Source organism: Umezawaea endophytica (assembly GCF_025061645.1).
Lineage (GTDB): Bacteria > Actinomycetota > Actinomycetes > Mycobacteriales > Pseudonocardiaceae > Umezawaea > Umezawaea endophytica.
On the sequence record NZ_JANYMP010000003.1, the window covers coordinates 114687 to 172214 of the forward strand.

Sequence of the window (57528 nt, forward strand, 5' to 3'; positions counted from 1 at the left end):
AGGCGGACCGCCTGGCCCGCCCGGTCAGAGTTCGATCGGGCGGTGGCCCAGCGCCCGGTCCACGACCTCCTCGGCCGACAGCTCCTGCCCGCCGGGCGGGTAGAAGATCAGGCCGTCGACCTCGGGGTGGCCGCTCGACCGCCGCAACGCCTCCAGCGCCTCGGCGGTCTCCTCCTCGCCGACCTCGCCGCGCTGGAACCTGCCCACCAGCTCGATCATCTGGTCCCGGTCCAACTTCTCCACGACAGGGGTCACCCGTTTCCGTAGTGGTAGCTGCCCGCCAGGACGTCGGCGTGGTAGCGGGGCGTGACGATGACCAGGTTGCGCATGTCGTACACGCCGCCACCGTGCTGGATCGGCGTCACGTGGTGGATCTCGTAGCGCGCGTGCCCCGGCGTCTGCTGGGTCGGGTGCACGAACGGGGCGTGGCCGTTCTGCATGTTGGCGATGTTACTGGCGCTGAACTGCGAACGCAGGTTCGGATCGTCCGCGACAGCTCTCCAGAAGGACTCCCTGAAGTCGCGCCAGTTGCCGAAGTTCTGGCCTTCCAACTGACGTGCGACCTGGCCGGGGAACGGGCCCGCGTTGCCGTGCGACCCGCGCAGCCACTGGCCGTTGACGTCGCGCATGCCGGCCGACCCGCCTGCTGTGCCCGGCAGGTTCCGCGGGTCGTCGCAGCGCATCAGGCCGAGCGGGTCGATCTCCTGTGCCGGGTTCGGCACGTACGCGCGCGGGTTGGGGCCCGCCGCGAGACCCAGCGGGTCACCGGACTCGTAGCGCCCCGTCTCCGGGCTGTAGTAGCGGAAGTAGTTGTAGTCGAGGCCGCTCTCCCGGTCGTGGTACTGGCCGGGGAACCGCAACGGCGTGTCCACGGCGGCCGTCGCCCGGCAGCCCCACACGGTGCTGTGCGCGTGGTGCGCCAGGTTCCCCGCGGGGTCGACGAGTTCGGCGGGGGCACCGACGAGGTCGGTGACGATGGCGTAGAACCGCTCGTCGAACCACTCCTGGTTCCTGGCGACGCGCTCGGTCTGGCTCACCGGGCGGAACTGGCCCGGTTCCCACTCCCACACCGTGGCGCGGCCCGAGCTGTGCGCCTGCTCGGCCAGCACCGCTCCGTCCCAGGCGAAGTCGACCTGCTCGACCACCGCCGCGCCGTCGAGCCGCTGCTTCGCGACGCGCCTGCCCAGCGGGTCGTACAGGTACCTCCACCGCACTCCGTCCGGCGTGACGACACCGGTGAGCCTGCTGTCGTCGTCCCACTCGTACTGCCAGGTCAACGGTTTCGCGGACAGCCGCTTGTGCTGCCTGCGCACGACGCGGCCCTGCGCGTCGTAGGTGTAGCGGACGTTCCCGGCCCTCCGCAGCAGCGTGCCGGTGTACTCGCGGGGTCCCTGGGTGTCCGGCCGCGGTGACGGCCAGGTGCCGCTGGTGGTGTTGCCCGCGGCGTCGTAGGCGTAGCGCTCGTGCCAGCCGTCGCCGTGCACCGACGTGACGCGGCCAGCGGCGTCGTGGTGGTACCGGCGCGACCCGGACAGCGCGTCCTCGACGGTCGTCAGCAGACCACCCGGCCCGTAGCCGAACGAGCGGCGCTGCAAGACCCGGCCCGCGCCGACCAGGATCTGGGAACGCAGCCGGTGCGCGTCGTCCCACGTCTGCGCGAGCAGAACACCGGTGCCCACCCGGCGTTCGAACTCCCGGCCCGCCGTGTCATAGCTGAAGCGCACCGAGTGGCCCGCCGTGTGCAGCGCCAGCGGGCGCGCGTCCGCGTCGTACTCCCACGTGCTGACGGCCCCCGACGGCGTGCGGCGGGCGACGCGCCTGCCGAGCGCGTCGAGCGTCCAGGTGACCGTGCGGCCGTTGCAGGTCTCGGCGACGACGCGGCCCAGCCCGTCGTGCGACACGACCAGCTCGGAGTTCCCGTTGACCGCGCGCACGATCCGGCAGGCGGGGTCGTGCTCGAACGTCGTGGTGGTGTCACCGGTGCGCCGGGCGACCACGCTGCCGAGCACGTCCCGTTCGTAGCGGGTGGTCCGACCGGCGACCCGGCGTTCGACGAGCTGGCCCGTCGCGTCGTACGCGTACTCGACGACCCGGCCGTCGAAGTCGGTCTCGCGCACCAGCCTGCCCGCCGCGTCGTGGTCGTACGCCCACACCTGGCCCTGCGCGTCGGTGACCCGGACGAGCCGCAACGTCCTGTCGTAGGTGAACTCGTGCCGCGCCCCGTCCGGTCCTGTTTGGACCGACGGCAGGTCGAAGTGGGTGAACTCGGTGCGGCTGGACCGGCCCGCGGCGTCGGTGTGGGAGGTCACGTTGCCCTCGCCGTCGTACGTCCAGTGCTCGGTCTCACCGTCCGCCGCCGATCGGGAGAGCAGCCCACCCTCGACCGTCCACCGGAAGGAGGTGGCGTTGCCCGCAGCGTCCACAATGGACCTCACCCGGCCGAACGCGTCGCGGACGTACCGCGTAGTGCCTCCGCCAGGAGCGGTGACGGACGTGGTCAGCCCCGCGGCGTCCGTCCCGATGAGTCGCACCTGCCCCAGCGCGTCCGTCACCGACGTGGGGTTGCCGTGGTCGTCGTGGCCGATCCGGGTCACCGCGCCCACCGGGTCGGTGATCGTGACGAGGTTGCCGCGCTCGTCGTACTCCCGCCGCCACAGGGCGCCGTCGGGCTCGACGACCGTCAGCGGCTGCCGGAACTCGTTGCGCGCCACGGTGGTCTCGTGCCCGTCCGGCCTCCGCACCGACGTGAGCGCGCCCGAGTCGTCGTAGGTGTAGCGGGTGGTGTGCCCGAGCGCGTCGGTGCGGGACAGCAGGTTGTCGAAGCGGTCCCACTCGCTGACCGCGGCGTTGCCCAGCGGGTCGACCTCGCGCACGATCTGCCGGAGTTCGTTGAGGTGGAACGTCGTGCGCGCGCCGAGCGCGTCGGTGAACACCGTGACGCCGTCGCCGTACTCGAAGGCGCCGTCCATGAACCCGTCGGAGCCGACGTTGCGCACGCAGCGGCCCGCCTCGTCGTAGACGTAGCGGTACCGGGTGCCGTTGCGGTCCTGCCAGTCGGTGACGCGGCCCTCGGCGTCGTAGCCGAAGCGCAGCGGAGCACCGGACGAGTTCACCACCTCGGTCAGCCTGCCGTCGACGTAGCCGAACCGGACCAGCGGGACCTCCGGCTCGATGCTGGTGAGGAACAGCGCGGTGATCAGGCCCTCGGAGGTGTGGACGCCGATCCGGTACCCGCCGGAGTGGCGGATGCCGGTGAGCACGCCGTCGACGTCCCGGTCGAGGTCGATCCGGTGGCCGTTGCGGTCGGTGATGGCGGTCAGCGGCAGGGCCGCGGTGGTGCCTGCGGTGAAGTGCCTGGTGTGCCCGGATTCCGGGTCCGTGACGGCGTAGCCGTCCACCGTGCCGTGCAACGGCCAGCGCGGGCCGACCTCGGGCAGCACCGGTCCCGTCGACGGTCGCTGGTAGACCAGGCGCATGCCGTCGTCCGCGACGAACACGACGCCGAACGCGTCCACCTCCAGCCTCTGGTCCACAGTGGACGCCCAGGACGCGCCGAAGTGGCGGCCGTGCCGGTAGGACGAGAGGTGCGTCCTGGACAGCACGAGCGGGAGCACGCCCGCGAGTTCGACGTCGGTCTGCGGCAGCACCATCTCGCCGCTCGCGACGTCGACCGGGTCGTTGCAGGTGTTGCGCCGGCTCTCCGGTGTGCGGGTGTCGTTGGGGTTGTCGGGGCGGCTCGGCGAGGTGTCCGTGCGGGCGGGGACCGAGGACGGGGACGTGGTGCTCGACGGCGACGTCGTGGCACTGCTGGGAGAGGTCGTGCCTGGGCTGCTCGACGGGGACGTGCTCGGGCTCGACGGGGACGTCGTGGTGCTGCTGGGAGAGGTCGTGCCCGACGTGCTGGAGGGGCTCGTCGTGTCGGGCGAGCTCGAGGTGCTGGAGGGACTCGTGGTCCCCGATGAACCCGTGGTGCTGGAAGGACTTGTCGTGCCGGACGGGCTCGTGGCCCCGGACGGGCTGGTCACGTCGGCGCTCGACGGGCGGACCCCGTCCGGCGCGTGCGGAGCGCCTCCCGCGCCGCGGGCGCTCCTGCGCAGCGAGCCGAGCCCCTTCTGGATGGCGGCCCAGATCTCGTCCAGCCTCTTCAGCAGCGGCATGAGCTTGTTCAGCGACCGCACCAGCTTCTGGATGAAGTCGCTGATCCGGCGCACCCACGTGGCGATCAGCGCGACGGCCTCGGGGACCACGGCCGCGGTGCCGATGCCGAGCGTGCCCGCGATCTGCGCGATCCAGCGCGGGATGCGCGCGAGCAGCGAGGCGACGCAGTCCGCGATCAGGTCGCGCACGGTCTCCCGGACCACGCCGACCAGCACGCCCGCGACCTGGACGACCGTGCCGATGGTGTCGGCGGCCTTCGCCGCGCTCGACAGGTGTTCGGACTGCGCCTTGGCGTTGGCGCGGTAGGCGTCCGCGCTCGCGCCGGTCCACCCGGCCGTGCCAGCGTTGACCTCGGTCACGAAGTCCTGCTGCGCGGTGCCGATCGCGGCGGACACGTTCTTCCACGTCGCGGAGTACGACGCGATCGTGTCCGGGTCCCCCGCCAGCCAGTCCAGCGCGTCCGACAGCGGTTTGACGTGTTCCATCAACCAGGAGACGGCGTAGGACAGCAGGGTGCCGACCGGGTCGGCGATCAAGCCGAGCGCTTCGAGGCCACCACCGGCGAGACCGAGACCGGACTCCAGCCACGAACCCGACGTGATGCCGGACGACAGGTCGTTGACGGACTCCAGGATGCCGATGCCGCTGACCGCGGTCGTGGAGTCCTGGCGTTGCGCGACCAGGGGGTTGCTCATGGCCCGAACGCCTGCCGGTTGGCGTCGTCGACGGCCTGGTACTGCTCGGCCGTCTGCCGCATCTCGGTGGCGGTGAACTCCATCGAGGTGATGGCCTCCGCGATGGCGTCCATGCCGCTCTGCTCGACGGGGTCGACCACCGGCGGGAAGAACTGGCAGATCTGTCCGTACGCCTCCGTGGGGAGGCTCACCGTGCGCGCGGCGTCGAGCGCGGCGGTCAACTGGTCGCGGATGCCGTTGAGCCGGGAGGCGTGCGCCCGCAGCTCACCGGTGACCAACCCAAAGCCGTCGGACATCAGACCCCCTGATTCGCCACTAGTGCAGGATCGAGCCGCCGTCCCAGTCGTCGTCCTCGGCCAGCCCACCGATGGGGCGGTACCCGGCGTCCGGGTCGGGCTGCTGCTCCACCGGTTCCGGGAAGCGCTGCCGGTACCCCTCCACGACGGTGTCGATGGTGGGCTGGTCGTCCCCGATGGTCGCCTGCATGGCTTCCGACACCTGGGCGGCGAGCTTGCCCTGCGCCCGTTGGACGCAGGCCATGACCTGCGCGGCGACCTCGGCGCCCCGGTGTTCGGAGATCCGGTCGGTCAGCTCCAGGTTCGACAGCGCGCCCGAGCTGTTCACGGTCACCCTGACCATTCCGTCCGGCGTCGACTCGGTGGCGCTGACCGCGGACACCGCGGACCCCATCTGCTGGTAGCGCACGGCTTTCTGCTCGGCCTGCCGCGCCCATTCCTCCAGTTGGCGCTCGACCTGCTCCGGGCTCCCGCCACCGATCACGTGCACCTCCCCGCGCCCGTCCCATGGTCGTACGGACCACTTCGCCCCGGCATTTTTCGAGCCAGGATCACACGAACGGACCAAGGGAGGGATCTCCTCGACCGGTGGCGTCGAGGAGATCCCTCCCTTGGTCGGAGGAGTCAGCGGCCGTAGGCCTCCAGCAGGCGCAGCCACACCTCGCTGACGGTGGGGAACGCCGGGACCGGGTGCCACAACCGGTCCAGCGGCACCTCGGCGACGATCGCGATCGTGGCGGCGTGCAGCAGTTCCGCGACGTCCGGGCCCGCGAGCGTGAAGCCGACGACCACCTGCCGGTCCTCGTCGACGACCATTCGAGCGTGGCCCCGGTAGCCCTCGGCGTGCAGGGAGGACGCGGCGACCGCGGCCAGGTCGTGGTCCACCACGCGAATCCGCAGCCCGGCGGCCTCGGCGGCGGCAGCGGTCAGGCCCACCGACGCGATCTCCGGTTCGGTGAACACCACCTGCGGCACCGCGCGCTCGTCGGCCGTCGCCACGTGACGACCCCACCGGCCGTCCTCGACCGCTGTGCCCTTCGCGCGGGCCACGATCACGTCACCCACCGCGCGAGCCTGGTACTTGCCCTGGTGGGTAAGGAGAACACGGCGGTTCACGTCACCGGCGGCGTACAGCCAGCCCCCGTCGAGCGGTTCACCACCACCGTCGACGACCCGCAGCGTGTCGTCGACCTCGAGCCAGGCGCCCGGCTTCAGGCCGATGCCGTCCAGGCCGATGTCCGCGGTGTTCGGCGTGCGGCCGATCGCCACCAGGAGTTCGTCGGCGTCCACCTGCTCACCGGTGGTGAGCGTGATGGACACCGTTCCGTCGTCGTTGCGCTTCACGGACCCGGCCTCGGCGCCGACGCGCACCGAGACACCCTTGTCCCGCAACGACTCCACGACCAGCTCGCCGGCGAACGGTTCCGCGAGGTGCAGCACGCCGTCGCGGGCCAGCACCGTCACCGACGATCCGAGGCCTGCGAACGCGGTCGCCATCTCCGACGCCACGACACCGCCGCCGATGACCGCGAGCCTGCCGGGGACGCTGCTCGCGGCGGCCGTTTCCCTGCTGGTCCACGGTTTCGCGTCGCGCAGGCCGGGGATGTCCGGGACCAGCGCACCGCTCCCGGTCGCCACGACCACGGCGTGCCGCGCGGTCAGCGAGGTCGTGGAGCCGTCCGCGCCGGTCACCTCCACCACGCGGGCGGACCTGATCCGGCCGTGACCGCGGTGCAGCGGAACGCCGATCTGCTCCAGCCAGGACGCCTGGCCGTCGTCCTGCCAGTTCGAGGCGAACGCGTCGCGGCGGCGGAGCACGGCCGCCACGTCCAGTTCACCCGTCACGGCCTCCCGCGCGCCGGGCACCTGCCGGGCGGCCCGCAGCGCGGCGCCGCTGCGCAGCAGCGCCTTCGTCGGCATGCACGCCCAGTAGGAGCACTCGCCGCCGACCAGTTCCCGCTCGACGACGGCAGCGGTCAAACCGCCCCGCACCACCCGGTCCGCGACGTTCTCGCCGACCGGGCCCGCGCCGATGATCACGACGTCGTACGTGGTCGTGCCCACGTCAGCTCTCCTTGGCGGAGCGGCCGAGGCGCAGCGCCGAGACGAGGAAGAAGACGCCGCCGAGCACCGCGTAGCCCGCCACGTTGGTCAGCACCGCGTTCGGCGCGGACGCCCCCGCGATGAACGACCCGCCCGCCAGCACGGAGATGCCCCCGCTGAGGATCATCGGCCACTGGCCGCCCATCTTGCGGCGGCCGAGCGCCACGGCCAACTGCACGAGCCCGGAGACGATCGCCCAGGCACCCCACACGCGCAGCACCGCCGGGACACCGGACGCACCGGCGACGGCCAGGCCGATGGCGGCGAGCGAGCTGATCGCGATGTTCACGTACAGGCCGACCGGCGATCCGGTGACGCGGGACGACCGGGCGTCCACGACCGCCGCGCCGACGTCGAACAGCGGGTAGATGACGACCAGGGCGATGCCGAGCGCTCCGACCTCCGCCTTGGTGGCGAACAGCAGGCCCGCCCAGACGATGGCGAACGCGAACCGGACGAAGTACAGCCGACGCAGTGCCGGGGCGAACCCGCTGGTGGCGGGCGAGTCAAGGGTGGTCACGATGATCCTTTCCAGGGTGTGCACCGGTGGGCGGCGGTGCCGTCCGACGTCGGGAGCGACGATCCGCTGAAGACTTCCGCTGCGATACCGAACGTTCTTTCTTGGACCAGTATTGCCACGACGGCTCAGCCTTGTCAAGACAGAACGTTCTATCCCCCTCGGCGGGACTGCGACGCCGTGGACCCACACGACAGCAGTCACCCGACGCGCGGCATCAAGACCCCGCGAAAGCGCTTTCCACACACAGAACCGTTGCGGCACAGGCGATCACGCGGACACGGGAACGCTCCCGAAACCACGCCGCCAGCACGGTTTTCCAGAGTTGTATGTAGCGATCACTCTACAACGTTCGCGACACGTCGGCCACCGGCGGCCCGGATCGAAGCCGCGGTTACCGCTTCCGCTTCCCGCCGCGCTGCTCCGCCAGACCGCGGACCAGGGCGACGAACGGGGCGACCTGCGAGGTGTAGGAGATGCCGTCGAAGCTGTTGGTCACCGAGAGGCCGTCCGTCAGCGCTCGCCCGAGAACGGCCAGTTGCTTGACGACGGCCTCGCCCTCCTCGCCGCCGTTCGGCGCGAAGACGGGGGTGAGGGCGTCCACCCAGGACGCGTGGGCGTAGTCCCGGATGCGGCGCACGGTCGCGTGGACCGCCTCGGACTCCATCTGGAGGCCGACGCTCATGGCGACCAGGAGGCGCAGGTAGTCCGGTCGCTCGTCGAGGGACCGGCACGCCGCCGTGAACCACGCCTCGAGGCGCTCGACCGGTGCCAGGCCGTCGAACGAGGACGGGCTGGGGAACAGGGAGTGCAGCTCGCCGAAGGTGCGGTCGAGGAGCGCCGCCAGCACACCGAGCTTGTTCCCGAAGTGGTAATAGATCGAGCTGGCCGGGAGCCCGGACCCCGCGCACAGGTCCGAGATGGCCATGCCGTCGTAGCCCTTCTCGTCGATGAGGGCACGGGCCGCGTTCAAGATGACCTCACGGCTGTTCAGGCCGGCAGCGGACGGCGCGGAGCCGGGATCCCTCACCATGCGGCCATGATAGGTCCGCCCCACCGGGCGCCCATGATCAGGTCGACGTCAGGCGGGGTCGGACTGGGCGTGGGTCTTCACGAGTCCCTCGACTCCCCGCAGGAAGGTTTCGCAGACCAGGTCCGGGTCGAACAGGCAACCAGAGGCCATGGCGCCGTCGCGCAGCATAACGAAGTGCCGGGCGGCGGGCTCGGCCGACTCCTCCCGGACGCGCGCCAGCAGTTCCGCGACCGTGTCCAGGAACCACTGCCGGTGGGCGAGGACGGCCTGGTGCACCGGGTGGCCGGGATCGGAGTACTCCGCCACGGCGTTCAGGAAGGCGCACCCGCGAAAGCCCTGCGACCGGATGCCCGCCGCGATCGACTCGGCGACGGCGCGCAGGACGTCGGCGGGCGGCAGCCCGCCTGCGACGGCCGCGACCACCTGACCGCGGATGGCCTGGTCGGCGGCGCTCAGGTAAGCGAGGACGAGGTCCTCCTTGCCGGGGAAGTGCCGGTAGAAGGTGGCTCGCGTGACCTGCGCCTCGGCCAGGATCCGGTCGACCCCGACGGAGTGGATGCCCTCCGCGTAGAAGATCCCGCTCGCCGTGGTGAGCAGCCGGGTTCGCGCCTCGGACGGCCTGCTCTCAAGTTCACCGCGCACCATCGGACCATAATAGCGAAAGAACGTTCGGTCTTCCATTCGGCCGACTCGGCGCGGGAGTGCGCGAGGTCCGTATCGTGGTCGCGGTGAACCCGTCGATGCGAGAGCGGCTGCTAGAGGCCGCGACCGAACTCTTCTACGCGCAGGGCCTTCGAGCGGTCAGCGCCGACAAGGTCATCGATCGGGTGGGCACCACGAAGGTGACGTTCTACCGGCACTTCAGGACCAAGGACGACCTGATCGTGGCGTACCTGGAGCAGACGGCCGCCCTGGAGCGCCAGAGCGTCGGAGGGGCCATCGCCAAGGCCGACGGCGACGTCGACGAGGCGCTCCGGTTCATCGGCGAGGAGATCGGGAAAGCGGCCTGCGCTCCGGGATTCCGCGGGTGCGCCTTCATCAACGCCGCCGCCGAGTACCCCGACCCCGAGAGCCCCGTGCGCCGGGTCGTGGACGCTCACCGGTCCTGGTACCAGAGGACGCTCGACCAGCTCATCTCCCCGCTCGACCTGCCGGACCGGGCCACCGCCGCCGAAACGCTCCTCCTGCTGCGCGACGGCGCCATGATCGCCGGCTACCTCGGCGAACCGAGCCGCACGGCCGACGCGTTCCTGCGGGGCTGCGACGCCGTGATCCACGGCGGCAGGCGCTGACCGCCCCTCCACAGTGGAGCGACGGTGGCCGTGACCGGACGGGGTCACGGCCACCGAACCGTGATCAGGCGACGGAGGCTTCGAGCGTCACCGGGACGTTGCCGCGGGTGGCGTTGGAGTAGGGGCAGCCCACGTGCGCGGCCTCGACGAGTTCGTCAGCGGTGCCCTGGTCCAGTCCGGGGAGCTGGACGTGGAGCGCGGCGCTGAGGCTGAAGCCGCCTTCCGGGGTGGGGTGCACGCTCACCCGCGCCACCACCGAGGAGTCGTCGATCCGCACCTTCCGCTGCCCCGCGACGAGCTTGAGCACCGAGTGGAAGCACGAGGACCACCCCACCGCGAACAACTGCTCGGGGTTGGTCGCGCCGCCGGGACCACCCAGCTCCTTCGGAAGCGCCAGCGAGACGTCGAGCAGCCCGTCGTCGGTGCGCCCGCGACCTCCCGCCCGGCCGTTGCCGGTCGAGGTCGCGGTCGCCGTGTACAGGGATTCGGCCATGAGTGGCTCCTCAGGTAGACGAACTAGTAACTCTACCAACTGAACGTAGCAGTGCCTGACGCCGAACACCACGCCCGCCCCCGCACGGGAAACCCCAAGCCTGACTGGAAGACGGCGCGATCACCTCCCGTTGGCGATGACCTATGGTGGACGTACCAGTTCGTCTACCCCGACGATCCGCATCGCCATCGGCAACCCGCCCCAGCCCCGCTAGTGACAACGGACATCTCAGGCGTTACGTTGTAGCGTACGTTACATACAGGAGGTCGAATGCCAGGTCAGACGGTCGCCGGAGAGCAACGGAAAGCCCCCAAACCCGTGCTCGTGCTGCTGCACGGCGGAGGCCCCGGCGTCGACGCGAGGAGCAACTGGCGCACGGTGCGGCCCCGCCTCTCCGAGCGCTTCGACTGCGTCGCGCCCGACCTGCTCGGCTTCGGCAGCCAGGTCGTGCTGGCGGCGGCGGAACAGGACCTGCCGCGAGGTCCGACGGCCTGGGCGCGGGCCCGCGCCCGCCAGGTCCTGCAACTCCTGGACCGGATGGGCTTGGCGCGCGTCCACGTCCTGGGCAACTCGGCCGCGGGCGGAGCCGCCGCGCTGGCGCTGCTGGCGACGGCACCCGACCGGGTCGAGAAGACGATCGTCATGGGCGGCGCGGGCACGGGTCCACTTCCACCGCGCGTCCCCTTCTACGACGACCCGACGCGGGACTCGATGAGGGCGGCGCTGGGCCGCCTCGTCGCCGACGAGCACGACCACCCGGACCTCCTCGAAGAACTCACCGGCTACCGGCACGCGCAGGCGCTGCGGCCCGGTGCCGAGGTGGCGTTCCGCGCCATGTTCCTCCCCGACGCCGCAGAGGTCCCGCGACTCGACCTGTCCACTGTCGACAGTCCGGTCCTGGCCCTGCACGGCGAGCGGGATCGCGTCGCGCCGGTCACAGTGTCGGAACGCCTCGTGGCGGCGCTCCCCCAGGCCCGCCTCGAGGTCGTCGAGGGGGCGGGCCACTGGATCCACGTCGACCGCCCGGACGAGTTCTGCGGTCACGTAGAGAGGTTCCTCGCACCATGAGCGGCACAGGTGACGACGTCGGCGTCCTCGTGGTGGGGGCGGGCCCGACCGGACTGACCCTCGGTCTCGACCTCGCGCGGCGCGGGGTTCCGTGCCGGATCGTCGAGGCCACGACCGAACGCGCCGCGAACCCGCGCTGCAACACGACTTCGGCGCGCTCGATGGAGATCTTCCGCCGGCTGGGCGTGGCCGACGACGTGCGCGAGGCCGGTCTCCCCCGCGACCACCCGACCTCGATCCAGTACCGCACCACCCTCCGGGGCCCGGAGATCCACCGCATCCCGCTCCCCTCGTCCGGCGCGGTGCTGGAGGGCCTCGGGCGCGAGGGGTGGCCGACGCCGGAGCCGCAGCACCGGATCTCCCAGCTCTTCCTGGAACCCATCCTGGAGCGGCACGCCGACCGCGCCCCCGGCCTGACCGTCGAGCGCGGGTGCAGGCTGGTCGACCTGCGGCAGCACGCGGACCACGTCGAGGCGACCGTGGAGTCCGACGGGCGGACCAGGACCCTCCGGTGCGAGTACGTGGTGGGCTGCGACGGCGCCCACAGCGTCGTGCGGCGCCACCTCGGCGTTCGGTACCGCGGTGTCGAGGCGATCCGGAGGTTCGTGTCGACCTTCGTGCGGTCGCCCGAACTCGGTCGCCTGGCGGCGCGGGACCCGGCCTGGACCTACTGGACCTTCGGCCGCAGGCCGTCGGCCCTCATCGCCGTCGACGGGGAGGACCTCTGGCTCAACCACGTCGCCTTCGACCCGGACCACGACACCGACGCCGAGGACCCCGAACAGCTCCTCCAGGAGGCCGTGGGCGGTCCCGTCGAGCACGAGGTGCTGGGGGTGGTCCGGTGGACGGGCCGCCAACTGGTCGCCGACGGCTACCAGCGGGGCAGGGTGTTCCTGGCTGGCGACGCGGCGCACCTCTGGATCCCGGTCGGCGGGTTCGGGATGAACGCCGGGATCCAGGACGCCGCCACGCTCGCGTGGATGCTGGCCGCCGTGCACCGGGGGTGGGCCCCGACCGCGCTGCTGGGCGCCTACGAGCTGGAGCGGAAGCCCGTCGGGGAGCAGTTCGCCGACGCCGTGGGCAGAGCGGCGCGCGCCTCGCTCGCCGAGGTCTCGCCCGACATCCACCTCCCCGGCACCGCGGGCGACCTCGCGCGCGCTGACCTCGCGCGGCGGCTGGCGACGACCGAACCGCACCGGTACTCCCCCGACGGCTTCAGTTTCGGCTACCACTACGCGGACTCGCCGATCGTGCTCGGCGGTGACGCGCGGCCACCCGTGGACCTGGGCACCTACGACCGCGTGGCACGACCGGGCTTCCGCCTCCCGCACGTCTGGTTCCCCGACGGGCGGTCGGTCCTCGACGTGCTCGGCCCGGACTTCACGCTCGTCCGGACCGGCGGCGGGACCGACGTCAGCGCCTGGGAGACCGCCGCCGCGGAACTCGGCGTCCCCCTGACCGTGCTCGACCTCCCGGAGCGGTGGCCGAAGCACTACCCGTCCGACCTCGTCCTCGTGCGCCCCGACCAGCACGTCGCCTGGATGGGAGCCACCCACGACCGGCCCGGCGAAGTCCTCGGGACCGCGACCGGCAGGTTTCTCCCACCCCCGACGCCGTAACAGCAAGCAGGAGAAGCACATGGCATACGCACTAGGGATCGACGTGGGTGGCACCTTCACCGACGCCGTCGCCTCGGACGGCGTGGACCGGATCGTGTCGGCCAAGACCCACACGACCCCGCCGAACCGGGAGGTCGGCGTCCTGCGCGCCATCGAGGAGCTCGCCGCCGAACTCGGCGTCGAGGTGGGCGAACTGCTCGCGCAGACAGACTTCATCGCGCACGGCACGACGGCCTCGATCAACGCGCTCGTCCAGGGGACGGTGGCCGACGTCGGGCTCATCGCCACCAAGGGCCACCGCGACTCGATCTACATCATGAACGCGGAGGGCCGCACGCTCGGCCGGTCGGCCCACGAGATCCAGGACACGCTCCGGCAGCGCAAGCCCGCCCCGCTCATCCCGAAGTACCGGGCCCTGGAGGTCACCGAGCGGATCGACCACGCGGGCAAAGTCCTCGTCCCCCTCGACGAGGACGAGGTCAGGCGGGTCGCGCGGGCGCTGGTGGAGCAGGGCGTCGAGGCCATCGCCGTGTGCCTGCTGTGGTCGTTCAAGAACCCCGACCACGAGCGGCGGGTCCGCGAGCTGGTCCACGAGGTCGCACCCGACCTGTACGTCACGCTCTCCTCCGACGTCAGCCCGCGCATCCGCGAGTTCGCCCGGACGTCGACGACGATCATGAACGCCCAGGTCGGACCGCGGCTGCGCACCTACCTGGAACCGCTGCGGCGGCAGCTCGAGGATGGCGGGCTGAAGGGGCCGCTGCTGGTCATGCAGAGCGAGGGCGGCACGATCACCGCCGAGCGCGCGCCCGAGCACGCCATCACGACGATCGGTTCGGTCCTCTCCGGCGGTGTGATCGGTGGCCTGCGCCTGGCCGAACAACTCGGGCACCGCAACGTCATCACGACCGACGTCGGCGGCACCACGTTCCTGGCCGGGCTCATCGTCGACGGCGAACCGCTGATGGCGCCCGGCTCCATCGTCAACCAGTTCCCGATCAACGCGGCGACCATCCGCGTGCACACCATCGGCTCGGGCGGCGGCGCGCTCGCGTCCGTGGACGCCGGGGGCAACCTGCGGCTCGGCCCGCGGAGCGCCGAGGCGGTCCCCGGCCCAGCCTGCTACGGCAACGGCGGCACCAGGCCGACCAACACCGACGCGAACCTGGTGCTGGGCGTCCTCGACGAGCGCGGGCTGCTCGGCGGGCGCAAGCCGTTGCGGAAGGACCTCGCCAGGGAAGCCATCCGCGAGCACGTCGCCGAGCCGCTCGGCCTCACGGTCGAGGAGGCGGCGATAGCGATCCACGAGGTGCAGAACGCCCAGGCGGGTGACCTGCTGCGCCGTGCCGTGGTGCAGGCGGGGTACGACCCGCGGGACTTCGTCGCCTACGCGTTCGGCGGCGCGGGCCCCGCGCACTGCGCCGGCTACTGCCGGGACCTGGGCGTGCGGGAGGTCGTCGTGCCGCTCGGCCCGGTCGCGTCCGCGTTCTCGGCGTACGGGCTCGCGGCGTCGGACGTCGTGGTGAGCGCCGAACTCTCGGACCCCTCCACCTTCCCGGTCGACCCGGCCGTGCTCGAAGCGCACTACGCCCGGCTGCGGGCCGAGCTCGACCGGGCGCTCAACCGGCAGCAGGTGAAGTTCCAGGACGTGGTCCTGCACCGGGAGGTCGACCTCCGCTACTCGATGCAGGTCTACGAGCTCTCGGTCCCGGTGCCCGACGGCGCGTTCACCGAGCGCACCGGGCAGGAGGTCCTGGACCGCTTCGAGGAGCAGTACGAGCGGATCAACGGTTCCGGCGCCGGCTACCGCGAAGCGGGCGTCCAGGCCATCACCTACCGCATGCGGGCCAAGGCGAGCCTCGGTTTCCCGGTCGCGCTGCCGGAGATCGACGAGGCGGACGGGCCGGACCCGTCGGCGGCGCTGCTCGAACGGCGCCCGGTGTGCCTGGACTCGCAGATCGGCTACGCGCCGACCCCCGTCTACGACTACTCGCGGCTGCGGGCCGGGCACGAGATCGCCGGTCCGGCGGTCGTCGACGTGCCGACCACGGTCGTCGTCATCCCGGCGGGCGTCCTCGGACGCGTCGACCGCCTCGGCAACCTCGTCATGAGCTACCAGTGAGGACATCGGCCATGCGCACCACCATCCCCGGCTCGGAGGCGTTCACCAGCCGCCCCGTGCCCCGTGAGGAGCTGCTGGAGCAGATCTCGCCCGACCTCGTCCTGCACCGGGTCGACGACCGGCGGGTCGACGACGTCAGCGCCCTCACCTACGAGGTCGTCCGCCACCGGCTGTGGGCCATCACGCAGGAGATGGGCGAGACCCTGCGCAGGATGTCGGGATCGCACGTGGTCACCGAGTCCAACGACTACAACTTCTCGATCTGCGACGAGATCGGCGACCAGGTGCAGGTCGGCACCTACAACATCGGCCTGATCGGCTCCATGGACCTGGCCATCTTCTGGACCCTGCGGAACCGCAGCGACAACCCCGGGATCGCCGAAGGCGACATGTTCCTGTGCAACGACCCGTGGATCGGCGGGGGCCTGCACCAGAACGACGCCGCGGTCCTCGCGCCGATCTTCCACGAGGGCAAGCTGTTCGGCTGGACGACCGCCATCGCGCACCAGGTGGACCTCGGCGGGTCTCGCCCCGGATCGTTCAGCCCGTCCGCGCAGGACGTGTTCGGCGAAGCGGTCCCCACCCCGCCCATCAAGGTCGTCCGGAACGGGGTGCTGCAACGGGACGTCGCCGACGCGTGGGTGCGGAGGTCACGGCTGCCGCACCTCGTCGGGCTCGACCTGCGGGCCAAGATCGCGGCGAACAAGAACGCCGCGGACGGCGTGCTCAGGCTCATCGCCAAGTACGGCGCCGACGCGGTCAAGACGGTCATGCGGCGGATGATGGACGACGCCGAGACCCGGCTGCGGGCCAAGCTCACCGCCCTGCCGGACGGCACCTGGTCCGCCGTGGGCTACCAGGAGCAGTCGCGGACCGGTGACCGCGGCCTGCACGCCATCAAGGTGGCGATGACCAAGGAGCACAACCGGCTCGTCTTCGACTTCCGCGGGACCGCCGAGCAGACGGGGATCATCAACTGCCCCTACCCCGGTCTGCGGGCGGGCATCGTGTTCACCCTGCTGCCGCTGCTCGCGGGGGACATCCCCTGGGCGGCGGGCGGCCTCATGCGCTGCTTCGAGATCGTCACCGACGAGCACACCATCACCAACGCCTCGTTCCCGGCCGCCGTCGGCAAGGGACCGTTCGGCCCGGCGTGGGGCGCGGGCAACCTCGTGGCCGAGGTGCTCGCGAAGATGCTGGACGCCGAGCCCGCGCACCGCGACGACGTCCAGTCGATCTGCAACGGCACGACCGACCTGTGCGTCGTGTCGGGCGTCGACGTGCGCGGCGGCGGCCGGAAGGGCTTCATCTCCCCGATCTTCGACGTCATGGCGGGCGGGTACGGCGCCCAGGTCCACCACGACGGTGTCGACACCGGTGGTCGGCTGATCATCCCCTCCGCGCGGGCGCCCGACGTCGAGATGACCGAGTACCTCTACCCGCTGGTCGCGCTCTGGCGTCGCGAGCAGATCGACTCGGGCGGTCCCGGCAGGCAGCGCGGCGGCATGAGCGGGTCCGTCTGCTACGTGCAGCACCCGGACCAGACCGAGCCGATGTCCCTGGTGGTGTCCGGGACCGGGAAGGTGGCGAACCAGAACGTCGGCCTCGCGGGCGGCTACCCAGGCAACTCGCAGCTCGACCTCGTCGTCCGAGGCATCGACCTGCCCCAGCTCAAGGGAGCGGTGACCATCCCCTCCGGGCTCGGTGAGCTGGGAGGGGAGACCGAGGTCCTGCCCTGCGAGGGCGAGTCGACCCTGGGCCGCGGCGACGCGCTGTACCTGCACTGGCAGGCGGGCGGGGGGTACGGCGACCCGCTGCTCCGCCCCGCCGAGGGCGTGCGCGAGGACGTCGCGCAGTTCCGCGTCTCGACCGCCGCCGCGCGGGACGTCTACGGGGTGGTGCTGCGCGGGGGTTTCGAGGTCGATCCCGACGCCACCGCGCTGGCGCGCCAGGAACTGTTGCGGCGCCGGGCGGTGGACGCGGGCCTCCCGGACGTGCCGGGGCGGGCCGCGTCCGGTCGACCGGAGCCCGGCCGCCGCCTCGACGACAACCTCGCCGTGGTGGACTCGGCGGACGGCCCGTCGGTCGCCTGCGCGCACTGCGGCACGGTCATCGGTCCCCTCGCGGACGGCGCGTTCTTCTCGTCGCTGGCCCGCCGCGACGCGCCCCCGAGCGAAGCGGGGCCGCACATCTGGTCGGACCCTTCGGTGTACACCGACGTCCCGATCGTCTTCCGCCAGCTCTTCTGCCCGACGTGCCTCGTGGCCGTCCACTCCCGCGTGGTGCCGGTCGACCACCCGCTGCCCGCCGACGTCTTCAGGTCGTTCGGATGACGGCCGGGCGGGGTCGGGCGCTGGTGCGGGTCGACGGGCTGACCAAGTCCTTCGGCGCCACCCGCGCACTGGACTCCGTGAGCCTCACCATCCACCCCGGCGAGGTGCTGGCGGTGGTGGGGCACAACGGGTCCGGCAAGTCGACGCTGGTCAAGATCCTGGCGGGCTTCCACACGGCGGACGGCGGTTCCATCGGCCTGCGGGACGGGGCGGGACCGCCGACGGAGCTGCGGTTCATCCACCAGGACCTCGGCCTGGTGGAGACCATGTCGACCCTGGAGAACCTCGGTCTCGGCGGCAGGCACGGCCGATCGCCGTGGCTGCCGCTGCGCAGGGCGGCCGAACGACGCGTGGCCCGGCAGCTCGTCGGCCAGTTCGGCGTCGACTTCGACGTCGACGCGCCGGTGCGGGAGCTGTCGCCCGCGGAACGGACGATCGTCGCCATCGCCCGTGCCTTGCAGGGCTGGGACGAGGCCGAGACCATGCTGCTGGTCCTGGACGAGCCGACGGCCGCGCTGCACGGCGCGGAGGTCGAGCGGCTCATGGCGGTCGTGCGGCGGGTCGCCGAGCGCGGCGCGGGCGTCCTGTTCATCTCGCACCGGCTCGACGAGGTGTTGGGCGTCGCGGACACCGTGCTGGCGCTGCGGAACGGCCGGGTCGTCGGTCACCTCCCCTGTTCCGACACCGACTACGCGGGACTGGTGGACCTGGTCGCGGGAGGGTCCGTCGACTCGCTGGAGCGCCGGGACACCGAGCGCGGGGCCGCGGTCCTGCGGGTGCGCGGTCTGGCGGGCCGGTCGATCCGTGGCCTCGACGTCACCGTGCACGCGGGGGAGATCGTCGGCGTCGCCGGGATCCTGGGGTCCGGGCGGGACGAGCTGTGCGCCATGGTCTTCGGCGGACACCCGCGCGACTCCGGCGTGGTCGAGCTGGCGGGCCACCCGCTCGCGCCCGGCGACCTGCGGGGCGCTATCCGCCGGGGCGCGGCCTTCGTGCCGGGCGACCGGCACCAGGACGGCGCCGTGATGACCATGACCGGCGTCGAGAACCTCATGGCCGTGCGGGTCCCCGGCGCGGAGAGCCGCTGGCGGCGGCTCCGGAAGGGCCACGAGGCCCGCGAGGCGGCGACGTGGTTCTCCACCTGCGGTGTCGTCCCGGCCGCGCCCGAGATGGAGCTGGCCCGGTTCAGCGGCGGCAACCAACAGAAGGTCGTGCTGGCCAAGTGGTTGCGGACGCGACCGCGGTTGCTGCTGCTCGAAGAACCCACCCAGGGCGTGGACGTCGGGGCGAAGGCCCTGATCCACCGGCTGATCGCCACCACGGCGGGCGAGGGCACGGCCGTGCTCGTCGCCTCGTCCGAGGCCAAGGAACTCGCGGAACTGTGCGACCGCGTCCTGGTCCTCGCCGACGGGGTGCTCGTCGCCGAACTCCAGGGCGCCGACCTGACGGAGTTCCGGGTCCTCCACGCGAGCGTGCCCGCATGAGCGCCCCGCGCACCGCACCGGACCGGAGCACGAAGAACCCCGAAGAGAGCGAAGGCATGACCGTCACCGATGCCCCACCGCGGCAGGACTTCCGGCGCGGCCTGCGTCGCACGCTCGCGTTCCGCAACATCAGCGCGCTCTACATCCTCGCCGTCATGATCGCCGTGTTCTCCGTCCTCGCGCCCGAGACGTTCCCGACGGTCGACACGGTCCGGATCATCCTCACCGACCAGGCGCTGACCGCGATCCTGGCGGTGGGGCTCGTCATCCCGCTCGCGGCGGGCACCTTCGACCTCTCGATCGGCTCCCAGCTCGGGCTGGCCGCCATCGTCGTCGCCTGGCTGCTGGGCGTGCAGGGCCTCGGCCTGTGGACCTCTGTCCTGCTCACCCTCGCGATCGGCGCCGTCGTGGGCCTGGTGAACGGACTGCTCATCGTCAAGGCGAAGATCAGCTCGTTCATCACCACGCTCGGCATGAGCTCGATCATCCTCGCGGTGGTCTCCTGGGTGTCCCACGACGCCCAGATCCTCGACCTCGGTCAGGACTTCCAGGAGGTCGCGACCCACCAGGTGCTCGGGATCTCGACGTCGGTGTACGTGATGGTCGTGCTCGCCGCGGTCGCCTGGTACGTGCTCGACAACACCCACCTCGGACGCGCGGTCCACGCGACCGGCGGGAACGCCGGGGCGGCGAGGCTGTCCGGCGTGCGCACCGACGCGGTCGTGGTGCTGGGCCTGGTGTCCTGCTCGCTGCTCGCCGCCGTCGCGGGCGTCCTGCTCAGCTCGTCGCTGGCCACCGGCGACCCCACCGTCGGCCCCGGCTACCTGCTCCCGGCCTTCGCCGCCGCGTTCCTGGGGTCCACCCAGTTCCGCGACGGGCGGTTCAACGTCCTGGGCACGGTCGTCGCGGTGTACGTCCTCGCGACCGGCGTCAAGGGCCTCCAGCTCGCCGGGGCCCCGGTGTGGATCCCCGAACTCTTCAACGGTGTCGCGCTGCTCGTCGCGGTGGCGGTGACCCGGCTGCGCAAGTCCGGCGGCCGCGCGCGCGAGACCGCCTGATCGCCCGATCCCGTTCCCCACCACCACTCCTCGCACAAGGACGGCACATGAGAACACGCATGCTCGCGCTCAGAAGCACAGCCGTGGTCGCGGCGGTCGCGCTGGTGTCCGCCTGCGGCAGCAGCGGCTCCACCACCTCCAGCGCCGCCATCCCGGCGGACGCGCGGAAGCGGGCGCAGGACATCATCGCGCCGCTGATCGGCCGTCCGAGCGACTTCCCCATCACCGAACCGCTCAAGTCACCGGTTCCCTCGGGCACCCGCATCGCGTACATCGACAACGGCAACGCTCTGGTGTCCTTGGTCTACAAGTTGATGCAGCCCGCGGCAGAGCAGCTCGGGGTCGAGCTGTACGCGGTCCGCGCGGGCACGTCGGCCAGCGGCGTCCAGAGCGCCTTCAGCACGGTCGTGCAGCAGCGCCCCGCGGCGGTCATCAACACCGCCATCGACCCCGCGCTGTGGAACAACCAGCGCCAGGAGCTCGTGGCCGCGGGAATCCCGGTGGTGTCACTGGGAACGGTCGCGGGCGCGGACTCAGGGCTCGTGCAGCCGAACGGGACGGCGGCCTTCGAGAGGCAGGGCCGCCTCCAGGCCGCCTGGCTGGTCGCCAACAGCGAGAAGGCGGTCCACGCGGTCCTGTACGAGCACAGCGAGATCGCGTACGGATCGGCGGTCAAGCGCGGCTTCGAGAGCGAGTTGGAGGAACTCTGCCCCGACTGCACGTCGCGGGTCGTGCAGATCCCGATCACCGAGGTCGGGAACAAGGCCCCGGAACGGATCGTGAGCGACCTGAGGGCGAACCCGGACACCGGCGCGGTCGTCTTCCAGTCCTCCGCGGCGGCCACCGGCCTGCCCGCCCGGCTCAAGGTCGCGGGCCTCACGAACATCAAGATCGTCGGCGCCAACCCCGTGCCGACCAACCTCCAGTACCTCAAGGACCAGCAGGCCACCGTGGAGCTGGGCGCGGACCTCAACACCCTGGCGTGGACCGCCGTCGACACCGCCGCCCGCCTGATCGTCGGGCAGGCGCCGCAGCGGAACGTGCTGGACGGGGAGGCGCTGGTGCAGCAGTTCCTGCGCCCGGAGGACATCACGTTCGACCCGACGCTCGGCTTCTCCGCCTACCCGGACGTGGCCGCCCGCTTCAAGACGCTCTGGGGCAGGTGAGATCGGCACGGGCGCGCGACGACCGCCGCCCCGACACCGCGGTCGCGGAGTCGGGGCGGCGGTTCACGTCGACGGCGGAGCCGTCAGGGACGGGTGGGGCTCGCGAACGGGTTCGCATCGGTGTGGCGGTGGCCCCACACGTCGGAGGTGCCGAAGTCGTGGGCGACCCAGTCGTCCCCGACCTCGATGCCGCCCCACCCGATCTCCAGGTGGAACCCGCTGGGGTTGCGCACGTAGAAGGAGACCGCCCTGTCGTTCATGTGACGGCCGAGGCTGATCGAGATCGGCACGTCGTTCGCCTGCGCGCGGTCGAACGCCCGGCCGACGTCGTCGAGCGAGCCGTGCTCGATCTCCAGGTGGTGGATGGACGTGGTCTCGGCGCTCGCTAGTGCGATGCTGTGGTGGGTGGTGTTGCACCGGAAGAAGAACAGGCCCGGCGCGCGGTAGTCGGTCAGCTTGAACTCCAGCACCGACTCGTACAGGTCGCGCAGTTCGTCGAGCTTCGGGCTGGCGAGGACCAGGTGCCCGAGCCCGGTGACGCCAGGGGTGGCGTCCGCGGGGCGCACCGGCCGGGGGTGGGTCCTGGCTTGGCCGAGGACGATCTCCACCCGGTAGCCGACGGGATCGGTGAACCAGCGGAGCCGGGTGGCCCCGCGCAGCCGCGCTTCCTCGGCCGTGCCCTCCTCGACGGCGAACCCGGCGTCGGTCAGCCGCCGGGTCAGGCGGTCCAGCTCGGGAGCCGTGTCGACCACCCAGCCGATGTGCCGCGGGCTGTCCTCGGTGGACCGGTACAGCGCCAGCCGGTACTCGACGTCGTCGAGCGCGGCGAGGACGACCTCCTCGGTGCCGAACTCCACGGTGGCGCTCTTGACGCCCAACGTGCGGTCGAACAGGGTCGTCCAGGCCTCGACGTCCGTCGTGTTGAGCCCGACGTACCCCAGTTTGCTGATACCCACCGGTGATCTCATCCTTCCGCGGCGGCGGCCGTGACGCCGCCCGACAGGAACTCGCGAACGACGTGGTTGAACTCGGGAGCCCGCTCGTACTGCACCCAGTGGCGGCAGTGCGGGAGGACCCTCAGCTCCGCGTCGGGGATGCCCTGGAGGATCCTGGTCGCCCAGGACAGCGGGACGGTCTGGTCCTCGCGCCCCCACAGCAGCAGCGTGGCCGCCCGGACGCGCGGGAGGTCGGGGGTCAGGTCGCCGAAGTTCGGCGGGATCGGCAGTTCGGGGTGGGCCGCCAGGCTCGACCGGTAGCGCTCGTCGATCAGGGACTCGGTCGCCAACGACTCGTCGTGCACCATCAGGCGGACGAACGCGGCCATCGCCTCCCTCGACGGGGTCTCGGCCGCCATGTAGCCGAAGAGGTGCTCCAACCCGACCGGCCACGGCGGGACGTCGTCGGGGAGCACTCCACCGGGCGCCATCAGGACGAGGCGGTCCACCCGCTCCGGCTCGGTGACGGCCAGCCTCATCGCGACGCCGCCGCCGTAGGAGTTGCCCACGAGGTGGGCGCGCTCGATCCCCAGCGCGGTCATCGCGGCGCTCACCGCCTCCGCCGCGTGGAACAGCAGCGGCTGGTCGGTCTCGCGTGGCGAACTGCCCCAGCCGGGCAGGTCCACCACGATGTTGCGGTAGTCCCCGAACGCCTGGAGGTTGTTCCCGAAGTTGCTCATACCGGTCGCGCCGGGCCCGGACCCGTGCAACCAGATCACCGGGAGTCCGGTACCGGACTCCTCGTACGCCAAGTGGGTACCACCCACGTCCACGGTCTTCACCACAGCTCACCACCCTTGTATGTAACGCTCACTATAATGAGTCCGGGCCGCACCGCAAGCGCCGTCGCGCACCGGACCCCGGACCGTGAAAGGCCGACACCATGGGAGAACCCGCCCCCCGCCGGGAGACCGTCATCGGCAAGGTCGTCCTGATCCTGCGGGCCTTCACCGTCGACCGGACGACCCTGACGTTCTCCCAGCTCCACACCCGGACCGGTCTGCCGAAGGCCACGCTGCACCGGGTCGCGGGCGACCTCGTCCACTCGGGACTCCTGGACCGCGTCGACGGCCGCTACCGCCTGTCCGGCCTGGTGTTCGAACTGGGCATGCGCGCCTCGGTGGAGCGGGAACTGCTGGAGGTCGCCCTGCCCTTCCTGGAGGAGTTGCGCGAGAAGACCCGCGAAACCGTGCACCTGGGCGTGCGGGAGGGGACCGAGGTCGTCTACGTCGCCAAGGTGGGCGGCCACCGGCAGGCGGCCTCACCGTCCCGGCTCGGCGGCAGGATGCCGTTGCACGCCACCGCGATCGGCAAGGTCCTGCTGGCGCACGCCCCCGCGGAGGTGCGCGACCGGGTCCTCGGCGCGATCCGGACCCGGCTGGCACCGCGCACGATCACCAACGTCGACGTGCTCCGGACGCAACTCGACGCCGTGCTGGAGAAGGCGGTCGCGTTCGAGCACGAGGAGTCGGCCGTGGGGATCGCCTGCGTCGCCTGCCCGGTCTTCGACGCCCACGACACCGTCGTCGGCGCGGTCAGCGTCACCGGGCCGGTCACCCGCTTCCACCCCGCGAGCCACGTGTCGGCGGTCCGCGCCGCGGCGGCGGGCATCACCGCCGCGCTCGCCCGCCGCGACCACGACGGCGACACGGCGGTTCCACCCAGCGGAACCAAACCGTGGAGCTGAACCCCCGGACCCGATCAGAGTGGCCCCGTGACTCCCTCCTCCCAGACCGACGCCACCGACCGAGCCGCACGGCGGCTCCTGACCGCCGCCGAGACCGGGACGCCCTGCCCGCCGGTGCGCGACGTGATCGGGGCGACCGACGTGGACGCCGCCTACGCCGTGCAGGAGCGGCTCACCGCCGCGCGCGTGGCCGGGGGCGCCACGATCGTCGGCCGCAAGGTCGGGCTCACCTCCCCCGCCGTCCAGGCCCAGCTCGGCGTCGACCGCCCCGACTTCGGCGTCCTCTTCGACGACATGGACGCCACCGGCGACGGCCGGATCCGCGCGGGCAGGCTGCTGCAACCCAGGATCGAGGCCGAGGTCGCGTTCGTCCTCGGCGCCGACCTCGCGGACGGCGACCTCGGACCCGACCAGGTGCGCGCCGCCGTGGCGTACGCGGTCGCCTCACTGGAGATCGTCGACAGCCGCGTCGCGGGCTGGGACATCACCTTCGGCGACACCGTCGCCGACAACGCCTCCAGCGGGATGTTCGTGCTCGGGGCCGACCGGGTGCCGCTGGCCGACTTCTCCCCCGTCGCGGTCGAGATGGAGATGGCGCTCAACGGGCGGGTCGTCTCGACCGGGACGGGCGCGGCCTGCCTCGGCGACCCGCTCGCCGCCCTCGCCTGGCTCGCCCACGCCGCCCGCGACCACGGCAGGCCGCTGCTCGCGGGCCAGGTGGTCCTGTCCGGCGCGCTCGGCCCCATGGTGCCGGTGGCCGCGGGCGACACCGTCGAGGCCACCCTCACCGGACTGGGAAAGGTGGGCGTCACGTTCGACGCGACGAACGGGGACGACTCGTGAGCGCCCCGACGCCCAGGACCAAGGTCGCCGTCATCGGCTCCGGCAACATCGGCACCGACCTGATGATCAAGGTCCTGCGGTTCTCCGAGAACCTCGCCATGGGGGCCATGGTCGGCATCGACCCGGCCTCCGACGGCCTCGCCCGCGCGGAACGCCTCGGCGTGCCCACCACCTCCGAGGGGGTAGACGGCCTCATCGCGATGGCGGGCTTCGACGACATCCGGATCGTCTTCGACGCCACCTCCGCGAAGGCGCACCTCGCGAACGCGGAGAAGCTGTCGGCCCACGGGAAGCGGCTCATCGACCTGACGCCCGCCGCGATCGGACCGTTCGTCGTCCCCGCCGTCAACGTCGACGAGCACCTCGACGCCCCGAACGTGAACATGGTGACCTGCGGTGGCCAGGCGACGATCCCGATCGTCGCCGCGATCTCGCGGGTCGTGCCGGTGCCCTACGCCGAGATCGTCGCGTCCATCGCGTCCCGGTCGGCCGGACCGGGCACCCGCGCCAACATCGACGAGTTCACCGAGACCACCGCGCACGCCATCGAGACCGTCGGGGGCGCCGAACGGGGCAAGGCGGTGATCATCCTCAACCCGGCCGAGCCGCCGCTGATCATGCGGGACACGGTCTTGGCGCTCGTGGTGGCACCCGACGAGGCCGCGCACGACGAGATCCGCGCGAGCGTCGGGAAGATGGTCGACGCCGTCGCCGCCTACGTCCCCGGCTACCGGCTCAAGCAGGCGGTCCAGATCGACCCGGTCCCCGCCGGGCAGCCCGTCCACACCCTGCTCGCCGGAGGCGCCACCGCCCCGACGCACCAGGTGTCGGTGTTCCTCGAGGTCGAGGGAGCGGCGCACTACCTGCCGTCCTACGCGGGCAACCTCGACATCATGACCTCCGCCGCCGTCCAGGTGGCCGAGCGGCTCGCCCGACGGCAGGAGGACGTCCGATGACCGCGCTCTTCGTCCAGGACGTGACCCTGCGGGACGGGATGCACGCCATCCGGCACCGGATCGAGCCCGCGAAGGTCGGCGAGATCGCCGCCGCCCTCGACGCGGCGGGCGTCGACGCCATCGAGGTCGCCCACGGCGACGGGCTCGCCGGGGGGAGCCTCAACTACGGCCCCGGCAGCCACTCCGACTGGGAGTGGATCGAGGCCGCCGCGGACAGGCTCACCCGAGCCCGGCTGACCACGCTCCTCCTGCCGGGGATCGGGACCATCAGGGAACTCCGGCAGGCCTTCGCGTGCGGCGTGCGCTCGGTGCGCGTCGCGACCCACTGCACGGAGGCCGACATCGCCGCCCAGCACATCGCGACCGCTCGCGAACTCGGCATGGACGTCTCCGGGTTCCTGATGATGAGCCACATGACCGACGCGGGCACGCTGGCCGCCCAGGCGAAGCTGATGGAGTCCTACGGCGCCCACTGCGTCTACGTCACCGACTCCGGCGGACGGCTCGTGATGGACGGCGTCCGTGAACGGGTGCGCGCCTACCGCGACGTCCTCGACCCGGCCACCGAGATCGGCATCCACGCCCACGAGAACCTCTCGCTGTCCGTGGCGAACTCCGTGGTCGCCGTCCAGGAGGGCGCGAACCGCGTCGACGCCTCGCTCGCCGGTCAGGGCGCCGGTGCGGGCAACACGCCGATCGAGGCGTTCATCGCCGTCGCCGACCTCAACGGCTGGGACCACGGCTGCGACCTCTTCGCCCTCCAGGACGCGGCCGACGACCTGGTCCGCCCGCTCCAGGACCGACCGGTCCGCGTCGACCGGGAAACCCTGACCCTGGGCTACGCGGGCGTCTACGGCTCGTTCCTCCGGCACGCCGAGACCGCCGCCCGGCGCCACGGTGTCGACGTGAGGACCCTCCTCGTCGAGGTCGGCGCGCGCGGCCTCGTCGGCGGCCAGGAGGACATGATCACCGACATCGCGCTCGGCCTGCGCGCCCAACCGCCCACCACGTCCACAATGGAGCACGCGGACCCGGTGGTCCGGCACGACCGGTGAAAGCGGGAACGCGGTTGAGCACGAGCAGCAGGATGGCGATCACCGCCTTGGCGGTGGCGGTCACGATGGCGTTGGCCAGCCTCCCGGCCGTGGCGGCGGGTGGCACCGTCGCGCCGAGCGGGTCGTTCGGCAGGCTCGGGCCGCTGACCGACCTGGCCGTGGAGCGCCTGCGCGTCGGTGACGACGTGGCGGCGGCCAAGTTCGGCACCGGCGCGCCGATCGACGACCCCGCCCGTGAGCAGCAGGTGCTCGACCAGGTGCGGCGGCAGGCCGTCGCGCTCGGACTGTCCCCGGACGCGGCGGCGGCGTTCTTCCGGGACCAGATCACCGCGAGCAAGGTGGTGCAGAGGGGGCTGTTCGCCCGCTGGACGGCCCACCCCGGCGAGGCTCCCACCACGCGCCCCGACCTCGGGACGATCCGCGCCCGGCTCGACCGGCTCACCACGGCCCTGCTCCAGCAGCTCTCGACCACGGTGGACGTGCGCGCGGAGCCCACCTCGTGCCCGGTCCAGCTCGCGCTGGCCGCCGGATCGGCGGTGGTCCTGGAATCGCTGGACACCCTGCACCGCCGGGCGCTCGGCTCGGCCGTCCGCTCGGTGTGCGCCGCGCCCGTGCGCTGACGGGTGGAGGTCAGGCCACGGGAACGGGCGGGGCGTCGAGGAGGCTCCGGTCGCCGTCGGCGCCGTGGGCCAGCGCGGCCGCCACGTCCTCGTGGGGCGTGCCCAGCCGGATCGCGCTGACCTCCTCCAACAGCCGGTGGTGCTCCTCGCCCAGCTCGACGTCCAGCGCGTCGAGGTACCCCTCCAGGTGTGCCGGGGTGCGGGGTCCGACGATGGGGATCATCGAGGTCCGAGCCCGTGCGGCGCGCCCGCGCAGCCAGGCCAGCGCGACCTGGACCGGACCCGTGCCCGTCTCCGCGGCGACCGCGAGGACGGCGTCGAGCACGGCGGCGCGCCGCCCCGTGCCCCCGGCCTCCGCGCCCCGTGCGCTGAGCCGCCCCTGCTCGCCGCGCCGGTACTTGCCGGTGAGCAGGCCACCGGCCAGCGGGGAGTACAGGACGACACCCAGCCCGTGGGCCTGGGCCATCGGGATGAGCTCCCGCTCCGCGGAGCGCTCGGCCAGGCTGTACTCGGTCTGGATGCCGACCAGCGGCGCGTGCCCGTGCAGTTCGGACCGGACGGCGGCGCCCGCGACCCGCCAGGCCGGGAAGTTCGACAGCCCGCCGTAGCGGATCTTGCCCGCCCGGATCAGGTCGTCGAAGCCCGCCAGGATCTCCCGCACGGGTGTCACCCCGTCGGGGAAGTGCGGCATGAAGACGTCGACGTGGTCGGTCTTCAACCGCCGCAGGCTCTCCTCCAGGGACCGGATCATGGTCTTGCGGCTGTTGCCGGTAGTCCCCGACCGGACCTGCGCCTGCCTGCTCCCGCTGTACTTGGTGATCACCACGAACTCGTCCCGCTCGCGGCCGAGCAGATCACCGAGGACGGTCTCGGCCTCGCCGTCCTGGTAGATGTTCGAGACGTCGAACGTGGTCCCACCGGCCGCGACGAACGCCTCGAAGATCGCTTTGGAGCCCTCGAGGCCCGCGGCGCCCGGCGCCGATCCGAAGTTGGCCGTGCCCAGCACGTACTCCGAGACCCGCAGGCCGCTCTGTCGTCCGAAGGTCTGGGAACGCACGGTGGTCTCCTGGGGTCAGGGCTGCGGGGTACGCTCGTGACGCTAACACAAAAACGAATGGTCGTTCTTTTATGCCGAAGGTCAGCCAGGACCACCTCGACGCGCGCCGTCAGCAGATCGTCGACGCGGCCCGCTCCCGCTTCTCCAGCCACGGTTTCGCGCGCACGTCCATCCCCGACCTCGTCGAGGCCTCCGGCCTCTCCGTCGGCGCCATCTACCGGTACTTCAAGAGCAAGGACCAGATCATCGTCGCCATCTGCGAGCAGGCGACCCAGACGTTCCCCGCCGAGCTGACGGCCGAGTCCACCCACGACTTCCTCCAGCACGTCCGCACCATGGCGCGCGAGGAGGACCACGCCCGGCTGGTCGCCCAGATCTACGCCGAGGCCGCCGTCTCCCCCTCGCTCGCCGCGCTCGTCCGGGACCAGCTCGACGAGCTGCGCACCGCCGTGGCCGCGCTCCTGCCCGACCGCGAGCCCGCGGACGCGGAACGGGTCGCCGAAGCGTTCGTGGCCATCTGCAACGGCTACACCCAGCAGCTCGCCGTCCGCGGCGACCTCGACCACGCCCCCTTCGCCGAGGCCCTCATGGCGGTCGTCGAGTCGGGACGCGCGCCCGACCACGCCCCCTCGCCGCCCTCCGTTCGGAGGTAGCTCGGTCGCCCGCGTTGTGCCTAGATGAACGGGAGAGCGCTTCCAACGTTGTAAAGGGGCACGATGAGGCGTCTGCGGATATCGGTCGTCGTGATGAGCGTCCTCGCCCTGCTCGCGACGGGCACGGCGGAGGCCGACCGCACGGACCGGGGCTGGTTCACCGCCTGGGCGCAGTCGCAGGAACGCCAGGCCTCGACACCGCTGCGGAACCAGTCGATCCGGATGATCACGCACCTGAGCCAGGGCGGCGGCGCGATCCGCGTGCGGCTCCAGAACACGTTCGGGCAGCAGCCGCTGACGATCGACCGCGCGGCAGTCGGCATCGGCACCGGTGGACCGGAGGTCCGCGCACAGCGGGACATCAGGTTCTCCGGCCGCCGCGCGGTCACCATCCCGCCCGGCGGCGAGGTGTGGAGCGACCGCGCGTTCCTCGCGACGAAACCGGGCGACGACGTCGCGGTCAGCCTGTACGCGGCGGGCGAGGTCGTCCCCGGCCAGCACAACTCGGCGTTCCGCGACAACTACCTCACCCCGCCGGACTCCGGCGACCACCTCTCGGACGCGGCGGGGTCGGCGTACTCTCAGAAGGTCCAGTCGACGCTCGTGGTCAGCGCCGTCGACGTCCACAACCCGGCGCTGCGGGGAACGGTCGTCCCGTTCGGCAGTTCCGTCGTGGACGGCGTGGGCAGCACGAACTGCGGCCCCGGCTGCACCGAGACCGGCACGAACAAGCGGTGGACCGACGTGCTGGCCCGCCGGGTCGTCGCCGAGCTGCCCGCGCGCGAGCAGGTCGCCGTCGCCAACGCCGGGATCAGCGGCACGACGAGCGCGATCTGCCCCCGGAACCCCGCGTCGGTCGCGGGCCTGGACGCCGTGTCCCGCCTGGAGCGGGACGTGCTCGCCCTGCACGGCGTCACCGCGGTCGTCTACTACTACGGAACCAACGACCTCGCCAACGGCTGCACGGCGAACGACATCATCGCCAGCTACCGCGAGGTCTTCCGGCGGCTGCGCGACGCGGGCGTCGCCGTGCACGTCACCCCGATCACCCCGCGCCCCGGCTACACCGACCAGAACAACGTCGACCGCCACGCCGTGGCGGGCTTCGTCAAGAACGGCGGCGACTGCACCGGCACGTGCACCGGGCTGACGGACTTCGACCAGGTGCTCGCGGACCCGGTCCGGCCTAACAGCATCCTGCCGTCCTACGACACCGGCGACGGCGTGCACGCCAACATCGCGGGCCAGCAGGCGGTCGCCGACTACGTGGCCCTGCGGAAGCTGGTCGCCCGGTAGCACCTCGTAGGCCCTCAGCCGGGAGCACCAGCATTTCGATACACTGAGCCTCGAAATGCTGGTGTTCCGAGGTGAGGAAGAGATCCCCGTGCCCGAGTCGAACAACCACAAGACCGCTCTCGTCGTCGGCGCCTCCCGGACCCTGGGGCTGGCGCTGGCCGCCGAACTGCTGCGCCGGGGCTGGCAGGTCATCGGGACCGTGCGCGGCGACCAGCGCACCGGCCTGCACGAACTCGCCGAGACCTCCGACGGGCGGCTGCTGGTGGAATCCGTGGACATCACCGAGCCCGAGCAGATCGCCGCGCTGCGCGACCGCCTGGCCGGGCGCGACCTGGACCTGCTGTTCGTCAACGCGGGCATCGCCCACGCCAACATCCCGGTCGGCGAGGTCACCACCGAGTCCTTCACCGAGGTCCTGGTCACCAACGCGCTGAGCCCCCTGCGCGTGATCGAGACCCTGGGCCCGCTGGTCGTCGAGACCGGCACCCTCGCCGTCATGTCCTCCCGGCAGGGCAGCGTCGGCATGAACACCAACGGCGGCCACGAGGTCTACCGGTCCAGCAAGTCCGCCCTCAACCAGCTCATGCGCAGCTACGCCGCCCGCAACGCCGACGACCCGCGCACCCTGCTCCTGCTCAACCCCGGCTGGGTGCGCACCGAACTCGGCGGGCCCGGCGCGCCGCTGGACGTCGACGAGAGCATCCCCGGCGTGGTGGACACCGTGGAGGCGCGCACCGGCGAGCGGGGACTGCACTTCGTCGACTACCAGAACCAACCCCTGCCCTGGTGACCCCGCGGCGGGCACCGGCCCGTCACACCGCCAGCATCCCGCCGTCGACGGCGATGGTCGCGCCGAAGACGTAGGACGCCGCCGGGGACACCAGGAACGCGATCACGTTGGCGACCTCCTGCGCCTGCCCCGGCCGCCGCGCCGGGGTCTTCGACGCGAAGGCGCGCATCTGCTCGACCAGGTGGGCGTTGGCCGGGGTGAGGACCACGCCGGGGCTGACCGTGTTCACGCGCACGCCTCGCGGCCCGTACTCGGCCACCCACGACCGGGTGAGCGCCTCCAGCGCGGCCTTCGTCGCCGAGGTCAGCGCGATCCCGGCGACACCCTTGCTCGCCGCCGCCATGGACACGTTCACCACGACCCCCTCGCCCCGCTCGGCCATCGCCGGGGCCAGCGCCGTGGTGAGGATGAACGGCGCCCGCACGTTGACCGCGAAGCGCCGATCGAAGTCGGCGGTCGAGGTGTCCGCACTGGGCGCGTGGACCCCCGGTTCGAAGGCGTTGTTGACCAGCACGTCGATCCCGCCGGTCACCGCCGTGGCGCGCTCGGCCAGGTCACGGGTCTGCTCGGCATCGGCGAGGTCGGCGAGCAGCAGGGTCGCCTCGCCGCCCGCCTCGCGCACTTCCCGGCAGACCCGCTCACCCCGGACGCGGTCGCGGCCGTGCACGACCACCGAGAAGCCCGTCCAGGCGAGCGCCACCGCGGTCGCGCGACCGATGCCGCTCGTCGACCCGGTGACGAGCACCGCGCGGGGCCTGCCGCCGGTCATCCTTGCCACTTCTTCGTCACTCGTCCTCCGTCGAATGCGCTGCGGTACGGCGGACAACGTATACCGCGGGCCTATTGCGCCACCAAGAAGTCGAGCGTCTCAAAACGCCATGCGCGGATCGCATGCGGGGTATTCCACGAATGCATTGTCCGGCACCGCGAGAGCCTCACCGAGGCGACAGGACCTGAGGGAGAATTGGATCCGACGTCGACCGGTCGGCCGCGGGCCGACCGGCGCCCGCCACGCGGTGGTGGACAGCCAGGACGAGCCCGCGGGCGCTCACCACCGGCCCGGCGGTGCTCAGGACGGTCGTCGGAGGCCTCGGGTCCGACGAACCGGCTGGGGCGAGAAACGTTTTCACCGACCCGCCGTCGGATTACCGCCGTCCTGGCGGCTCTTACGTCGTGCCCCATTCCCGCCGGGTTTGCGGGGCTCGGACAAACCCGCCTGATCTCATTTCGCCCGCCGCCCCGGGAACGGGTACGGGAAAGAACGCAGACCATTCCGCGTCCGCCGGGTGCGGGCCGCACCCGGCGGGCCGGGATCAGACCGCGATCGGTCCGAAGATCCAGTTGCCCTTGGCGCTCTCCTCCGGGCTGCGGAAGAACTGCTCGTTCGCGGCGTGCAGCTCGTCACGGCTCAGCCAGCCGTTGCCGTCCAGGTCGAGCTTGTCGAACGCGCTGCTGCCCGCGGCCTCGGACAGGCGGAAGGCGCTGGCCGCCATGCGCACGTACTCGGTCCTGGTGATCCGGCCGTCGCCGTCGACGTCCATCAGGTCGTAGAAGGCGTCCGCGATCGGCGCGATGTGGGCGCGGTAGCCCCCGTCGGACGCCGTCACGAACCGGTCCATGCCCGAGGCGTACTCGTCGACGTCGACGCGCTCGTCCCCGTCGGTGTCCATCGGGAGCGTGACCGCGTCCCACAGCCGGTTGTAGCGCTCCCGGACGAGTTCGCTCTCGGGCGAGCCCGGCGCGTACCCGAACGCGGTGACGAGCCGGTCCGCGGAAGCCGTGTAGTCCATCCTGTCGATGGTGCCGTCGTCGTCCACGTCCAACAGGGCGAAGAGGTGTGCGATTTTCCGCTTTTGCAGTTCGTTGAGCATGGGATTCGGCTCTTTCTTCGAGGAGCACTACTCTGGCGATGTGAAACGCTACTGTCCGCGACGCTGCCATGGGAAGGTTGTTCCGTGGTTGTGCATGTGGTAGACGGAGCCAATGGTTTTGTCGGCTCCCATCTCATCGGCGCTCTCGTGGCGCGTGGCGACTCGGTGGTCGCTTTGGCGCGCGCGAGCGAGGAAGTCGTCAGGAGAAAGGTCGCCGACGCGCTGACCACGTTGCACCTGGACCCCGATCTGGCGATGAAGGTGCAGGTCAGGACGTTCTCACTGGCCGAACCAGACTTGGGAATATCACCTTCCGATGTATTCTCCGAGCCGTGCACCTATTGGCACGGCGCGGCACTCATCACGTTCTTCCCGCGTCGTGAAGCGGAGTTGCACGCCGTCAACGTGGTCGGTTCGAGTTACGCCGCCGCCACGTTCACCAGGCACGCGAAACCCGGTTCCCGGTACGTCCACATCAGCACGGCCTACCAACACGGAACTACTCAGGGTAAGGCGCTGGAGCAATGGCCTGACTATAACCACCCGTCTGAGTTCAGAAATGACTACGAACATTCCAAAAGGGTGGCCGAAGTTCAGCTCTCGCAGACCGGACTAGCTCGAAACGGTGACGTGCTGGTCGCCCGATTAGGCGTCATGGTCGGCCACTCCGGTACCGGTCGGGCGCTGTCCGACCTCGGGCTCTACGACTTCCTCAGGGTCATCGCGCTGTTCGCGAGGCGCACCCCCGGCGAGCGCGTCCGCTTCGTCTGCCACCCGAGGGCGGCACTGCACCTGGCACCCGTCGACGGCACCGTGGACCGGCTGCTGGCGCTGGCGGGCGGTCCGCTCGACCGGCCGGTGCGGCACCTCGTGCCCGCCGCGGCGGTGCCGGTCACCGACCTGTTCGCCACGATCTCCGCGCACCTGCCCGTCGAACTGGTCGCCGTCACCGCCGAGGCCGTCGAGGCCGAGCCCTTCAGCAGGTTCGAGGCGATCGTCAACATGCGGTGCAAGTTCACCTCCCCCTACCTGCGCCACGAGTACGAGTTCGAGTCCCGCGGGGACGCCGAGCCGCCACCCGTCACGCCTCGAATCCTCGACCTGCTCATCTCCTGGTACCTCCGCGAGGGACTCCCCGAATGACGGACTTCGTCACCCGCTTCCGCACCCGCCCGCGCTCCGACCGGAAGGTCACCTACCTCCCCGACGGGCGCCCGGCGGTCGAACTGACCCACCTCGAACTCGACCGGAGGGCGAGGGCCGTCGGGTCCTGGCTGACCGGTGCCGGGATGGCGGGCAGGCCGGTGCTGCTGCTCTACCCCACCGGCCTGGACTTCCTCGTCGCGTTCCTCGGCTGCCTCTACGCGGGCGCCGTGGCGGTGCCCGCGCCACTGCCCCTCTCGGCGGCCTCGCGGGTCGACCGGGTGAACCGCCTGGTCGAGGACTCCGACGCGCGGATGGTGCTCACCGACGAGGCGCACGTGGCCGCGCTCGACGGCTTGTCGGCGCGGACCTTCACCGAGGCCGCCGACGGCGGTTCCTGGGAGCCGCCGGAGGTGGCCGCCGACACCGTCGCCTACCTCCAGTACACCTCCGGGTCGACCAGCCACCCGCGCGGCGTCGAGGTCACCCACGGCAGCCTGACGCACAACCTGGAGCTGTTCCGGAGGATCAGCGGCGCCGTCCCCGTCCGGCGGATCGGCGGCTGGCTGCCGCACCACCACGACATGGGGCTCGTCGGGCTCCAGTTGCAGGCCCTGCACGCGGAAGCCGACCTGGTCCTGCTCTCGCCGGAGGCGGTGGTCGCCCGCCCGATCCGCTGGCTGCGCGCGATCAGCGACCACCGGGTGGACTGGACCGTGGCCCCCGACTTCGGCTACGCGTGGACGACCCGCCGGGTCAGCGACGAGGAACTGGTCGGGCTCGACCTGTCCTGCCTGACGATGGCGGTCAGCGGGGCGGAGCCGATCCGGATCGCCACGCTGGACGCGTTCGCCGCCAGGTTCGCGCGGGTGGGGTTCCGGCGCACCGCGCTGAACCCCGGCTACGGGCTCGCCGAGTCCACCCTGGTGGTCACCTGCACGTCACGCGGCCTCGGACCGGCCGTCCGCTCGTTCACCAGTGGATCGCTGGCCGCGGGCGAGGTCGTGCCGACGTCGGACGGCGGCGGTGTGCCGCTGGTCGGGTGCGGCGAGCCGGACGCCATGGACGTGCGCGTCACCAACCCGGCCACGGGCGTCGAGGTGGACGACGGCACGGTCGGCGAGATCAGGGTGGCGGGCCCCAGCCTGGCGGCGGGCTACCACGGCGACCCCGCCGCGACCCGCGCCACCTTCGTCACCGGCCCCGACGGGCGGTGGCTGCGGACCGGCGACCTCGGTTTCCTCCTCGACGGCCAGCTCTACGTCACCGGGCGGCTGAAGGAACTCCTCATCGTCCGCGGCCGGAACCTGTACCCGCAGGACATCGAGTCCTCGGCGCGGGAGGCGCACCCAGCCGCGGGCAAGGGCGCGGCCTTCGGCGTGCGGGACGCCGACTCCGCGGAGCACGTCGTGCTGGTGCAGGAGATGCGCCGAGCCTCGCAGGGTGACGCCCGCGAGTTCGCCGACGTCGTGCTCGACGCCGTGACCAGGCAGTTCGGCGTGTCCGCGAGCGTCGTGGTCGTGCGGTCGAACGCGATCCGCCACACCACGAGCGGCAAGGTGCGTCGAGGGCACATGCGCGACCTGTTCCTCGACGGTGGGCTGTCGGTGCTGCACAGCGCCCTGTCCCCCGCCGTCGCCACGATCGTCGCCGCCCCGGAGGAGGTCCATGTCTGACGAGGTGCTGAGGGCCTGGCTCGTCGACGCCGTGGCGGGCTACCTGGCGCTGCCGCCGTCGCGGGTCGGCACCGACGTGAAGCTGCGGTCGCTCGGCCTCGACTCCGCGCACGCCATGGGGCTGTGCGTGGACGTCGAGGAGCGCTGGGGAGTCCTCGTGGAACCCACGCTGGCCTGGGACTTCCCGACCATCGACGCCATCGCGGCGCACCTCGGCGGGCTGATCGACCGACCGTGACCCGGTGGGGGTCGGCCACCGCGCCGTGGCCGACCCCGACCGGTCAGCGTCACCGGTCGCCGCCGGGTACCCACTTGACGTCGCCCGTCGGGTTCGCCGTGCGGGCCAGGATGAACAGCAGGTCGGACAGGCGGTTCAGGTACTTGGCCGGGAGTTCGCCGGTGTGCTCCGGGTCGTCGGCGAGCAGCGCCCAGCTCGACCGCTCGGCTCGACGGGCGATGGTGCGGGCCACGTGCAGCAGCGCGGCCCCCGGCGTGCCCCCCGGCAGCACGAACGAGTCGAGCTTGGGCAGCCGGGCGTTGTACTCGTCGCACCAGCCCTCGATCCGTTCGACGTAGGCGGGGGTGATCCGCAGCGGCGGGTACTCGTACTCCGCGGCGATCGGGTTGCACAGGTCGGCGCCGACGTCGAAGAGGTCGTTCTGGATCGTCCGCAGGATCGTGGTCAGCTCCCCCGGCAGGTCGCCGAGCGCGCACGCCACCCCGACGGCGGCGTTGCACTCGTCGGTGTCCGCGTACGCCTGGATCCTGGGATCGGTCTTGGAAGCCACCTCGTTGTTGCCGAGGCGGGTCTGTCCCGCGTCACCGGTGCGGGTGTAGATGCGGGTGAGGTGTACGGCCATGTCACGACCCCAAACGAGTCAGGTCCCGCGCGAGGGCGGGATTTCCGGATCAGGACTGTCCACTAGGGACAGAGCACCGCGCGGCAGCGCGCCAGGCCGTCGAGGCCGCGGTCGACCAGTTCCTGGTCCGCGAACTCGTCGGTGCCGAGCAGCCCGAGCAGGGCGAACGTGTCGGTGGCGTACGCCGCGATCACGGACTCGTCCGGCAGCTCGTGCCCGGCCGCGGCGTACGCGTCGACCAGTGCGCCGTCCAGCAGGCCGTAGGCCCGCATCCGGCCCAGTTCGGCCGCGACGTCACCGGTGGTGCAGTTGGAGAGGTCCAGCACGGCGGCGACGCGCCCGTCGCGGAAGCAGAGGTTGTCCGGCCGCAGGTCCATGTGCAGCAGGCGATGGCCGCCGCTCCTGCCCTTCAGCACCACGCGGGCCGCCTCGACCACGTCCTCGTGGCCGGGGACGTCCACCCGGTCGGCGAAGGCCGCGACCCGCACCGCGAGGCGGTCGGCCAGCGCGCTCGCCGAGCAGTCGGCGCCGAGCACCGCGGTGTCGGCCTCCGTCAGCTCCACCCGGTGGATCAGCGCGAGCACCTCGCCGAGCCGCGCCAGTTCCCGCTCCCCCAGGTCGGTGAGCTGGTCGTGCTCCACCTCTTCGAGGAGCATCCACGAGTGCGTGCCCGCCTCCCGCGCGCGGTGCCAGTCGAGGAGCGGCGCCATCGGCACACCCGCCCCGGACAGCACGCGGTGCGCCGTCACCTCGCGTTCCAGGAGCGCGCCGAAGTCCACGGTGCCGTCGTAGGCCGACGGTGCCAGCTCGCGCAGCGGGACCCTCAGCACGAGTCGCCGGTCCGAGGACCGCACCCGCAACGCCGAGTAGTCGGCCCCGCGCTTCCAGGGGCTCACCACGCTCCCCGGCGGCAGGCGGTCGCCGAGCTGGACCACCAACCGCTCGGCCAGCGCGGCCTCGTCCGGTACCTCGATGCTGTGCAGCACGACAACTCCACCCCTTCAGTGGACGGCGAGAACGGCGCCGCTCAACGGTCTCACGACGCAGCCGCGCCGTTCCTTGGCGTCGATCGCGGCGCCGCCGTAGTCGATCAGGGTCCGGCCGGGGTGCCGCACCGCCCAGTCGATCACGGCGTAGTAGGTGGCCTCGAAGTAGGCGTAGCTCTCCCGGCCGTGGAAACCGGCGAGCTTGGCGACCATCCACTCCCCCTCCCGCGCGACGACGACGTGCCCCACCTCGTCGGTCCCCCTCAGCACGGCGAAGAGCAGGAGGTCGTCGCCGTAGTGCTCGGCCAGCGAGCGGAACTGCTCGGTGATCCGCGCGGGGTCGGCCGCCAGCCCGTACCGCCCGTAGTGCGCGACCTGCCTCTCCACCAACCGCTCGATCGGGTGGAGCGTCGGGGAAACGCGGATGCTCAGCCCGGCCGCCGCGAACGCCCGGCGTTCCCTCATCGTCTCCCGGCGGCGCTTCGGGGGCAGCGTCGCCAGGTAGTCGTCGAACGAGCGCGCGGCGCCGAGGTCCAGGTACGCCGATGGCGTCATCGGGAAGCGGACGCCGTCGGCGAACCAGTCGCGCGCCTCGACGCCGAGGTGCGGCAGCAGGACCGTCCGAGCGCCTTCGGCGCGGCCCGCCTCCGTCACCGCCCGCCGCACGGCGGCCACCGCCGCGTGGACCCGATCGGGCGGCAGGCCGTCCCGCACGTACAGACCCGAGGTGTAGGCGCTGGGAGCCACCACGACCACCGCGGGAGCGTCCAGCGCCCCCGGTGGCAGCGCGGAGGTGTCGGCGACGTGGGCTTCGAGGCGGTACTTCGTGTGGTGGTCGCCCGGCCGCCGGACGTGGAAGACCGCCACCGCGTCCGGCCGCCCGTCGGCGCCGTTCGCCACCACGTACGAGGGCGGGCGCGCGAAGCTCCCGGCGTGGCAGGTGAGCCACCGGACGGAGAGCTGCGGCGGTCCACCGCGGACCGCCTCGGACCACCGGCCCGCCACCTCGGGGTCGTCGAGGTGGCCGTGCACGGTGCACGAACCGACCGAGGTCGAGGCGTTCACGGCCGCGCCCTCAGTGGGTGGTCACGGAGATGAGGTTCGCCGTCGTCGTGCGGGTCAGCGGGTACTCCGCGGGCAGGCGCGCCCCCGCGAGCAGCGCCGCGACCTCGGGTTCGGTCGAGCCGAGCCGCACGGTGCCGTTCTCCTCCCGCCTCCGGCGCGCCAGCAGCCGGTCCGCCAGCTCCGACACCAGCGCCGACGTCCCGCGGTCGGCGAGCGCGGCGGCGACCAGGTGGAACACGTCGAGCACCTCCGCCTCGATCGCGTCCTGGCTGGGGTCGTGCCGTTGCAGGGCGAGCCACTCCTGCGCGAGCTGGAAGTCGATGGAGCCGGTCTCGGCGAGCACGTCCTCCACGGTCAGCTCCTCCGGCAGGACGCCCCGGTGGACGACCAGCTCCGCCGCTCCGCCCGCGACGGCGACCGCCACCTGCGCGGCGATGCTGCGCACCTTCTCCGCGGGCTTGGTCCAGTCCGCCTCGGACCCGACGTTCGTGTAGGTGAAGCCCTGATCCGACCAGATGCTCTCCCCGACCGTCAACGCCTCCTGCGAGTGCGCGATCACCAGGTGACCCGCCTCGTGCACCGACAACGCGACCGGACCGTCGTGCTCGCGCTTCACCGCGCACCTCCCACCCTGTCGAAGCCCTGCGTCCACTGCTGGTCGAGCCACGCCTCGTACTCCGGCCCCACGGGGGTGTCGACCACGACGCACACCGGGCAGATCTGCCGGTCGCGGGCGGAGAAGGCGGCGTGCTTCTGGGTCAGGTTGTTGCCGATGAGCAGGTCGCCGCGCTCGCCGGTGACGGCGGCCTCGTACCTGGCACGGGTCTGCGGCCAGCTCAGCCCGAGCGTCGCCGTGACCCCGTGGCACATCAGCCGGGCGCCCGGCCCCTCGCAGAGGCCGCAGGGGCACGCCTCGACCTGCCGCCAGATGTCGGGGATCGACGCGTACTGCTCCGGCCACAGCTCGCTCTCGGCGCGCGGTCCGCTGGGGAGCACGTGGTGGGCCGGGTGCTCGGAGCCGAGCAGCGACCCCACGGTCAGGTAGCGGGACCGGTGCACGTCGGCCAGCTCCAGCGACCGGGCGATGTTGTCACCGAGGAAGAGCTCCAGCTCGACGGCGTCCCGCGGCGGGTGCCCGGTGCGGCGCGCGTAGGCGTCGTGGAGCATCGCGATGAGGTCGTAGTAGTAGGTCTCGCCAGGGAACTTGCCGGGTCGGGTGATGAGGAAGCCCTGGTACATCTTGTGGGACGGCCGTTTGAAGAAGACCGTGTTGGAGTAGACGCGGGTCTCGGTGATGCCGTGCCGGTCGTTGACGGCGCGGGGCGTGAGGAAGCTGGAGTGCGCGCCGTCCTGGTGCGGCAGCAGGAACCTGGACCGCCCCTCGGGCGCGGTCGGCGTGCCGTAGCTCTCCTCGTCCACCTCGACGTAGGCGTCCGCGGGCAGCGCGTGCCGCTCCTTCAGCAGGGTCGTCACCGCGGCCAGCGCGGCCTTCGCCCTGACGATCAGCTCGGTGGACGTCGGCTCCGCGTCGTCACCGCGGAGCGCGAACGTGACGGAGCCGCCGCCCGCCAGGTGGGCGGCCGCGTCGCCCAGCCAGGAGTGGTCGAGCCCGCCGCCGTCCGGATCGGCGAGCCAGGACGCGGGCACCCACGTCTTCAGGACCTCGACGCGGACCCCCTCGGTCGTTTCGGTCGTCATCCGGTCGACTCCTTCTCGGTGCGGAACACGGCGTCGAAGGCCAACTTGGCCGCGATCTGCGCGGTGCGGCCGGTCGGGTCGTAGCGGGGTGCCACCTCGGCGATGTCGAACGCTCCCACGGGCAGGGTGTGCAGGGTGTGCCACACGTCGAGCAGCGCCGACCCGGTCAGGCCGCCGAGGGTGACGTTGCCGGTGCCGGGCGCCACCGAGCAGTCGAGCACGTCGATGTCGGTGGAGATGTAGACCGTGTCGCACCGCTCCCGCAGCGCCTCCACCAGTTCGGTGACCGGCCGGACGTCGCCGTCGAGGCGGGGCGCGGCGACGATCGGGAACCCCCGCTCGCGCAGCCCGGCCAACTGGTGGCGACGGGTGACGTCACCGACGCCGACGAACGCCAGGTTCTCCGGCCGGATGCCGGGCAGTTCCGAGATCCGCCGCGAGTTCGACCCGTGGTAGATCGGCCCGTGCAGGTGGCTGGAATCGCCGAAGTCGAAGTGGTGGTCGATGTTGACGAACCCGATCCGGCCGGGGTCGACGCGCTCCCTGGCCGCGAGGTAGAAGCCGGTGAACGTGCCGATGGTGCACGAGTGGTCGCCGACGAGGAAGAGGCCGCGCCCGCCGCCCTCCAGCAGGGTCCGCACCCCCGACCCGACCGACGCCATCGTCCGGAGCGGGTCGCTCGGGTAGACCGTGAGGTCACCCGCGTCGACGACCACCGGGGTGTCGTAGTCGAAGTCGCGACCGGTCCGCATGTCCGTCATCGGCTCGGGATTGCGCGTGGACAAGGAACTTGAGTACACGACGCTGGCCGCGCGCACCGCGCGTGGACCTTCGGCGGCGCCGGGTCGCGAACTCGTGGTGCCGTCGAAGGGCACCCCGGCCGCGATCCACTCGACGCTGTCCGAGGCCAGTTGCCCCCAGTCCCGGCGCAGGTCCGCGCCGAACAGCGTCGGCACACCGGCCCAGCCGGGTGACGCCGTGGACCACGGCGGTTCCCCGCCGACGGCGTCGAGCAGGATCGTGGGGTCGAAGCCGCTGTCAGCCACGGACGGCTCCGGCGGTGCGGCCGCTCAGGATTTCGGTCATCGCTCCTACCTTCTCGATGAACAATTCCCAGCTTCGTTCGGGTGTCAGGTGGTGGGGCGTGAACACCACCGGCGCGTCCTCGCGCCAGTGGGAGAAGTCCCAGTCGTGGATGCGCGGCTTGAGCGCCTCGAAATCCGGTATCAGCGGATACGGCACGAAGTTGTACAGGTTGGCCAACCACACCACGTCCGCGCACTCGCGCAGCCACCTGGTGGTCTGGGCGTGGCTGTCCTCGGTCTCGGCGGCGAGTCCGCCCATGACGTTGAGGACCACCCGCATCCCCCGCGCGTCGATCTTCTCCAGCTTCGCGCGATAATCGTCGAGCCCGCGCGACAGCTTTCCGCCCGCCCTGAGCAGTTCGGTGTCGGCGGATTCGAAACCCATTTCGACCACCGCCACGCCCAGTTCCGACATGGCGTCCAGCACCCACGGGTTCAACGCGAGCACGTGCGTCTGCACGATGAATCGGAAACCGGGCCGTTCGGCGAAGACGGCGAGCAGGTTGGCGACCGCTTCCCGCGACTGGCCGAACGTCTTGTCCCCGATGTAAATGAGTTTCGTGTCGGGAAAGCGTTCGACGAGCTGGTCGACCTCCCTGGCTATCGCGTCGTTCTCGACCAGGGTCAACTGCTTGCTCCAGGCGTCCCCGCAGAAACCGCACTTGTAGAGGCACCCGTGGCTGGCGTTGAGGCGCAGCAGGGGTACCTGCCCCGAGTACCCGCTCAGGTGGCGGTACTCGGGCGCCCAGTCGATCCGCTCCGGGTTGATCCCCGGCACGCTCGGGCGGATCAGCAGGTTGCCGCCGCTGCTCGGCCGCAGCAGTTCACGGAGCTGCGCGATACCGAGCTGGCCGGCGAAGATCCTGGTCGCGTCGGTGGGACCGGCCAGCGGGGCCATGTTGCCGCCGAGCACGGTGCGGCGACCGGCCTCCTTGAGACCCCTGCTCACCTCGATCGCCAGGTCGAAGTTCTGGGCCAGCGGGCTCATCAGGACCGTGTCGCCCGCGACGCTGACCTCCAGCAGCGCGTCGAGGCAGTCCTGGGCACCCGGCATCCTGCCGAGATCGGAGAAGTACGATTCCGCGGAGAGTTCGTCCAGCAGCGCGGTGAGGTGGGCGACCCACAGGGGCATTTCCCACAGGCCCCCGTCCGGAATGAAGTACTCCGGCAGATCACGGGCGAACTCGCGCTCGTACAACTTGTAGTAGTGGCTGAGATCGGGCTGCGGCGCATGCATCGATGGGAATGGTAACTGGACAATATGAACCGTCATCACACTGACCCCAATCCGCCCTCGTGAACGAATCACCCCAGGTGATCCGCCGCGGAGGTATCCCTGCTGTGACAGTAAGCCGACATTCGCGCCGATCGCCACCACCGCCCGCGCACTCTAGGCGACTCACTAGAGATTCGCGGACTCCGCCGAACGTCCCAAAGGATGCGCGAACACTCCAGGCGATTCACTAGATCCGCCACACCGGGGTTTCCCTCGACACAATGGCACGATTCGACCACAGTGGACCCGAAAAGGCGTCGACACTGGTCACGCGGGCGATATTCGACACGAACCGCCCCTCGGCACACCAACAACAGAACTTAAGGATGAGGTACATCACACAGGACACCAGTTGATCAGTACGTGAATGTGGGATAACACCTGTCGATGCATCTATTTCGGGACCTTTGGAATACGTCGCCCCGACGTACCGGACTGGTCCTCTTCCTGGTAGTGCTGGGCGCGGCGGGCCAGTCGGTGGCCGCCGCCGTGGCGGGCGGTGTCCTCGTGCACCGGTCGGTCCCGCTGTTCCTGGTGCTCGCCGCCGCCGTGCTCACCGCGACCCTCGCCGAGGTCGCGATCGGCCTCGCGATGGCGCGGCTGACCACCGACTGGGCCGCCAGGATCCGCGCCGTGCTGTGCCGGTCGGCGTTCGGCCAGGACCTGCCGACGCTGGAGGCCACCCCCGTCGGCGAGCTGCTCGACCGGATCGACAACGACGTCCACCAGGTCGGCTCCGAACTGCGCCGCGGCGGTGTCCGCCTGGTCCAGGCCGTCGCGGTCAGCGCGCTGTCGGTGGTCACCGCGTTCGTCGTGTGGTGGCCCGCCGGTGTGGGCATGTCGGCGCTCTCGGTTGTGCTCGTCCTCGCGCTGCGCCGGACCAGCCGCCGCATCCCGCCCGCCCGCATGGTCGAGGAGGAGGCGTGGTCGGACCTGATCGGGGTGATGGAGGAGGCGGTCCACGGCCAGGACGACATCCGGACCACCCTCGCGCGTCCCTACGTGCTGAAGCTGTACGCCACGCGGGCGTCGGCGGTGCTGCGCAAGGGTCGCGCGGTGTGGAGGCTGACCGCGAAGGTCAACGGCGTCGCGACCGCGCTCCTGCGGATCGGTGTCGCCGCGGTCGTCGTGGTCGGGGTCCTCGCCCTGACCACCGGGCAGGTCGACGGTGCCCGGCTGACCGCGATCTGGTTGCTGTGCGTCGGGTTCGGCCTCACCGTCGACAACGTCAGCCGGGCGCTGCCGGAACTCCAGTCCGCGCTCGGCGCCTGGGGACGCGTCCGGCAGTTGCGCGAAGCGGAGCAGGAACCGTCCGGCGGACGTCCGCCCGCCGAAGGCGATCTGGTGGTCACCGGCCTCACGTTCCGGTACCCGACCACCGGCCAGGGGCCGAAACCCCCCGCGGCGCTCGCCGACGTGGACCTGGTGTTCCGGGAAGGGGCCTCCTACGCGCTGGTCGGGAGGACCGGTTCCGGGAAGTCGACCCTGGTGAAAGCGCTTACCAGAGCGGTGGAAGTGCCGCGGGGCACCGTTTTCCTCGGCGGCATCGACCTGCTGGACCTCGACGTCGGGGAACTGCGCCGGTGGATGGCCGTCGTGCCGCAGCGCACCGAGATCCTCGCGGGCACCCTCGCCGAGAACATCACGCTGTTCGACCCGGATCTGCTCCAGTCGGCCGCGCGCGCCGTGGACGAACTGGGCTTGACCGAGTGGGTCGCCGACCTGCCCGACGGCCTCGACACCAGGCTCGGCGACGGCGGGCACGTGCTCTCCGCCGGGCAGGAACAGCTCATCGCGTTCGCCCGGATCCTGGTCCGCGCGCCGCACGTCGTGATCCTCGACGAGGCGACCGCCCGGATGGACCCGGTGACCGAGGCGAGGGTGCGGCGCGCGACCGAACGACTGCTGCGCGGCCGGATCGGCGTCATCGTCGCGCACCGGCTCTCGTCGGTGCGGCACTGCGACGAGGTCGTCGTCCTGGCCGACGGGAAGGTGCTGGAGGCCGGACCGATGGCGCGGTCGGCGTGGATCACGCGGTTGCTCCCCGCCGACGTCGACCACCCCGCGCCCGCCGCCACCGCCCGTGAGGACGCCGCCGACGCGGTTCCGGCGAAGAGCGCACCGCCACCGCTGCCGTCGCCACCGCGGACCCGGACGATGCGCGAGATCCTGCGGCTGGCCGTCAACGACCCCCGGTTCGGCCTCAGCGCGGTCGGGGTGTTCGTCCTGCTGAAGCTCATCGGTCTGGACGGACCGCTGCTGCTGCAACTGTGGGCCGACCTCGTCGACGGCTCCGCGCGGACGGTCGTGGCGAACGCGGTGGCGATCGTCGTCGCGCTGCTGCTGTTCCCCCCTGGGGCCTACCTGACCGCGAGGCGCTACCCGGAGTGGTGGACGCGCCAGACGCTGCGGATCGGCCTGCGCATGGTGCACGGGCAGACCGGCGCGCGCCGGATCAGCGCCCACAGCCCGGCCGAGGTCATCGCCCAGAGCGGCGACACCGACCGGGTCGTGTTCCTCGCCGACAACCTCGTGGACATCTGCATCGCGCTGGTCACCCTCGTCACGATGACCGCGATCTCCGGGACGCTGGTCCCGGCGCTGTTCTTCAGCGGGGCGATGGCCGTCTCGGCGCTCACCGCCACGCTCTTCGCGCCCCGCATGAAGCGGTTCGCGCAGCGCACGGTCGCCGCGCGCGCCGCGCTCACCACCACGCTCGCGTCGGCGCTGTCGGCGGCCCGCACGGTGAAGCTCGCGGGCGCGACCGGGGCCGTCCTGACCCACCTGGACCGGCTCGACCGGGAGCGCAACGAGCGGCTGCGCCGCGAGATCGCCGCGCAGGTCTGGTCCCGCTCGACCCCGTCGGTCGTCAGCGGGGTGTCGCCGCTCGCCGTGTGGGCGCTCTACCTCGGCGGGTCGCTCTCCTCCGGGGCCACCCTGATCGCGGTGGCGGCGCTGCAATCGGCCCGCTGGTACGCGTGGGTCAGCGCGTCCCTCGTCTCGCAGCTACCGTCCGCCCGCGTGTGGACCGACCGCACGGTGGCGATGACCGGTTCCGCCGCCTACAGCGCGGCCGTTCCGGGGGTGGACCTGTGGACGGGTTCCGCCCCGGCGACCCCCGCGGCCACCAGGCATCCGTTGCACACCTTGGAACTGCGCGGCTTCAGCGCCGTGCACGAGGACGGCACCATCGGCGTCCACGAAGCCGACCTGACCGTCGAACGGGGTCAACTGGTGCTCGTGATCGGCCCGGTCGGGTCCGGCAAGTCGTCACTGCTGCGCGCGCTCGCCGGGATCGTGCACCACACCGGCGGCCTGCTGTGGAACGGACGACCGATCACCGAGCCGGAGACGTTCCTGCGCCCCAACCAGGTCGGCTACGTCGCGCAGCTACCGCGGGTGCTCTCCGGCACCCTCGCCGACAACGTCGGCCTCGGCCACGACGTCGACGCGGCGAACGCGATCTCCACCGCCCAACTGGAGCACGACCTGACCAAGGAGGGGAGCGGGACGGCCCTGCTCATCGGGCACAAGGGCACCCGGCTCTCGGGCGGCCAGCTCCAACGGCTCGCGCTCGCCCGCGCTCTCGCCCCGACCACCGAACTGCTGATCGCGGACGACGTCTCGTCCGCCCTCGACGCGGCCACCGAACTGGAGCTGTGGCGGGCCCTCCGCACGAAAGGCGTAACGGTGGTGGGCTCGACGTCGAAACGCGCGGCGCTGGACCAGGCGGACCACGTGGTGGTGCTGATCAACGGGAAAGTGGTGGACCAGGGGAAATGGCCCGCGCTTTCCCAAACCTGGTTGCACCTCACTGGCTAAGTTATGCCTATCTAGAGGTCCAAGTCGACAGCTTGACGCTCTGTGTCAGGATGGAAACATGCGTACACCGGACGCCGACAAGCCACTCACCGAACTGGACGCCCGGATACTCGAGGGGATAGCGAACGGCGAGTCGAATGTGCAGCTCGCGGGCCGGTTGCACTTGAGCAGACAAGGCATCGAATACCGAGTGGCCGCGCTCCTGCGCAAACTACAGGCCCCGAACCGCACCGCCCTGATCGCCCGTGCCTACACGCTGGGCTTATTCGGCAAAAGAGCGTGGCCCCCCAAGGTGCGCTCGGAGTTCGTTCGCTGATCTTCACCTCAGAACGCTGTGACCTGGCACGATCGCGCGACCTCCCGATCCGGGTGGCCCTTGCGCAGGCGGGACCGGGTTCGATACGGGTACCGCCGATTATCACCCTCCCTTTCGGTCGGTCACCACCTATATGACCAAAAGGGACTCCGCGCTCGACGGCGACGCTATTATCCCACGTCGTCGTCGAGCGCCACTGGCGTTCCGGTCGAGCATTACCACGAACCGCGCCGATTCACCGACTCGGGCCTACGGTTATCCGATTCGCGAAGATCCCCCGAGGAATGGAGCGGAACTCGTCGCGAGCAGGAAGGCTATCCTAAGAACGCGTACTCCACCCCCGCGCCGGGTTCGTCATCGCGGTTGTCACCGCCGGGCGGGTCAGGCGCGATTCGACGCGGGCCGCGGCCTCGTCCAGGTTCCGCTCCCGGTAGAGGGCCGCGGATCGGCGCCAGGCCGCGCGGGCCAGGTCCGGATCGGTGTGCGCGTCGCCGATCGCGGTGAGGGTGGCGGCCTGCCGGTAGGTGTTGTCCAGGTGGCTCCAGTGGTCGAGCGCCTCGCCATAGTGACGCAGGGCCTGGACGCGGTCGCCGGTGCGGGCGGCGATGGCGCCGAGGTTGTCCAGGCTGTCGGCCTGGCCGTACACGTCGCCCTGTTCGAGGCCCAGGACCAACGCGGACTCGCAGTACCCGCGGGCCTCGCCGTGGTGACCGAGCCGGGTGTGGCAGGAGCCCATCATGCTCAGCGCCCGGACCTCCCACCTCGTGTCGCCGACCTCGCGGTAGAGGTTCCGCGCGCTGGTGGCGTGCGTGAGCGCCCGCTGGTCGTCCTCCTCGTGGGTCCACGCGAGCGCCAGGATGAAGTGGACGCCCGCCTGCCCGAGCGTGTCACCGATCCGCTCCGACAGCGCCAGCGACCGCCTCAGGTGGAGCAGCGCCTCGTGCTGCCTGCCCAGCGGGGCGTAGACCAGGCCCAGTCGCCGGTGCGCGCGGGCCTGCACGGCGACGTTGCCGAGCCGCTCGGCGGCGGCCAGCCCCGCGCGCCACGACGCGATGTTGTCGTGCAGGTGACCGCGCCGGTAGTGGAAGTTGTCCAGCGTCCAGGCCAGTTGCCACACGGCCGTGTCCCACCCGATCTCCTCGACCACCGCCCGCGCCGCCAGCACGCACCGGTGGTTGGTGTCGAACCACGCCATCGCCGCCGCGTCGTCGGGCGGCGAGTCGGGGACGCAACCCGCGGCCGGTTCGCCGAGGTCGATCGCCGGGTGCTGCTGGTCGAGCAGCCTGCTGCCCGCGTAGGCGGTGTGGAGGTAGAAGTCGACGACCCGGCGCAAAGCCCTTTCCCTTTCCGCCTCCGGCTCCTCGGCCAGCGCGACGGTGTGCGCGTGCCTGCGGACCAGGTCGTGCAGCCGGTACCGGCCGGTGACCGGCTGCTGCACCAGGTGGTCGTCGACCAGGCCCTCCAGGAGCCTGCCCGCTTCGGCGCGGTCCACCGCGGCGAGGGCCGCCGCCGCGGGCACGTCGATGTCCGGGCCGGGGTGCACGCCGAGCAGGCGGAACAGCCGCCGCTGGGCCGTTTCCAAGCGCTGGTAGGACAACGCGAAGGCCGCGGCCACGCTGCGGTCCCCCGCCGACAGCTCGGTGAGCGGCGACCCCGCCTCGACCAGCCGGTCGGCCAGGTACCGCACCGTCCACGCCTGCCGCGAGCGCAGCCGGGCGGCGGCGATGCGGATGGCCAGCGGCAGGTGCCCGCACCGCTCGACGACCTCGCGGACGGCGTCGGGTTCGGCGTCGGCCCGCTCGTCGCCGACGACCCCGGTGAACAGCGCGACGGCGTCCGCCTCGGGCAGCACGTCCAGCGACAGGATGCGCGCCGTCTCCAGGTCGACGAGCCTGCGCCTGCTGGTGATCAGCGTCAGGCTCCGCGCGGTGCCGGGCAGCAGCGGACGGACCTGCGCGGCGTCCGCGGCGTTGTCCAGCAGCACCAGCACCGAACGCCCGGCCAGTTCCGCCCGCCACAGCGCGGCGCGCGCGTCCTGGTCGGCGGGGATCCGCTCGCCCGGCACGCCCAGCGCCCGCAGCAGCAGGTCGAGCGCGGCCATCGGCGTGACCGGGACCTGGCTCGGGGTGTGGCCGTGCAGGTCGAGGAACAACTGCCCGTCGGGGTAGTGCTCGGCGAGCCGGTGCGCGGCGTGCACGGCCAGGGTCGTCTTGCCGACACCCGCCATGCCGTCGAGCGCCTCGATGACCATGGCCGTGGGCACGGTGCCGTGCCCGCTGTCGAGCAGCCTGGCCAGCTCGCCCTTCCGGCCCGCGAAGTCCGCGATGTCGCCGGGCAGGTCGTTGCGCGCCGGGCAGGACCGCTCGGCGCGGACGGGCACCGCCGTGGGGGCAGGCGGCGCCGTCAGCCGGTCGTCGTTGGCCAGCACCCGGCGGTGCACCTCGACGAGCCGCGGCGAAGGGTCGAGGCCGAACCGCTCGGCGAGCACGGCACGTGCCTTGGCGAACGCGTAGAGCGCGTCGGCCTGCCTGCCCGCCCGGTACAGCGCGGTCATCAACTGGCCCCACAGCCGGTCGTGCCCTGGGTGCCGGTCGGTCAGCTCGGTCAGCTCCTCGACCAGCGTCCGGCCCGCGCCCGTGGCCAGCTCGGCTTCGACGCGGTCCTCGACGGCGCCGAGGCGCAGTCCGGTCAGCCGCGCGGCTTCGGCCCGCAACCGCGGGATGTCGGCGAACTCGGCGTAGGCGTCACCGCGCCACACCGCGAGGGCGAGCGCGAACCGCTCGGCCGCCGTCGCGGGGTCCGCCGCGTCCCGGCCGGACGCGACCAGCGCCTCGAACCGGGCGGCGTCGACCGCGTCGGGCCCCACCCGCAGCACGTACCCGGCCGGGTGGGTGGTGATCAGCTCGTCCGCGGGCGCCAACGAGTGCCGCAGCCGGGACACGTACGTCCGCACGGTCCGGTGCGCGTCGCGCGGGGCGTCCGCGCCCCACAGCGCCTCCACGAGCGTCCCCACCGACGTCACGCGGCCCGCGTCGGCCGTGAGGAGCGCGAGGAGGGTGCGGATGCGGGTACCGCCGAGGTCCAGCACGCGGTCCCTCAAGCGCACCTCCAGCGGACCGAGCACGTGGAACCGCGGCCCGTCGCCACCGACGTCGAGGCCCTTCCCGTTACCAGTCCCCACATCCTCCAGGGAGCGACCACCCACACTTCCAGATACACCGCGACCGGAACGGGCTCCCTCCCACCTGGAGCGTCGACGGACTGTCGACGGTTTGTCGACGCGCCTTGCGACCGTGGCACCCATGACCTTCGTCGGACCGGGACGGGCACCTCCGACCCGAGGCATCGTCCAGGGCCTTCCGCGCACGACGCTCCGGTGGACTCGTAGGCAGAGGTGATCTGGGGGGATCATGCGTTTTCTCGTGCTGGGGCCGTTGCAGGTGGTCGACGGCGATCGGACCGTCGTCATCCGGGGGCTCACCCAACGATCGGTGCTCGGTTTCCTGCTGCTCAACGCCAACCGCGTGGTGGCCACGAGCAGGTTACTGAAGGCGTTGTGGCCCGACGACGCCCCTCCTTCGGCCCGGCAGATCCTCCAGAACGCCGTCTCGAACCTGCGCAGGGCGTTGTCCCCCAGCGGATCGGTGGTGCTGTCGACGCGGGCACCGGGGTACGAGCTGAGCGTCCCGACCGACGCGGTCGACCTGTTCCGGTTCCAGCGCCTGGTGGAGGAGGGGCGGGCCGAACTGGCCGCCGGGGCACCGGTGACCGCCGCCGTGCTGCTGCGCGAAGCGCTGGCGCTCTGGCGCGGGTCGGCGCTCGCCGACCTGGTGGAGAACGGGGTCCGGTGGCCCGAGCTGGAGGTCCTGCGCAACGCGCGGCTGGACGCCGTCGAGGACTACTTCGGCGTGGTGTTGCAGAGCGGGCGGCACCAAGCCGTGCTGGCCGAACTGGAGACGGAGGCGGAGTGCGAGACCTCCCGCGAGCGGCTGTCCGGCCAGTTGATGCTGGCGCTGTACCGGTGCGGCAGGCAGACCGACGCGCTCGCGGTCTACCGCCGCACGCGGACCGCGCTGATCGAGGAGGTGGGGCTCGAACCGAGCCACGAGCTGCGACGCCTCGAACAGGCGATCCTCACCCACGACCCGAGCCTGATGCCCGCCGAACCCGCCGCGCCGGTGGCGGTCGTCCGGCGCGACGCGCCCGCCGTGGAGCACGGCCACGAGGTGGAACTGCTGCGCGGCGTCGCGGCACGGGTGGGCCACCGCGCCCGACCTCACCTCGTGACGCTGCTGGGAGTGCCGGGCGTCGGCAAGACCCGCCTCGTGGAGGAGGCGCGGTGCCGGTTCGCGCGGGACGGGATGACCGTGCTCGTCGGGCGGACGGGGCCGTTCGCGGAGAACGCGGGGTTGACGGCGTTGGGCGAGGTCATCGCGGCGCACTGCGGCATCCGGCGCGACGACCCCACCGCGGTCGCGTTCGGGAAGCTGGAGCAGGCGGTGCAGGACGTGGTGGACCGCGACGACGCGGACCGGGTGCTGCTCGCGCTGGGCGCGCTGGTCCTGTCGCCGGGGTGGCGTGTGCCCGCGGGCGAGGTGCTGTCCGCGTGGGGCTCGATGGTGGGGAGGATCGCCGCGACCCGCCCGCTGGTCGTGGTGGTCGAGGACCTGCACGACGCCGAGGAGGCGGTGGTGGACTTCGTGCAGGACCTCACCGAGTCCGTCGGGCAGGTGCCGCTGCTGGTGATCGTCACGGCCGGGCTCGACCTGCTCGCCCGCCGCCCCGGCTGGGGCGGGGGCGGGCGGCAGGCGACCACGGTCACGCTCGACCCGCTCCCGACCGCGGAGGAGACCAGCTTCCCGATCACGCACACGTTCAGTTGCTGAGCTTCCGGGCCTCCCCCGCCACGGCGACCTGGGCGGCGAGCACGCCGACGAGGATCACCGCCCCGCCTAGCACCTGCGCGGCCGACAGCCTCTCCCCCAGCAGCAGCGCGGCGAACCCGCCCGCGACGACCACCTCCAGGGTCGCGAGCTGGCTGGCGGCGGTCGGCGGCAGGTAGCGCTGGGCGCTCACGCCGGTCAGGTACGCCAGCACCGTCGAGACCACGGCGAGCCAGCAGAGCAGGCCCCACAGCGGAATCCGGGCCCCGGCGACCACCGCCTCACCGCCGAGCGCGGCGAAGGGAAACGACGTCACCGGGGACACGACGTCGAGCGCCACCGCGCCGATCGCCGTGCCGAGCGCGGCCAACGCCGCCGGGTCACGGGTGCGCAACCCCCGCTCGGACAGCAGGAACCGGGCGGTGAGGGCGACCGCCGTGCCGACGCCCGCCAGCACGCCGAGCAGGTCGAGGCGGAACCCGGCCCACACCTCGCCGACCAGGACGAGGCCTACGAGTGCCGCGCCGACACCAAGCCACACGGCACCCGGCAGCCGCGTGCCGCGCACGAACCGCACCCACAGCACCACCATCACCGGCGAGAGGTACTCCAGCAGCAGCGCGACGCCGACCGGCAGACGTCCGACCGCGACGGCGTAGAGGCTCTGGTTCACGCAGAACGCCAGCACGCCGAACGCGACCACCAGCGGCCACTCCGCCCGGCGGACGACGAGCCGCCGGGGCGCGGTGAGCCCGACGAACGCCAGCAGGAGCACGGCGGCGACGCTCATCCGCGCCTGGGTGATCTCCAACGCGGACAGGCCGCTCGCGGTCAACGCCTTGGTGGCGGGCCCCGCGCTGCCGAAGCAGACCGCGGAGCCCACCGCCAACGTCACGCCGACCGCGGTGAGCCGCGGCCGGGTCGAGGTGTCACGCATCCGGGGTCAGCGCCTCCGCCCAGTCCTCGCGACCGGGCAGCCCGCCTTGGACCGCCAGGTCGAACCGCGCCCGCAGCTCGTCGAACACCGGCCGGTCGGCGCTCAGCGGCACGTCGTCCAGCACAGCCACCGCGGTCAGCTCGACCGCGGTGCCCGCCAGCATCACCTCGGAGGCGACCCGCAGCTCGGCGGGCGCGATGGGCCGTTCCACGACGGAGACGCCGAGGTCGTCCGCCATCGCCAGCACCGCGTCACGGGTGATGCCGGGCAGGATGCCCTCGGACAGCGGCGGTGTCGCCAACTCTCCCCCGACCACGATGAACACGTTGGCCGCCGACGCCTCGGCCACCCGTCCCGCCGCGTTCAGCATGATCGCCTCCTGGGCGCCGGAGCGCACCGCGTCGAGGCGGGCCAGCGACGCGTTGACGTAACCGCCGGTGGACTTGACCGACGGCGGGACGGCGTTCGGGGCGCTGCGGACCCATCCGCTCGTGCGCACCCGGATGCCCGCCTCCTGGTCGCCGAGGTACGACGGCCAGGACCAGCAGCCGATCGCCACCCGCACGTGGTCCAGTTGGGCGGCGACGGACATGGCGCCCTCGGCGAGGAACACCAGCGGCCGCAGGTAGCCGCTGGACAGCCCGCTGACCGCGACCACGTCCCGGCACGCCCGCGCCAACTCGTCATCGGTGTACGGGATCTCCATGGACAGGGCCCGCGCCGAGGTGCGGAGCCTGCGGAGGTGCGCGGTGAGCCGGAACGCGCTCGGACCCCGCGCGGTCTCGTAGAACCGCACGCCCTCGTAGACGCCCCAGCCGTAGTGCAGCGTCGGGGTCATCACGTGCACCGTGGCCCGGTCGGCCGGGACCACGGCGCCGTCGATCCACACGGGGAAGGAGGTGGCGTTCACGCGAGTTCCTCCAACAGCGCGCGGGTCGCGTCGTCGAGGTCGAGACCGCTCACCTCCTGCCGCGCCCGGTGCGCCCGCTGCGGGTCGCCGGGCGTGAGGACCGGCTGGTCCGGGTCCGCCGGGGTCGATCCGCGCACCGTCGCCAGCAGCGCCGCGCAGTTCCGCCGCGCCGCCTCCCCGCCGCCGAAGGCGTTGGGGTCGAAGGCGAGGAACTGGTGGCTCACCCGGCGACCACGACCGTCGGAACCGGCGTTCACGTGGGCCAGCTCCCAGTCCAGCGGTGCGCCCAGGAGCACCGAGGTGAGCAGGGTGACCGCCATGGCCAGCCCCTGCCCCTTGTACCCGCCCAGCGGGCTGAGCGCGTGCGCCTCGGCCGGGTCCGCGACCGGGGCGCCGGTGCTGTCGACCGCCCAGCCCGCCGACAGCGGCCTGCCGGTGCGGGCCCGTTCCTTGACCTCCGAGTAGCAGACCTGGCTGGTGGCCATGTCCAGGCAGAACTCGTCCCCGAACGCGACGGAGACCGGGTTGGTCCCGAACAGCGGGTCCGCACCGCCGAAGGGTGCCACGCGGGAGGCCGCGGAGGTGGTGGCGACGCCGAGCATGCCCCGCGCGGCGATCCGCCGGGTGTACGCGCCCGCCGCGCCGAAGTGGTTGGAGCGGACCACACCCACGGCGGCGACCCCGTGCAGCCGCGCGCGGTCGACGGCGAGGTCCACCGCGTGCAGCGCCGCCACGACGCCGAGCGCGTCGTTCGCGTCGAGCAGCACGGCCGCGCCCCGGTCCTTGGTGATCGAGAACTCCGGGCGGGCGTTGGCCACGCCGTGGTCGAGCTCGTCGAGGTACGTGCCGAGCAGCCGCAGCCCGTGCGTCTCCACCCCGAGCAACGTCGTGTCCACCAGGACGTCGGCGACGGCCGCCGCGTCGTGGTCGGGTACACCGCGAGCGGTCAACGCCTCGCGGACCGTGCGTGCCGCCTGCGGCGGGTGGATCGGTGCCATGTCAGGTGTTCTCCTCGAAGAAGCTCCGGTCGTGCTCGTCGAGCGGGACGAGGTCGTCCCACCACTGCGCCGCGGGGTCCCACTTCGCGTAGAAGGGCCTGCCGACCAGCGACGGGTCGCGGGCCTGGAGGAAGCGCAGCGCGAAAGCGGTGCCGTGCGGCAGTTTCACCGGTCCGTCGACGACGACCTTGCCCGGCGCCGCGGACATGACCGGCCCCCGCGCGGTGCGGGCGAGGCCGGACACCCGGCTCACCGCGTCCCGGTAGACCTCGTGCGCCCGTTCCAGCGGGAGCCCGAAGTAGTGCTGCGCACCGGTGTCGCGCTCGACGAACATGTAGTACGGGTGGATGCCCGCGTTCACCTGGTCCGTCCACATGCGACTCCAGATCGCCGGGTCGTCGTTGACGTGCCGCACCACCGGTGCCTGCGACCGCAACTGCGCCCCGGTGCCGCCCAGCAGCCGGATCGCGGTCCGGGTCAGCTCCGGCTCCATCTCCCTGGGGTGGGAGAAGTGCAGCATGAACGCGAGGTGGCGGCCCGCCGCGACCACGCGTTCCGCCAGCCGCAGCAGGTCCGCGGCGTCCGGGCCGACCGCGACCCGCGCGGGGTGGAACGACAGCGCTTTCGTGCCGATGCGGATGGTCCTGATGTGGTCGACGGCCAGCGCGGCGTCGACGTACCGCGCGAGCAGGTCCGTCTTCATGATCAACGGGTCGCCGCCGGTGATCAGCACGTCCGTGACCTCCGGGTGCGCCCGCAGGTAGTCGGCCATCGCGTCCGGCCCGTCGACGGCCAGCTTCAGCTCGGCGTCACCGATGAACTGGGCCCAGCGGAAGCAGTAGGCGCAGTACGAGTGGCACGTCTGCCCCTGCTTGGGGAACACCAGCACGGTCTCCGCGTACTTGTGCTGGAGCCCCGGCTGCTCCTTCGGGACGTTGCGGGAGAGCTGGTCGCCGGGGTGCGGGTTGAGCCGCGCCCGCACCTCGGCGACGGCGGCCCGCAGCGCGGCGGGGTCGCCCAGCGACCGCTCGACGAGCGCGAAGTCGGCGGGCAGCAACATGTCCCGGTGCGGGAACAGCAGGCGGTACATCGGGTCGTCCGGCGCGGCGTCCCAGTCGATGAGGTTCTCCAGCGCGTGCGCGCTCACCTTGAACGGCAGCACCCTGCTGACCACGTCGACCTCGTGGGCCAGGTCCGCTCCCGCGCCGCGAGCGCGGACCAGGTCGGCCAGGCGCCTGCCGGGCACGGCGGAGGGCGCGACATCCCCTGACACCGTCGTCACCGGTCGGCGATCCAGTAGCGGACCAGGTGGCGGTCCTGGTCGGCGTACTCGGAGCGGGCGTGCAGCATCCGCTGGTTGTCCCAGACGAGCAGCGCGTCGTCCGGGATCAGCAACGGCGTGCGGTGCTCGGCGAACAGCGCGCTCACCTTCTCCGCGAGGTCACCGCCCGCCTGCCCGAGCGGCAGCTCCTCGGCGGCGGGAACCCTGTCCAGGTCCGGGTCGTAGCCGCCGGTGGTGAGCAGGTTGTAGCTGAACCGCAGGACCGCCCGACCGCCGTCACCCGAGAACAGCGACGTGCGCACTCCCCCACCGGGGCCGGGGAAGGTGATCGGGTGGTCGGTGAGCAGCCGGATCTCCTCCGGCGCGAGCAGCTCGATCAGCCGCCTGCCGTCGAACAGGTCGGTGTACCCGCCACCGCAGCGCGCCTGGTGGTGGCAGTACAGGGCGAGGTAGCGGGGACTGGGGTCCCAACCGGGCGCCTCGGTGTGCGCGAGGATCGTGTTCACGCTCTGCGAGTACGACTTGCCCTCGAACCCCGGCACGTAGGTGACGTCGTGCTCCAAGCCGCCCTTGTACTGCGGTAACAACGTGCCGAGCGCTTGGAGCAGCGGAATCGCGTTCCGCTGCCCACCGAGCCCGCGCACGAGCGCGAACCCGTCCTGCTCGACCTTCGCCCGCACCTCCGCCACGTCCGGGGTGACGAGCGTTTCCTTCACGGCCATGGTGCCGCTCCCCTTCTTCTGTCCTCTGTGGAGCGCTATCGGCACCGCATCCCGCACGGCGAAAGGAAAGGCGGGATGTGACGGAGACGTCCGTCCGGCGCACTGGCGCTTTCCCAAACCTACTGCGCTCCGCGGGAACGCCATTAATTGGCGACTAACCACTTTTCGGCCGGCGGTTCATTAGCGGCCGGTTAGGGGGTGGTGGTACGGGCACCGATCATCGCCCTGTTGTCCACGATCAGGAGTGCGAATCCCCGCAGTTGCGGACGGCGGCCGAGGCGACGGTGGCCAGGTCTTCACTCGAGAAGCCCGCGCGGCTCAACACCGCCAAGGACTTGTTCGTCGCCACCGCGCACAACGCCAGCTCCGCCGCTTCCCGCTCGCCCGCCCCCGCCGCCAGCAACGCCTGCCCCAGCCTGGCCCGCAAGCCGTCGATCATGGCGCGGACCATCACCTGGCCGTCCACGTCGAGGGCCGGGAACTGCGCCGCCGACATCGTGAGCAGGCAGCCGTCCGGGACCGCCGGATCGGCGATGCGGTTCAGCGTGACCGTCAGATAGGCGGCCACCACGGCGCTCGGGTTCGCGTGGGGGCCGGACAGCGCCTGCT

The 57528-nt window shown here is 71.9% G+C and carries 50 protein-coding genes (1 of these 50 cut by a window edge); 22 read left to right on the forward strand and 28 right to left on the reverse strand.

Annotated features, from left to right (window positions below; genetic code table 11):
• Positions 1 to 24: 24 nt before the first annotated feature.
• The 8 genes from NZH93_RS07890 to NZH93_RS07925 all read right to left on the reverse strand — a co-directional run bounded on the left by NZH93_RS07890 (position 25) and on the right by NZH93_RS07925 (position 9447).
• Entirely contained in the window at positions 25 to 255 is a 231-nt protein-coding gene (locus NZH93_RS07890) for a bacteriocin immunity protein (RefSeq protein WP_259622287.1), read from the reverse strand.
• Positions 252 to 4853 carry a pyocin-S2/colicin E7-DNase domain-containing protein gene (locus NZH93_RS07895; protein ID WP_259622288.1) on the reverse strand — a complete coding sequence of 1534 codons (4602 nt, stop codon included), beginning with the start codon at positions 4851 to 4853 and terminating at the stop codon, positions 252 to 254. Before NZH93_RS07895 ends, NZH93_RS07890 begins: the two co-directional genes overlap by 4 nt.
• Positions 4850 to 5149 (reverse strand): type VII secretion target, encoded by a 300-nt coding sequence (locus NZH93_RS07900; RefSeq protein WP_259622289.1) that lies wholly within the window; start codon positions 5147 to 5149, stop codon positions 4850 to 4852. The genes NZH93_RS07895 and NZH93_RS07900 overlap by 4 nt, the downstream gene beginning before the upstream one ends.
• A 19-nt stretch (positions 5150 to 5168) precedes the next feature.
• Positions 5169 to 5633, reverse strand: a complete 465-nt coding sequence (locus NZH93_RS07905; protein ID WP_259622290.1) for a YbaB/EbfC family nucleoid-associated protein — start codon at positions 5631 to 5633, stop codon at positions 5169 to 5171.
• Positions 5634 to 5773: 140 nt separating this feature from the next.
• Complete coding sequence (locus NZH93_RS07910) at positions 5774 to 7213, reverse strand: dihydrolipoyl dehydrogenase family protein (protein ID WP_259622291.1); 1440 nt, start codon at positions 7211 to 7213, stop codon at positions 5774 to 5776.
• Position 7214: 1 nt separating this feature from the next.
• The gene (locus tag NZH93_RS07915; RefSeq protein WP_259622292.1) at positions 7215 to 7772 is read right to left on the reverse strand and encodes a hypothetical protein; all 558 of its coding nucleotides are present in this window, start codon (positions 7770 to 7772) and stop codon (positions 7215 to 7217) included.
• A gap of 391 nt (positions 7773 to 8163) precedes the next feature.
• Positions 8164 to 8802, reverse strand: coding sequence for a TetR/AcrR family transcriptional regulator (locus tag NZH93_RS07920; RefSeq protein WP_259622293.1), 639 nt, complete (start codon positions 8800 to 8802; stop codon positions 8164 to 8166).
• Between the two features lie 48 nt (positions 8803 to 8850).
• A complete protein-coding gene (locus NZH93_RS07925) occupies positions 8851 to 9447 on the reverse strand; it encodes a TetR/AcrR family transcriptional regulator (RefSeq protein WP_259622294.1) in 597 nt (198 codons plus the stop codon).
• A 74-nt stretch (positions 9448 to 9521) separates the two neighbouring features.
• On the opposite strand from NZH93_RS07925, the gene NZH93_RS07930 reads away from it, so the two are divergent.
• Positions 9522 to 10094, forward strand: a complete 573-nt coding sequence (locus NZH93_RS07930; protein ID WP_259622295.1) for a TetR/AcrR family transcriptional regulator — start codon at positions 9522 to 9524, stop codon at positions 10092 to 10094.
• Positions 10095 to 10158: 64 nt separating this feature from the next.
• On the opposite strand, the gene NZH93_RS07935 is transcribed toward NZH93_RS07930, so the two are convergent.
• Positions 10159 to 10587 (reverse strand): organic hydroperoxide resistance protein, encoded by a 429-nt coding sequence (locus NZH93_RS07935; protein ID WP_259622296.1) that lies wholly within the window; start codon positions 10585 to 10587, stop codon positions 10159 to 10161.
• Positions 10588 to 10857: 270 nt separating this feature from the next.
• Between NZH93_RS07935 and NZH93_RS07940 the strand changes: the two genes are divergently transcribed.
• The 7 genes from NZH93_RS07940 to NZH93_RS07970 are packed head-to-tail and all read left to right on the forward strand — an operon-like array spanning position 10858 to position 21437.
• Positions 10858 to 11655 carry an alpha/beta fold hydrolase gene (locus NZH93_RS07940; protein ID WP_259622297.1) on the forward strand — a complete coding sequence of 266 codons (798 nt, stop codon included), beginning with the start codon at positions 10858 to 10860 and terminating at the stop codon, positions 11653 to 11655.
• Complete coding sequence (locus NZH93_RS07945) at positions 11652 to 13274, forward strand: FAD-dependent monooxygenase (RefSeq protein WP_259622298.1); 1623 nt, start codon at positions 11652 to 11654, stop codon at positions 13272 to 13274. Before NZH93_RS07940 ends, NZH93_RS07945 begins: the two co-directional genes overlap by 4 nt.
• 19 nt (positions 13275 to 13293) lie before the next feature.
• Positions 13294 to 15396 (forward strand): hydantoinase/oxoprolinase family protein, encoded by a 2103-nt coding sequence (locus tag NZH93_RS07950; RefSeq protein WP_259622299.1) that lies wholly within the window; start codon positions 13294 to 13296, stop codon positions 15394 to 15396.
• 11 nt (positions 15397 to 15407) lie between these two features.
• Positions 15408 to 17729: a hydantoinase B/oxoprolinase family protein gene (locus NZH93_RS07955; RefSeq protein ID WP_259622300.1), complete on the forward strand. Its 2322-nt coding sequence runs from the start codon at positions 15408 to 15410 to the stop codon at positions 17727 to 17729.
• Entirely contained in the window at positions 17726 to 19213 is a 1488-nt protein-coding gene (locus tag NZH93_RS07960) for a sugar ABC transporter ATP-binding protein (protein ID WP_259622301.1), read from the forward strand. Before NZH93_RS07955 ends, NZH93_RS07960 begins: the two co-directional genes overlap by 4 nt.
• Positions 19210 to 20271 (forward strand): ABC transporter permease, encoded by a 1062-nt coding sequence (locus tag NZH93_RS07965; protein WP_259622302.1) that lies wholly within the window; start codon positions 19210 to 19212, stop codon positions 20269 to 20271. Before NZH93_RS07960 ends, NZH93_RS07965 begins: the two co-directional genes overlap by 4 nt.
• 47 nt (positions 20272 to 20318) lie before the next feature.
• Positions 20319 to 21437 carry a sugar ABC transporter substrate-binding protein gene (locus tag NZH93_RS07970; RefSeq protein WP_259622303.1) on the forward strand — a complete coding sequence of 373 codons (1119 nt, stop codon included), beginning with the start codon at positions 20319 to 20321 and terminating at the stop codon, positions 21435 to 21437.
• An 83-nt stretch (positions 21438 to 21520) separates the two neighbouring features.
• Here the strand turns inward: NZH93_RS07970 and NZH93_RS07975 are convergent, their stop codons facing one another.
• Together NZH93_RS07975 and NZH93_RS07980 are read right to left on the reverse strand one after the other, a co-directional pair.
• Positions 21521 to 22393 (reverse strand): VOC family protein, encoded by an 873-nt coding sequence (locus tag NZH93_RS07975; protein WP_259622304.1) that lies wholly within the window; start codon positions 22391 to 22393, stop codon positions 21521 to 21523.
• Between the two features lie 8 nt (positions 22394 to 22401).
• Entirely contained in the window at positions 22402 to 23217 is an 816-nt protein-coding gene (locus NZH93_RS07980) for an alpha/beta fold hydrolase (RefSeq protein WP_259622305.1), read from the reverse strand.
• A gap of 98 nt (positions 23218 to 23315) precedes the next feature.
• Here NZH93_RS07980 and NZH93_RS07985 point away from each other — a divergent pair, with 98 nt between their 5' ends.
• The 5 genes from NZH93_RS07985 to NZH93_RS08005 are packed head-to-tail and all read left to right on the forward strand — an operon-like array spanning position 23316 to position 27593.
• On the forward strand, positions 23316 to 24119 hold the full coding sequence (locus NZH93_RS07985) for an IclR family transcriptional regulator (RefSeq protein ID WP_259622306.1): 804 nt from the start codon (positions 23316 to 23318) through the stop codon (positions 24117 to 24119).
• 27 nt (positions 24120 to 24146) lie between these two features.
• Positions 24147 to 24962, forward strand: a complete 816-nt coding sequence (locus NZH93_RS07990) for a 2-keto-4-pentenoate hydratase (RefSeq protein ID WP_259622307.1) — start codon at positions 24147 to 24149, stop codon at positions 24960 to 24962.
• Positions 24959 to 25918, forward strand: coding sequence for an acetaldehyde dehydrogenase (acetylating) (locus NZH93_RS07995; protein ID WP_259622308.1), 960 nt, complete (start codon positions 24959 to 24961; stop codon positions 25916 to 25918). Before NZH93_RS07990 ends, NZH93_RS07995 begins: the two co-directional genes overlap by 4 nt.
• Complete coding sequence (gene dmpG, locus NZH93_RS08000) at positions 25915 to 26973, forward strand: 4-hydroxy-2-oxovalerate aldolase (protein WP_259622309.1); 1059 nt, start codon at positions 25915 to 25917, stop codon at positions 26971 to 26973. The genes NZH93_RS07995 and dmpG overlap by 4 nt, the downstream gene beginning before the upstream one ends.
• A 32-nt stretch (positions 26974 to 27005) precedes the next feature.
• Entirely contained in the window at positions 27006 to 27593 is a 588-nt protein-coding gene (locus NZH93_RS08005) for a chorismate mutase (RefSeq protein WP_259622310.1), read from the forward strand.
• A gap of 10 nt (positions 27594 to 27603) precedes the next feature.
• Here the strand turns inward: NZH93_RS08005 and NZH93_RS08010 are convergent, their stop codons facing one another.
• Positions 27604 to 28650, reverse strand: coding sequence for an aldo/keto reductase (locus NZH93_RS08010; protein WP_259622311.1), 1047 nt, complete (start codon positions 28648 to 28650; stop codon positions 27604 to 27606).
• A 71-nt stretch (positions 28651 to 28721) separates the two neighbouring features.
• Here NZH93_RS08010 and NZH93_RS08015 point away from each other — a divergent pair, with 71 nt between their 5' ends.
• The 3 genes from NZH93_RS08015 to NZH93_RS08025 all read left to right on the forward strand — a co-directional run bounded on the left by NZH93_RS08015 (position 28722) and on the right by NZH93_RS08025 (position 31389).
• Positions 28722 to 29303: a TetR/AcrR family transcriptional regulator gene (locus NZH93_RS08015; protein WP_259622312.1), complete on the forward strand. Its 582-nt coding sequence runs from the start codon at positions 28722 to 28724 to the stop codon at positions 29301 to 29303.
• A 63-nt stretch (positions 29304 to 29366) separates the two neighbouring features.
• A complete protein-coding gene (locus NZH93_RS08020) occupies positions 29367 to 30599 on the forward strand; it encodes a GDSL-type esterase/lipase family protein (RefSeq protein WP_259622313.1) in 1233 nt (410 codons plus the stop codon).
• 55 nt (positions 30600 to 30654) lie between these two features.
• Positions 30655 to 31389 (forward strand): SDR family NAD(P)-dependent oxidoreductase, encoded by a 735-nt coding sequence (locus NZH93_RS08025; RefSeq protein ID WP_259622314.1) that lies wholly within the window; start codon positions 30655 to 30657, stop codon positions 31387 to 31389.
• Positions 31390 to 31411: 22 nt separating this feature from the next.
• Here NZH93_RS08025 and NZH93_RS08030 read toward each other — a convergent pair whose 3' ends face one another.
• Positions 31412 to 32158 (reverse strand): SDR family NAD(P)-dependent oxidoreductase, encoded by a 747-nt coding sequence (locus NZH93_RS08030; RefSeq protein WP_259622315.1) that lies wholly within the window; start codon positions 32156 to 32158, stop codon positions 31412 to 31414.
• Between the two features lie 544 nt (positions 32159 to 32702).
• Positions 32703 to 33260, reverse strand: coding sequence for an EF-hand domain-containing protein (locus NZH93_RS08035; RefSeq protein ID WP_259622316.1), 558 nt, complete (start codon positions 33258 to 33260; stop codon positions 32703 to 32705).
• Positions 33261 to 33356: 96 nt separating this feature from the next.
• Between NZH93_RS08035 and NZH93_RS08040 the strand changes: the two genes are divergently transcribed.
• From NZH93_RS08040 to NZH93_RS08050, 3 genes are read left to right on the forward strand one after another with little or no spacing between them, the layout of a single operon-like run.
• On the forward strand, positions 33357 to 34403 hold the full coding sequence (locus NZH93_RS08040) for an SDR family oxidoreductase (protein ID WP_259622669.1): 1047 nt from the start codon (positions 33357 to 33359) through the stop codon (positions 34401 to 34403).
• A complete protein-coding gene (locus NZH93_RS08045; protein ID WP_259622317.1) occupies positions 34400 to 36079 on the forward strand; it encodes a fatty acyl-AMP ligase in 1680 nt (559 codons plus the stop codon). Before NZH93_RS08040 ends, NZH93_RS08045 begins: the two co-directional genes overlap by 4 nt.
• Complete coding sequence (locus NZH93_RS08050) at positions 36072 to 36317, forward strand: acyl carrier protein (protein ID WP_259622318.1); 246 nt, start codon at positions 36072 to 36074, stop codon at positions 36315 to 36317. Before NZH93_RS08045 ends, NZH93_RS08050 begins: the two co-directional genes overlap by 8 nt.
• A gap of 49 nt (positions 36318 to 36366) precedes the next feature.
• Here the strand turns inward: NZH93_RS08050 and NZH93_RS08055 are convergent, their stop codons facing one another.
• The 7 genes from NZH93_RS08055 to NZH93_RS08085 form a co-directional block, all read right to left on the reverse strand.
• Entirely contained in the window at positions 36367 to 36939 is a 573-nt protein-coding gene (locus NZH93_RS08055) for a cob(I)yrinic acid a,c-diamide adenosyltransferase (protein ID WP_259622319.1), read from the reverse strand.
• A 62-nt stretch (positions 36940 to 37001) separates the two neighbouring features.
• A complete protein-coding gene (locus NZH93_RS08060) occupies positions 37002 to 37925 on the reverse strand; it encodes a phosphotransferase family protein (RefSeq protein WP_259622320.1) in 924 nt (307 codons plus the stop codon).
• Between the two features lie 15 nt (positions 37926 to 37940).
• Positions 37941 to 38990 (reverse strand): peptidogalycan biosysnthesis protein, encoded by a 1050-nt coding sequence (locus tag NZH93_RS50550; RefSeq protein ID WP_259622321.1) that lies wholly within the window; start codon positions 38988 to 38990, stop codon positions 37941 to 37943.
• Between the two features lie 10 nt (positions 38991 to 39000).
• On the reverse strand, positions 39001 to 39606 hold the full coding sequence (locus NZH93_RS08070) for a hypothetical protein (RefSeq protein ID WP_259622322.1): 606 nt from the start codon (positions 39604 to 39606) through the stop codon (positions 39001 to 39003).
• Positions 39603 to 40688 carry a hypothetical protein gene (locus NZH93_RS08075; protein WP_259622323.1) on the reverse strand — a complete coding sequence of 362 codons (1086 nt, stop codon included), beginning with the start codon at positions 40686 to 40688 and terminating at the stop codon, positions 39603 to 39605. Before NZH93_RS08075 ends, NZH93_RS08070 begins: the two co-directional genes overlap by 4 nt.
• Complete coding sequence (locus NZH93_RS08080) at positions 40685 to 41734, reverse strand: arginase family protein (protein ID WP_259622324.1); 1050 nt, start codon at positions 41732 to 41734, stop codon at positions 40685 to 40687. Before NZH93_RS08080 ends, NZH93_RS08075 begins: the two co-directional genes overlap by 4 nt.
• A complete protein-coding gene (locus NZH93_RS08085; RefSeq protein ID WP_259622325.1) occupies positions 41727 to 43010 on the reverse strand; it encodes a B12-binding domain-containing radical SAM protein in 1284 nt (427 codons plus the stop codon). The genes NZH93_RS08080 and NZH93_RS08085 overlap by 8 nt, the downstream gene beginning before the upstream one ends.
• Positions 43011 to 43502: 492 nt before the next feature.
• Between NZH93_RS08085 and NZH93_RS08090 the strand changes: the two genes are divergently transcribed.
• Together NZH93_RS08090 and NZH93_RS08095 are read left to right on the forward strand one after the other, a co-directional pair.
• Positions 43503 to 46871 (forward strand): ABC transporter ATP-binding protein, encoded by a 3369-nt coding sequence (locus NZH93_RS08090; RefSeq protein WP_259622326.1) that lies wholly within the window; start codon positions 43503 to 43505, stop codon positions 46869 to 46871.
• 58 nt (positions 46872 to 46929) lie between these two features.
• Entirely contained in the window at positions 46930 to 47187 is a 258-nt protein-coding gene (locus NZH93_RS08095) for a response regulator transcription factor (RefSeq protein WP_259622327.1), read from the forward strand.
• Positions 47188 to 47506: 319 nt separating this feature from the next.
• On the opposite strand, the gene NZH93_RS08100 is transcribed toward NZH93_RS08095, so the two are convergent.
• On the reverse strand, positions 47507 to 50368 hold the full coding sequence (locus NZH93_RS08100; protein ID WP_259622328.1) for an AfsR/SARP family transcriptional regulator: 2862 nt from the start codon (positions 50366 to 50368) through the stop codon (positions 47507 to 47509).
• Between the two features lie 229 nt (positions 50369 to 50597).
• On the opposite strand from NZH93_RS08100, the gene NZH93_RS08105 reads away from it, so the two are divergent.
• A complete protein-coding gene (locus NZH93_RS08105) occupies positions 50598 to 52073 on the forward strand; it encodes an AfsR/SARP family transcriptional regulator (RefSeq protein ID WP_259622329.1) in 1476 nt (491 codons plus the stop codon).
• On the opposite strand, the gene NZH93_RS08110 is transcribed toward NZH93_RS08105, so the two are convergent.
• From NZH93_RS08110 to NZH93_RS08135, 6 genes are all read right to left on the reverse strand, one after another.
• Positions 52063 to 53007 (reverse strand): EamA family transporter, encoded by a 945-nt coding sequence (locus NZH93_RS08110; RefSeq protein WP_259622330.1) that lies wholly within the window; start codon positions 53005 to 53007, stop codon positions 52063 to 52065. The two genes, NZH93_RS08105 and NZH93_RS08110, sit on opposite strands and share 11 nt — an antisense overlap.
• Positions 53000 to 53917 (reverse strand): branched-chain amino acid transaminase, encoded by a 918-nt coding sequence (locus NZH93_RS08115; RefSeq protein ID WP_259622331.1) that lies wholly within the window; start codon positions 53915 to 53917, stop codon positions 53000 to 53002. The genes NZH93_RS08110 and NZH93_RS08115 overlap by 8 nt, the downstream gene beginning before the upstream one ends.
• Complete coding sequence (locus NZH93_RS08120) at positions 53914 to 54915, reverse strand: Ldh family oxidoreductase (protein ID WP_259622332.1); 1002 nt, start codon at positions 54913 to 54915, stop codon at positions 53914 to 53916. The genes NZH93_RS08115 and NZH93_RS08120 overlap by 4 nt, the downstream gene beginning before the upstream one ends.
• A 1-nt stretch (position 54916) precedes the next feature.
• Complete coding sequence (locus tag NZH93_RS08125) at positions 54917 to 56197, reverse strand: KamA family radical SAM protein (protein ID WP_259622333.1); 1281 nt, start codon at positions 56195 to 56197, stop codon at positions 54917 to 54919.
• Entirely contained in the window at positions 56194 to 56919 is a 726-nt protein-coding gene (locus NZH93_RS08130) for a TauD/TfdA family dioxygenase (RefSeq protein WP_259622334.1), read from the reverse strand. Before NZH93_RS08130 ends, NZH93_RS08125 begins: the two co-directional genes overlap by 4 nt.
• A gap of 238 nt (positions 56920 to 57157) precedes the next feature.
• Positions 57158 to 57528, reverse strand: the 3' portion of a protein-coding gene (locus NZH93_RS08135) for a TetR/AcrR family transcriptional regulator (protein ID WP_259622335.1). The gene runs 211 nt beyond the window's last position; 371 of the gene's 582 nt are visible here — the last part of the coding sequence; its start codon lies off the right edge, out of view — the gene reads right to left on this strand; it ends in the stop codon at positions 57158 to 57160.

Bases quoted from the DNA above. Each gene is read 5' to 3' on its own strand.
- NZH93_RS07985 (WP_259622306.1), top strand. From the start codon at position 23,316: ATGGGAGAACCCGCCCCCCGCCGGGAGACCGTCATCGGCAAGGTCGTC.
- dmpG (WP_259622309.1), top strand. From the start codon at position 25,915: ATGACCGCGCTCTTCGTCCAGGACGTGACCCTGCGGGACGGGATGCAC.
- NZH93_RS08025 (WP_259622314.1), top strand. From the start codon at position 30,655: ATGCTGGTGTTCCGAGGTGAGGAAGAGATCCCCGTGCCCGAGTCGAAC.
- NZH93_RS08095 (WP_259622327.1), top strand. From the start codon at position 46,930: ATGCGTACACCGGACGCCGACAAGCCACTCACCGAACTGGACGCCCGG.
- NZH93_RS08045 (WP_259622317.1), top strand. From the start codon at position 34,400: ATGACGGACTTCGTCACCCGCTTCCGCACCCGCCCGCGCTCCGACCGG.
- NZH93_RS08005 (WP_259622310.1), top strand. From the start codon at position 27,006: ATGGCGATCACCGCCTTGGCGGTGGCGGTCACGATGGCGTTGGCCAGC.
- NZH93_RS08020 (WP_259622313.1), top strand. From the start codon at position 29,367: ATGAGGCGTCTGCGGATATCGGTCGTCGTGATGAGCGTCCTCGCCCTG.
- NZH93_RS08110 (WP_259622330.1), bottom strand. From the start codon at position 53,007: ATGCGTGACACCTCGACCCGGCCGCGGCTCACCGCGGTCGGCGTGACG.
- NZH93_RS07895 (WP_259622288.1), bottom strand. From the start codon at position 4,853: ATGAGCAACCCCCTGGTCGCGCAACGCCAGGACTCCACGACCGCGGTC.
- NZH93_RS07940 (WP_259622297.1), top strand. From the start codon at position 10,858: ATGCCAGGTCAGACGGTCGCCGGAGAGCAACGGAAAGCCCCCAAACCC.
- NZH93_RS07960 (WP_259622301.1), top strand. From the start codon at position 17,726: ATGACGGCCGGGCGGGGTCGGGCGCTGGTGCGGGTCGACGGGCTGACC.
- NZH93_RS08085 (WP_259622325.1), bottom strand. From the start codon at position 43,010: ATGCATGCGCCGCAGCCCGATCTCAGCCACTACTACAAGTTGTACGAG.
- NZH93_RS08105 (WP_259622329.1), top strand. From the start codon at position 50,598: ATGCGTTTTCTCGTGCTGGGGCCGTTGCAGGTGGTCGACGGCGATCGG.
- NZH93_RS08055 (WP_259622319.1), bottom strand. From the start codon at position 36,939: ATGGCCGTACACCTCACCCGCATCTACACCCGCACCGGTGACGCGGGA.
- NZH93_RS08030 (WP_259622315.1), bottom strand. From the start codon at position 32,158: ATGACCGGCGGCAGGCCCCGCGCGGTGCTCGTCACCGGGTCGACGAGC.
- NZH93_RS08130 (WP_259622334.1), bottom strand. From the start codon at position 56,919: ATGGCCGTGAAGGAAACGCTCGTCACCCCGGACGTGGCGGAGGTGCGG.
- NZH93_RS07935 (WP_259622296.1), bottom strand. From the start codon at position 10,587: ATGGCCGAATCCCTGTACACGGCGACCGCGACCTCGACCGGCAACGGC.
- NZH93_RS08120 (WP_259622332.1), bottom strand. From the start codon at position 54,915: ATGGCACCGATCCACCCGCCGCAGGCGGCACGCACGGTCCGCGAGGCG.
- NZH93_RS07945 (WP_259622298.1), top strand. From the start codon at position 11,652: ATGAGCGGCACAGGTGACGACGTCGGCGTCCTCGTGGTGGGGGCGGGC.
- NZH93_RS08075 (WP_259622323.1), bottom strand. From the start codon at position 40,688: ATGACGACCGAAACGACCGAGGGGGTCCGCGTCGAGGTCCTGAAGACG.
- NZH93_RS07965 (WP_259622302.1), top strand. From the start codon at position 19,210: ATGAGCGCCCCGCGCACCGCACCGGACCGGAGCACGAAGAACCCCGAA.
- NZH93_RS07925 (WP_259622294.1), bottom strand. From the start codon at position 9,447: ATGGTGCGCGGTGAACTTGAGAGCAGGCCGTCCGAGGCGCGAACCCGG.
- NZH93_RS07920 (WP_259622293.1), bottom strand. From the start codon at position 8,802: ATGGTGAGGGATCCCGGCTCCGCGCCGTCCGCTGCCGGCCTGAACAGC.
- NZH93_RS08015 (WP_259622312.1), top strand. From the start codon at position 28,722: ATGCCGAAGGTCAGCCAGGACCACCTCGACGCGCGCCGTCAGCAGATC.
- NZH93_RS07955 (WP_259622300.1), top strand. From the start codon at position 15,408: ATGCGCACCACCATCCCCGGCTCGGAGGCGTTCACCAGCCGCCCCGTG.
- NZH93_RS08035 (WP_259622316.1), bottom strand. From the start codon at position 33,260: ATGCTCAACGAACTGCAAAAGCGGAAAATCGCACACCTCTTCGCCCTG.
- NZH93_RS07900 (WP_259622289.1), bottom strand. From the start codon at position 5,149: ATGTCCGACGGCTTTGGGTTGGTCACCGGTGAGCTGCGGGCGCACGCC.
- NZH93_RS07970 (WP_259622303.1), top strand. From the start codon at position 20,319: ATGAGAACACGCATGCTCGCGCTCAGAAGCACAGCCGTGGTCGCGGCG.
- NZH93_RS07950 (WP_259622299.1), top strand. From the start codon at position 13,294: ATGGCATACGCACTAGGGATCGACGTGGGTGGCACCTTCACCGACGCC.
- NZH93_RS08050 (WP_259622318.1), top strand. From the start codon at position 36,072: ATGTCTGACGAGGTGCTGAGGGCCTGGCTCGTCGACGCCGTGGCGGGC.